Source organism: Rhizobium sp. BK399, assembly GCF_014194695.1.
Lineage (GTDB): Bacteria > Pseudomonadota > Alphaproteobacteria > Rhizobiales > Rhizobiaceae > Rhizobium.
Map to the genome: position 1 here is coordinate 1 of NZ_JACIAH010000003.1, position 56269 is coordinate 56269.

The window sequence follows — 56269 nt, forward strand, 5'->3', positions numbered from 1 at the left end:
GGCGAGCTGAGCCACACGAGACAGAAAGCCCCGCAATCGCGGGGCTTTTTTATGGCCGCTATCGGTAGCCAAAGCCGATAATGACGGCAGCGGCGCGACGCTTGCTCGAATGCTGCGCAGGCGCGCTCAGATCAAGTCATTTGCGCCCCGGACGAACTCGCCGAACGCCAATTTCGATTCAACGCTCCTTAACAAAAACGGCACATATTAGCACTGCTGGAAGTACCATATTCGTGCATGCGCGGCCGCCGTTGTCTTTTTGATGCAACCGCGGCGGCCGCATCTCAGCCAATCCCACCGGCTTAGCCTTACCGGCCAACCACTCCATTAGCATCCCGTTGATAACGCGGCGGATTGTGGCACTTTGCAGCCATGTCGAACATCAATTCTCCGCAATACAGCGCCGAAGACACGGGACGCTCGCGAGAATGCGAAGCCGTCTGCAAAGCGGCAATCACCGATGTTGTCCGTCGCGCGGTAGCGGCGGGATGGCGGGAAGAGGAAATTGCTCCATCTCGCAAACGCTGCGGAAGATTATGTCATGTACCTGGCCACCAAAGCGAAACGCAAAGTGATGGCGGCCAATAACAACTGAGCAGTCCCCCGAACGACCTCGAGACCCCTTTTCATCGGCTCAGGTTCAAGGCATCTCCCGTCACTTTATCTGACGCCTTGGCTTCAAGCGTCTCTCTTGCAAGTGCCGTGTTTTCGGGAACAACGGCCCTCCATGCTCGTTCTGTGTTCCGCAAACTCGAGCTAAGGAGAAGCAAATGTACAAGGCTCTACTTGTCAGCAGCGCGATCGCGCTGTCATCCCTGGCCACGACCGCTCTGGCTGATGGCGCCGTAACCGGCGCAGCCGGTGGCGCGGTTACCGGTGCAATTGTCGGCGGTCCCGTTGGGGCTGCAGTCGGTGGTGTGGCGGGCGCCGTTGCCGGCGCCGTGATCGATCCGCCACCGCACGAAGTCGTCACCTACGTTCAGTCACAACCCGCGCCGACCGCACCCGTCGTGATCCAGCAGCCAATCGTCGTGGGCAAGCCCATTCCGGCGGACGTTATTGTCACACCCGTTCCAGACAACCCGAAGTACGCCTACACCGTTATCAATGACCGCCACATGATCGTTGAACCTCAGACGCACCGCGTTGTTCAGGTTCTCGACTGATCCTGAATCAACTGGCCCCGCGTGTGCGGGGCCTCTTTCTCAGTTCCGGAAATGATCGCTAGTTCTGCGGCCTGTTCCTGAAGGCTTCCGCTTCCGCGTAGAACTTCTTTTCCCATTCCTTGTGGTTATCCAGCCCTTCTCGAATGAAGGGCGTGAACACGGCGACGTTCATCAGCGCCCAGTTGACGAGGCGTGCCGGGAATTTCAACGGCTTCACGAAATCGACAAACAGCACCACGCGAGTCTTGTCCGTGTGGTTCCAGGCTTCGTGTTCGTAGGCGTCGTCGAAGATCAGAACCTTACCTTCCTGCCAGTGGCAGATCTGGTCCTTGACCCGGATAGCGAGCTTGTCTGCAGGTTCCGGCACGATCATGCCGAGATGCAAGCGAAGTACACCATTGTAAGGGCCGCGGTGAGCCGGTAGATGTTTGCCGGGCTCGAAGATCGAGAACATGGCGGTTTTCAGTCCCGGTATCTTCTGCACCGACTGCCAGGTTTGCGGACAGGCCTTGATGTTCTGCTCCGACTTCAAGCCGAACCCGGCCAGGAAAAATGTCTTCCAGCCGTTATCGCTGGAGATCGACTTCACGTCCGTCGAGATGTCCTGGAATGTCGGCAGCTCACTCTGTCGTAGGAGCACGCGGTCAAGCTCGGCGCGGATCTGCGGCCAGGCCTTTTCAACCTCGGCGGCCCAAGGGAAGGTCGCGTTGTCATAGACCGGCGGATTACCGAGCTTTGCATATTTGAAGTTAAGCTTTTCCGCCCAGGCGACGATACCCATGAAGAAGCGGGTGATAGCGCTCGGCCGGCCCATCGGCTCGATGCCGACGGTGCTGAAGGATTGGCCCTTCGCGGGAGAAGCTTGAGTTTCGGAAAGACCTGCGTGAGCGGTGCCGTCGGCCATGGGTTGTCCAATGCGTAGGATAAGCCGTGAAAAGTTCAAAAAGATATGGAGATGGCTCCATTTTTCACAAGCCCGCGCAGCGGTGGTCAAAATGTCGCGACGACATTTGCCGCGCCGTAGCGGATCAAGATCGTTAGCCAGATAAGTCCGGATACGGATAAAATCAATGGGATATCGATTTCGAGAAAAGGTTGACCACCAGCACGCCGGCAATGATCAACCCCAGGCCAATGATGGCCGGCAGATCGAGCCGTTGCTTGAAATAGATGAGGCCGACCGCGGATATCAGCACGATGCCGAGCGCGCTCCAGATCGCGTAGGCGATACCGACGGGAATGATCCTCAACGTCATCGACAGGCAATAGAATGCCGCCGCGTAGCAGACAACCAGGACAATCGTCGGCGTGGCCCGGGTAAACTGCTGCGACAACTGCAGTGCCGTTGTGCCGATAACCTCGAGCACAATCGCAGCAAATAGCAGGGCGTAGACTGCAGCGGGAGCCATGGCGCGATCCTATTTTACTTGTTGGTCAATTCGACAAGGCGGGCAATCAGCGCCTGGCGATCGCCGCCGTCGTCATAACTACCGAGCATGTCGGCAAGCCAGAGGCCGTCGGCCGCGAACCGAATGATCTGCGCGTCGACGGACGAATCCGTACCCACGTATTCTTCGGTCCGCTCTTGTATCCACTCGCGCCAGCGCTGCCGAAGTCGCGGCTCGGCAAGCAGCGCGACGGTCACTTGCGCCCAGTGGGCAGCCTCGTCGGGGCGCCCCCTCAGATCGGCGACGGCATGCAGATAGGCCCGGCTGAAACGGCCATGCGGCGCCGGGTCCTCGCGCATGCGCTCATTGATATCGACATCAAAACGATCGAGGAGGCTCTCGAAAAGCGCGTCAAGCAAGGCGTTCTTCGTCGGGAAGTGATGGAGCAACCCACCTTTGCTCACACCCGAAGCACCGGAAACGGCATCCAGCGTCAGGGCGGCCATGCCCTGCTCCATCGTCAGTCGCGCGGCTACGTCCAGCAACTGCTGGCGTACGACGAGAGGTTGCTTACGTCGGTGATGAGCGAGTGACATGATCATAAAAGATACCGTCCAGACGGTTTTGTCAAGTAGCCTGTAGTGCGACGACGAATTGCCGCGGACTATGGACTATTTCTGGCGGTTGCAGTTCCCTTGTTGCCAGGGCATTAAAGGATTTTGAGGAGCGGAACCGTGACGGAAAAAGTCATCACGCTTTACGAGGCAATCGGCGGCGACGCCGTCATCCGTGCGCTGACGCACCGCTTCTACGAGCTGATGGATGCGTTGCCGGAAGCAAAGCACGTTCGCGCGGTCCACCCGCCGGCGCTGGCAGGCAGCGAGGAGAAGTTCTACGAATACCTGACGGGGTATCTCGGCGGACCGCCACTCTACACCGAAAAGCGTGGGCATCCGCGCCTCCGAAGCCGGCACTTTGTTGCGGAGATCGGCCCTGTGGAGCGCGATGAATGGCTTCTCTGCTTCCGCCGCGCGCTTGAGGAAACCGTCGCCAACCCGAAGCTGCGCGAAATCGTCCTGCCGCCGATCGAGCGACTTGCCTATCACATGCAGAACAAGGAATAGAACAACCATGACGCTGAACACGCGCATCGCACCGCTATTCTACCTATTCGCCGGTCTGTTCGGCTTTGCCGGCGTGGCACTGGCGGCTGCCGCGGCGCACGGTGGCGGCGAAGCGCATCTGGTTGCGTCGGCTTCGACGATGTGCCTGGCGCACGCCCCTGCCCTGCTCGCGCTTGCCATCGGGGCTGAAAGACTCCGCACCGCGTGGCTCGCCGGCATACTGATAGGCGCGGGTACACTTCTCTTTGCAGGCGATCTCGTCGCGTTGCGCTATGCAGGTTCCGGATTGTTCCCAATGGCCGCGCCGACAGGCGGATTTGCCATGATGTTCGGCTGGCTAGCGATCGCGGCGGGCGCCCTTTTCCGCCGAAGCTGATCGATCAGCTGACCAGTATGCGCCCAAGCCGCATCAGGCTGCCGTGCGGGTCGTGGACATAGAAGTCTTCCATGCCCCACGGGAGTCGCTCCAGTGCCCGTCAGGCGCGCCGCTCTTCTTTCTTGAGCTCGGCATGGAACGCGGCTTTCCTACCGCCGCACCAATAGACGGCCGTCGCCTCGCACGGCGCTCGCTCGCCGACGAGCCCGAAAATGCAGCTCCATCTCGTTCCGGCGAGACATGAGATAATCCGGAGACTGGTAAATGATCCGGTCAAAGCCAAGCACCTCGCGATAGAAGGCCAGCGTTTCATCGAGACCAAGCGACGGCAACGGGCAAAACCTCCGCGCGATCCGGATCCAGTTCGGCGGTTAGATGCCAGCCACCACATTGAAGCCTTCGAAAACCGGCGGTCCCTTGTACATCGCCTTGCGCTCGCCGGCGCTGCGATGCGCAGCGCGGAAGTTCTCAGACTTCGTCCAGTTCACGAAGTCTTCTTCGCTCCGCCAGAGTGTATGCGAGGAAAACAGGGTGTAGTCTTCCTCGGCATTCGTCCTTCCGCGCAGCAGGCGAAATTCGACAAAGCCGGGAACCTCGGAAAGGCTGGAATCGCGGTTGCGCCAAACTTCCTCGAAATCCGCCTCAGATCCGATCGCAACCTTGAATCGGTTCATCGCAATATACATGGAGAATCCCTATCCCTTCCCTTTTGTGCCGGTCCGCACAGGCGCGAAGGCCACGACATTATTGCCGTTCGCGGCCTCCAGACCAAGTGGCTTCTCCGGCTCCTGCCCGGGCATTCTTGCCTCCCACAGCGGAAATTCGGACACGTTGGGATACTCTCGGCGTCGCTCGGCGTTCCGCAAGAGCAGATCGTAGAGCTCCGGCACAAGGCCGTCGCCTCTTTGAGCGGCGAGCTTGTGCAGGCCGATCATCATGACCCCGTCAGGGCGTTCTTCATTCATCGGGAATTGTCTCGTTCGTTCATGGTCTGCAGCGCACGTTCCAGGCTGGACTTGCTGCCGTTCCGAAGCGGAATGAAGGCCTTGCCGAACTTCTTGCAGCCGGTCTTCACGCGCAGGCAGGCATCGTGGCTGATACAGTCGATCGGGCAAAAGACGCAGTCGACGGACGGAAGCACGGTGTCGATGCGCGAGACCGCTTCGCGCAGACCGCCATCGTGGTGGATCAGTTCTGCTCCAAAGCTGCTTGCGATCTGACGAAGATGCGCCACCTGGCAGTCCCGTCCGCCGACATACAGGAAGCTGCGTCCATCAAGTTTGGACCGCCCGGACGTTTCCTGAACCGTCTGGATATCAGCGCTGACGCGGATCTCGCGGTTGGAACCCTTCTTCGTCTTTCGAGCCATTGCCCACCCGTTCGCTCGTTGATCGTCACACGATTCCTGCGTGTGCCGGGGGACCTTATTAAACTTGATTTTTAGAGTAAAGTATAAAGTTGATTATGATAGTCATATTTTGTCAACGGCCTGTCACCTGGACGTCCTGAGTGAACGACCAGACCGGTTTGCCCCACTCTGCAGGGAGCGGAGGAAATGGCGCAGCGCGCCGGATACCCTCGACAACAGCCTGATCCAGCTCAGGAATCCCTGAGCTACGCGCGATCGAAAGACCGCTCAGATCGCCGCTGACGCCGATTGTCAGGCGAACGCGGACACTCATCGATGCGCTCATGCGCTTGTATTCCGACGGCACCCTGACCGAGCGCTTGATCCGCGACTGCACTTTGCCGGGATAATTGGCAACGGCCGCGCTCCCGGCACCGCCACTGCTGCCAGCGCCGCGCGAATTCTGGTTCGACGTTGCCGTCTCGGTCCCGTCGGCGGCCCCTCTCTTGGAGTCCTGCTTGTTTTCACCGCCCGATCCAGCGGATGGTTTAGCCTTCTTCGGCGGCTCCTTCTTCTCGATGGGCTTTTTGACGGGCTTTTCCGCTTTCGGCTTGGGCTCCGGCGTTGGCTTATCCGGCTCGGGAGTGACAGTTGCCGTTTCGACCGGTTGAACTGGCTTGACTTGTTCCGGCGCTCCTTCAGTAACCGAAGGCGTTTCCGCAGGAACCGCGGCCGCTACTTCGGTCGCCATCGGCTGCACAACGGTTGTCTCGGATGGCGACAGCGAGGTCAACACTTCAGGCTCAGCGGCAACGACGCTCTCCGGCGAGACACGAGTAACCTCTTGCGTCGGCGCAATGGTCACCGGCTCCGTTGTCGCTGACTCCGCCGGCGTCGCCGCCATCGGCCGGACCGTCTGCGTCTGTACGGTCTCGGCCACGATCTGCTCGGGTTGCGGCTCCTCAGCCTTCTCGCCCGCCGCCGCCTGGTCCGCCTCGGAATCGCCAAGAATAATGACGCTCACCACCTCGCCGGCTTCTTCGACCGGATCGTGCGGTGTGACCACAAATCCGACCACCAGGATCGCGATGATGGCCACATGGCACGCAAAGGAACTGAGGCAAGCCATCACCACATTGCGCTGACGTGGTTTTTCGTTCCTTTCCCTTTCGGCACTTGCGTCCAGCGCCGGCGCCGCTGCGACGCTGCTGCTGGCGCTCTGCGGGTCTTGCGGGAAGGATTCGATCAATGCCAAGCGGGCATAATGAATGGAGACTTCCGCAGCTGGCTGGCGCGGTGCATTGCGAAGATCAGACAATTCATGCCCGGGATGCATTCCGGGATTGTTGTCGTTCATTCCGCTATCGGCGACCGGCTCCTCGACGAGAATGACTCTCGATTCGGATTTTGCTGAAACTGCCATTTGCGCCTGCCTCGGCCAGTTGAAACAGAAAATCGCCGGCTGTCATGCCGGCGAGCCACTCAACCCTCGAAGGGAACGGAAACCTGTGAACGCGTGACGAGCCCCTTCATGCATTCACCCGAGGCCGGCCCATCGCAGATCGGCGCGTCGTTGATTAGCAGACGCGTGACGCTCTCGCACTTGACGTTCGGCATATCGAACTGACGCACTCGCTTCTTGCCCTGTGGAAGATCACGGAAATCCAGTACGGTGACCCGGTCCACCGCATTCTTGTCGTTGAAGAAAGCAAGCTCGAAGGAGATTTTGCTGATCGGCGCAGCGAGATTGTTGAGCGCGACGAAGGTCATCATGCAGCCCTTCTGCGAGGGCGCAAGGCCATTCAACTCGACCTCGATCCCCTTGGACGGCGATGCTGCGGCGGCATCCTGAGCAAGAGCATGAGAAGCACCCGCAACCATGATCAGACCGCTCGTCAAAAGCGCTGCAACCTTGCTCACTGCCATTCCTTCCATCAGTAGAACCTAAAACTTGACTTATAAAGTCCGCTATTGCGTCATTAAAAAATGATGACTATGAGAGTCAAGATAATAATGGATTTTCCCGGCGTTGCGCGCCGCGGATCAAGCAGAAATAACCGACCGGAAATGATGGTTGAGAAGCCAGACACCTTTAGTCATGCGTCGCTGCAGCGCGAACCAACGGCAGAAATGCGCGTTCTGGAAAGTGCGGACATTTTTCGCGGAGCGACCGAAATCATGATCCGCCACGATGGCGTGGTCTACCGCATGAAAATCACCCGTCAGGGCAAACTCATTCTCAATAAGTAGGGCTAGGACATGACTGAAACCACGAAACCGGCTCCCGCCGACATTCGCGCATTCCGTGCAGAGAATCCGAAGATGCGCGAGCGTGACATCGCCGCTCAGCTTCAGATTCCGGAAGCCGCGTTAGTTGCAGCCGAGGTCGGCGTCAGCGCGACCCGTATCGACGGCAGCGCCTTGAAACTTCTGGAGCGGGTCGCTGAACTCGGCGAAGTCATGGCCCTTTCCCGCAACGAAAGCGCTGTTCACGAAAAGATCGGCGTTTACGAAAACATCACCGCCGGACCGCACGCTTCGATCGTGCTTGGGGAAAACATCGACCTCCGCATTTTCCCGAACCGCTGGGCGCATGCTTTCGCAGTCTCCAAGAAGGACGGCGACCAGGAACGCCTGAGCCTGCAGTACTTCGACAAGGCCGGCAACGCCGTTCACAAGATCCATCTTCGCCCGAGCTCTGACGTCGAGGCCTATCACGCCATCGTCCGCGATCTGAAGCTCGACGACCAGTCGCAGGAATTTGTAGCTGATCCGGCGCCGACGTCGATGGACGAGAGCGGCGAAGTCTCGCGCGATGAACTGCGGGAGCACTGGAGCAAGCTCACCGACACGCACGAATTCTTCGGCATGCTGCGCAAGCTGAAGATCGGCCGCCAGGTCGCCGTTCGCACCGTCGGCGACGATTATGCATGGCAGCTCGACAACACCGCGACGGCGGAGATGATGCACGCCTCGGTCAAGGCTGGCCTACCGGTCATGTGCTTTGTCGCCAACAACGGCATCGTCCAGATCCATTCCGGCCCGATCTTCAACGTGCAGCCGATGGGTCCGTGGATCAACATCTTCGACCCCACCTTCCACTTGCACCTCAGGCAGGATCACATCACCGAGACCTGGGCCGTGCGCAAGCCGACGAAGGACGGCCATGTGACCTCGCTCGAGGCCTACAATGCCGAGGGCGAAATGATCATCCAGTTCTTCGGCAAGCGTAAGGAAGGCACCGACGAGCGCGACGATTGGCGCACCATCATGGAAAACCTGCCGCGCGCAGGAACCAGCGTCGCGGCTTGAGCGGGAGATGACGATGCGTAAGGAACCGCAAAGCAAGCGGCTTCGGGCAATGGCATTTTCGGTGGCGGCGATCATCTCGTCGTTCGCTGCCGCGCCCGATGTGATGGCCGCCGACAAACTGGATACGAGCCGCCTCGTCTCCGTCGGCGGTGACGTCACCGAGATCATCTACGCGCTTGGTGAGCAGAACCGCCTGATCGCGCGCGACACGACCAGCATGTATCCCGAAGCGGCAACGAAGCTGCCCGATGTCGGCTATATGCGCGCGCTGTCGCCGGAAGGCATCCTTGCGATGAACCCGACGGCGATCATCGCCATCGAGGGATCCGGTCCTCCGGAAGCGCTCAACGTACTCAAGGGCGCGAGCGTCCCCTTCGAGACTGTACCCAATGCCTATACCCGCGAAGGCATCCTCGCCAAGATCGACCGGGTCGGCGATCTCCTCGCTCAGCCCGACAAGGCAAAGGCGCTGGAGGACAAGGTCGGCGCGGATCTGGACGCGGCAATCGCCGACGCCGCCAAGCGGCCCGAAAGCGAGCGCAAGCGCATCCTCTTCATTCTGAGCATGCAGGGCGGCAAGATCATGGCCTCCGGCACCGGCACGGCTGCTGATGGCATCATCAAGTTGTCGGGTTCGGTCAACGCCGTGGGCAACTTTCCCGGCTATAAGCCCCTCACCGATGAAGCGATCGTCGAAGCCAAACCTGATGTCATTCTGATGATGAACCGCGGCGACGGATCCGGCACCACCAATGAAGACCTTCTCAAGCAGCCAGCATTGGCCCTGACGCCTGCCGCGCAGAAAAAGGCGATCATTCGTATGGATGGTCTGCATCTCCTCGGTTTCGGCCCCCGCACCGCGAGCGCCGTCCGCGAATTGAACGCGGCGATCTACGGGAGCTGATGATGGCTCTCTTGGACGCCATGGGACAGAAGCGCGCCATGTTTTCGCTGGCAGGTCTCCGGGAACTCCACAGGGCGGGCGATCGCAGTCGCCTTGCCCTGTTGGCGATCCTTCTGCTTGCGGCTGGCTCCGTCCTGTCTCTGTTGTTTTCAGTAACGACAGGCGCCTCAAACGCCTCGTTTGTCGATGTCATTGCCAACATCGCCGGCTCCGACGAAGCCCTGAACGCGCGTGACAGGATCATCATCTTTGATATCCGCATGCCCCGCGCCATCCTTGGCTTCCTCGTCGGTGGCTCGCTGGCCGTCTCTGGCGCCATCATGCAGGGCCTGTTCCGCAATCCGCTTGCGGACCCCGGGCTGGTCGGCGTCTCCTCCGGGGCAAGTCTCGGAGCAGTCGTTATCATTGTGCTCGCCAACACCTTTGCAGCACCGCTCTACACGCTGCTCGGCATCTACGCTTTGCCGATCGCAGCCTTCGGCGGCGGCCTTGCCAGCACGTGGTTGCTATACCGGATCGCAACCGGGAACGGCCAGACCTCGGTCGCCACGATGCTGCTTGCCGGCATCGCGCTCGGCTCGCTTGCCGGTGCGCTCACCGGCCTGCTGATCTACATGGCCAACGATCAGCAACTGCGCGACCTCACCTTCTGGGGCATGGGCTCACTTGCTGGAGCGACATGGGCAAAGATTGCCGCCGCCGGCCCCATCATCCTTCTCTCCTTCGCCGCGATACCGTTCATGGCGCGTGGCCTGAATGCGATAACGCTTGGCGAAGCCACAGCGTTTCACATGGGTGTCCCCGTTCAACGGTTGAAAAACATCGCCATCGTCTGCGTCGCCGCAGCAACTGGAGCTTCCGTCGCGGTCAGCGGCGGTATCGGTTTCGTCGGCATCGTCGTTCCGCATGTATTGCGCATGTCGATCGGCCCCGATCACCGCTTCCTGTTGCCGGCCTCGGCGCTTCTCGGCGGCTCACTGCTGATTTTCGCAGATGTGCTTGCAAGGACCATCGTCGCGCCGGCCGAACTGCCGATCGGCATCATTACCGCGGCTGTCGGTGGCCCGTTCTTCCTTTGGATTCTGTTGCGGCATCGCGCACGCCTTGCCCTTTGAGTATTGAGCAATGATTGAAGTATCCGGCGTTTCCGTGCGCCTTTCCGGCAAGACCATTGTCAGTCAGGTCGGTTTTACGGCGGAGGCGGGACAGTTGACCGCGATTGCCGGCCCGAACGGTTCGGGCAAGACGACGACGATGAAGGCGGTCTCGGGTGAACTTCCCTACTCCGGCTCCATTGCTTTCAATGGGCAGGAAGTCAACCGGTTACAGCCGTGGCAGCTGGCGACAATGCGGGGCGTGCTGCCGCAGGCAAGCTCGATCTCCTTTCCATTCACCGTGCGCGAAGTGGTGCGGATGGGCTTGACCACCGGCGTCAACCGAAAACCCGAGAAGGCCGAGCAGACTGCTGCGAATGCGCTGGCCTCCGTCGATCTCGACGGCTTCGAAGGCCGTTTCTATCAGGAGCTTTCGGGTGGGGAGCAGCAGCGTGTTCAACTCGCCCGCGTCCTCTGCCAGATCGCCGAGCCTGTCGTCGACGACAAGCCCTGTTGGCTTCTGCTTGACGAGCCGGTATCCAGCCTCGACATCAGCCACCAGCTGACCATCATGACGCTGGCGCGCAAGTTCTGCGAGGCTGGCGGCGGCGTCATCGCCGTCATGCATGACCTCAACCTGACCGCGCTCTTTGCCGACCGGATCATCCTGATGAAATCGGGGCAAGTGGCTGCCAGCGGCAGCGTCCGCGATGTCTTGACGGACGAGACGATGGAATCCGTCTTTGGCTGTGCGCTGCGGATTAATCAGGTCCCGAAGGACGGCACGCCTTTCGTACTTGCGCATAGTGCGATCCAGGCCTGATACAATCCAGCGTAGCGGAACTTTTTGCCGGACGACCGCGTTAAGCAATTGACGATTTGGGTCATTGCCGGGCGACAATCTTCATGCAAACGTCGGCGACGGCCCTGTGTTAAACCAGGCCGCAGCAGAGCGCGCCTTACCGATGGAGAAAATCGTGGCCTCTTCGCTCCTCCACCCCATTCGCAGCCGGCGTAACGGCGGCACGCTTCACAACATCGAATCCACCATCGAAGAGCAGATCGAGTCTCTTCGCGAGGAGATCGCAGCGCTAACGAAGATTGCCGGAAAGCAGTCGCGGAAGTCGAGCGATCGCCTTCGCTATCAGGCGGCGGCAGGTTACGACGATCTTGTCGCCCGCAGCGAAGACCTGATCCACGAATTGCAGGAAGGCTATCTTCGCGGCGCGCATGAAATGCGCAACACGGTGCGCAAGCATCCCCTCGCCACCGTCGGCGCCGCGGCAGCCTTTGGGCTTGTCCTCGCCCTCCTTGCCCGCCGTTAAGGAGGCTCGATGCTCTTCCCCATTCTCAGCCTGCTGGTAGGCACGAGTGTTCATCGGACCGTTGCGCGTACAAAGCGCAACGGTATTTTCGTGGCGATTGCCGCCGTGCTTTTGTTGACCGCCTACACACTCGCGGTCGTTGCTGGTGCGATATGGCTATCGGGGATCTACGGGCCTATCGGCGCAGCCCTCTTCCTGGCCGCCGCAGCACTGCTGATCGCGATCGTGGTCCTCGTCATCATGATGGTGATCAACGCGCAGGAAGCCCGTCGTGCACAGGAACGCAAACAGGCACTGGAATCACTCGCCGCAGTCGGCATTGGTCTCGTCCGCGCGCAACCCTTATTGACCGCCGGAGTGCTCGCAGCAATCGTGGCAGCCAATCTCATGGGTTCCAAGCGAGACGACTGACGGCTCGCATTGCTGCAATCAACTTTCACGAAAAAGGCCGGCGCCCCGAGGCAGCCGGCCTTTAATCGCTGAGATGTGCAGAATTCAGAAAGCGAAAGCCTTGGAGGTCAGCGGCGACGACGTCGCATCCGGTCCGAAATCGGCCTCGCCGGAAATCTGAAGCAACTCCTGGAGGCGCTGACGAGCGCGGTTGACGCGGCTCTTGATAGTCCCGACGGCACATCCGCAGATCTCCGCGGCTTCCTCGTAGGAGAACCCCGAGGCCCCAACTAGGATAATCGCTTCACGCTGATCGGGCGGCAACTGGTCGAGTGCCTTCTTGAAATCCTGAAGGTCAAGCGCCCCATACTGCGACGGGTGCATTGCCATCGACTCGGTGAACAAGCCGTCGCTATCCTGGATTTCGCGTCCGCTCTTGCGCATCTGACTGTAAAGCTCGTTGCGCAAAATCGTAAACAGCCAGGCTTTCATGTTCGTGCCCATCTCGAAATGATCCTGCTTTGCCCAGGCCTTCATGATGGTGTCCTGAACAAGGTCATCGGCCCGATCGTGGCGGCCGATCAGCGAGATAGCGAAGGCTCGGAGGCTGGGAAGAGACGCGAGAAGTTCGCGTTTGAAGCTCGGTTGCTGCTTTTCCATGGAGCCACCTACTTCGCGGCTTTGGCCGAAGCGACAAGTTCGGCTTGATCCAGCTTCTCGAGCAGATCGAGAAAGCGGTCCGGAATAGCCTCTTCCTGCACGGCAGCATAGAGCGATCGTAGCTTTACCCCGATCTGGCTGTTCGGGTCCAGTATATCGCTTGCGCGCATTTCCAGCCGCTGCCGATCTTTTTCATTCTTCCGTGTCGTCATCAATCGTCACTTTACTTCTGTTATTCGCTCGTCCTGCCGCCCGCCTTAAGTTCGTCTTAACTAATTCAGCCGCTTGGGCCGACTGATTGGCGAACACCCCGTCAGGTGCCATGGAACAAATGCGATGAGCCCTCTGTTGTAGGCACGATAATGCTGCCAGGGAAAAAAAGTTCCTACTTCTCAGGAACATTTTTACAGTCCGTGACGTTTTAATCGCCATTGAGGGCCACTCGGGCCTCTAGTGGGAGCTTTAAATGACACTTTCGACTCGAATCGCGCCGCACCTTCCTTACCTGCGTCGTTATTCCCGCGCGCTTACCGGAACGCAGACCTCAGGCGACGCCTACGTCGCTGCTGTGCTTGAGGCGATCATTACCGACATATCCATTTTCCCGGATACTGCGGATGACCGCGTCGCATTGTACAAACTTTTCACCGCGCTCTTTGGTTCCGTCACGGTCCAGATTCCGGAACCGGCGTCACCTTACGCGTGGGAGCAGCGTGCAACGCTGAACCTCGCCAAGGTTTCGCCGCGCGCCCGTCAGGCCTTTATCCTGGCCTCTGTTGAAAACTTTCGCGTCGGAGAGATCGCCGAGATCTTGGGCGTGGAAGAAGATGAAGTGGTCGGCCTGCTCGACAGCGCATCACGCGAAATCTCTCGCCAGGTTGCAACCGATGTCATGATCATCGAGGACGAGCCGCTGATCGCGATGGACATCGAACAGATGGTAGAAAGCCTGGGCCACCGCGTCACCGGCATTGCGCGTACCCACGCCGAAGCAGTTGCGCTTTACAATAGGACCCGGCCGGGCATGGTTCTTGCGGATATCCAGCTTGCCGACGGCAGTTCCGGCATCGATGCGGTCAACGACATCCTCAAGACCGCGAGCGTGCCAGTGATCTTCATCACCGCCTTTCCGGAGCGATTGCTGACCGGCGAACGACCGGAGCCGACATTCCTGGTCACGAAGCCGTTCAATCCTGACATGGTCAAGGCCTTGATCAGTCAGGCGCTCTTCTTCAACGAATCCACCAAGGCCGCTGCCTGAGGAAATGGCGCCTTAGAGGAACAAAAGGAAACGGGGGTGCGTTTCGGGTAAATCCGAGACGCTCTTCCGCCTTAAGGTTTTGTTTCAGCGCTTTACTCTAGGATGAGCTTCCCTATCGAAGGGCATCTTTCTCAGGGGGACTGAGAGAAGATCAACACGGGAAAGGCGACTAGGTGAATACGAATGAACCAGTGCCCGGCATGCCCTTCGCGCTGGAAGAAAAAGCGGTATTGCTGCAGCGAGCCCTCGCCAGTGCAGGGATCTGCGTGATCTACCAGGATCCTCGCCTATCGATCACCTATGCCGATAACCTGCCTCCGCATTTCCAGTCACTGGCGATACCAGGCGGAACCGACGCCGATCTTTTCGGCGAGCTGCAGGGAGCCAATCTGGCGAAACTGAAGCAGCAGGTATTCGAAACCGGAAGACCTGCTACGACCGAGGTCGACATTTCGATCGACGGTGAAATGCGCACCTACGAGTTGAAAATCGAACGCGCCGGTGGCGATCAACCGGTCGGAATCCTTTCCGTCATCTCAGAGGTAACGGAAACGCGGCATCGCGAGAAAGTGCTGAAGTCCCTTCTTCGCGAACTCTCCCACCGCTCCAAGAACCTTCTCGCAATTATCCAGGGCATTGCCACCCAAACAGCCCGCAACACCATATCACTGGATAGCTTTCTGATGAAATTCCGGGGGCGGCTGCAATCGCTGTCGAATTCTCAGGATCTGATTACCGACTCCAGCTGGCGTGGTGCCTTCCTCTTCGAACTGGCTGAGAAGCAGTTCGCACCGTATTGGCCGGAGACCGCGGGACCGCCGCCGATCTCCGGGATAAACGTTCACCTCACTCCCAATGCCGCTGTGCATGTCGGTCTGGCGCTTCACGAATTGATCGTCAACTCGGCCTCCTACGGAGCAATCGCCGGCAGCAAGCCTGCCGTCACTCTAACGTGCCGGGAAGTGGCCTCGGCCGGACGAAGGACCATCGAGATTTCTTGGACGGAGACGCTGTGCGATCCCGCCGAGATTCATGAATTCAGCGAGAACAGCTTCGGTAAAACGGTGCTGGAGCGCGTCGTACCCTCCTCTGTCAACGGCAAGGCCGAACTGACGCTGGTACCTGGTAGGATCGAATATAACCTCACAATCCCCGACGCCGAATTCGAAATTCTTAGGCGCCCCCCTCAAAAAGCCGCCATGCGCTAAACGAAGAACAGCCAGTGCGAGGGCGGCGCACCGGCTGTTCTTTCACTCACCGGGAGGGGACCGTGAGTACGTCCAAACGATGGGTTGGGGGCGCGCATGTTGGGTCGATGCGGTCATCGTTTGGATATCGCAGTAACGAGCAGGTATCCAAATGGTTCCCGGCGCTTCTCAGAAAAATATCGATTTCTTTACTTTTTTATTTGCGGGGCGATAACAGGCTCTGACAGCCCTCGGCTCAAAAGAAAATAACAATATAAAAACAACGATATAGGCACAAAAAACTTCGAAAATTTTACCGTTTGATAAATTTTTGAAGCTGAGTTACGCTTTCCCTCACTGGCCGTTTACCAATAATGAGGGAACTTCAATGGAACGACTGGGAACTGGGATTCGTGCTGGCCGGCTTTCGCCCGCAGAGTACGAGTCGAATTTCTCCGATCTTCATCCACGCCTCGACAAGCACGAGGCGCTGGTTGCAGCTGACCGCTGTTATTTCTGCTACGACGCGCCGTGCATGACGGCCTGTCCCACCTCCATCGACATTCCGCTCTTCATCCGGCAGATCGCCACTGGCAATCCGATCGGATCAGCAAAGACGATCTTCGACCAGAATATTCTGGGCGGCATGTGCGCCCGCGTCTGTCCCACCGAAGACTTGTGTGAGCAGGCCTGCGTGCGCAACACGGCAGAGGAGCGTCCTGTCGAAATCGGTCGTTTGCAGCGCTACGCTACCGACACCGCCATGGAGGCGGATAGACAATTCTACAGCCGCGCCGCCTCATCAGGAAAGAAGGTCGCCGTGGTCGGCGCCGGTCCTGCTGGCCTTGCCGCCGCTCACCGCCTCGCCGTAAAAGGCCATGACGTCGTCATCTATGATGGCAAGGCAAAGTCCGGCGGCCTCAACGAATATGGTATCGCCACCTACAAGGCGGTCGATGACTTCGCCCAGAAGGAAGTCGACTACGTCCTTGCGATCGGCGGCATCGAAGTCCGTCACGACCAACTGCTCGGCCGCGATTTCTCACTCGCCGATCTGCAGTCGCAATATGATGCCGTCTTCCTCGGGATCGGCCTTGCCGGTGTCAATGCGCTTCGTGTCGAAGGCGAAAACCTGGCCGGCGTCGATGATGCCGTCGACTTCATCGCAGGCCTGCGCCAGGCCACAGACAAGGGCGACGTTGCCATCGGCCGCCGCGTCGTCGTTCTAGGCGGAGGCATGACCGCCATCGACGCCGCCGTGCAGGCGAAGCTCCTCGGCGCCGAAGAGGTGACGATCTGTTATCGCCGCGGCAAGGAGCACATGAACGCCTCGGAATTCGAGCAGGATCTTGCGACGTCCAAGGGCGTCATAATCCGCCATTGGCTGGCGCCGAAGTCGATTCTTGCACAGGATGGCAAGGTCGCCGCGATCGAGGTGGAATATACCAAGCTAGTCGATGGCCGCCTGTCGACGACGGGCGAAACCGGTGTCATCGCCGCCGATCAGGTCTTCAAGGCGATCGGTCAGACCTTCGACGCGTCAGGCCTCGGTGCTCTGCGCATGGAATCCGGCCGCATCGCCATCGATGCGGATGGCAAGACTTCGCTCGACGGCGTCTGGGCCGGCGGCGACTGCGTCGTCGGCGGTGACGACCTGACCGTTTCGGCGGTCGCGCAAGGGCGCGACGCCGCTGAATCCATCAACCGTATGCTTGCTGCCGGCGCGCAGCCGGCCGTTGCCGTCGCGTGAATGGGAGAATGAACAATGGCTGATCTCCGCAATAATTTCGTCGGCATCAAGTCGCCCAACCCGTTCTGGCTGGCCTCGGCACCGCCGACCGACAAGGCCTACAACGTCGAACGTGCCTTCAAGGCCGGATGGGGCGGCGTCGTCTGGAAGACGCTCGGTGAGGAAGGTCCGCCCGTCGTCAACGTCAACGGCCCGCGCTACGGCGCGATCTGGGGCGCCGACCGCCGCCTGCTCGGCTTGAACAACATCGAGCTCATTACCGACCGCGACCTCTACACCAACCTGCGCGAGATGAAGCAGGTGAAGATGAACTGGCCGGATCGGGCGCTGATCGCCTCGATCATGGTTCCTTGCGAGGAGAATGCCTGGAAGGCGATCCTGCCCCTGGTCGAGGAGACTGGCGCCGACGGCATCGAGCTCAACTTCGGCTGTCCTCACGGCATGTCGGAACGCGGCATGGGCTCCGCGGTCGGACAGGTGCCGGAATATATCGAAATGGTCGTGCGCTGGTGCAAGCAATACACGCGCATGCCTGTCATCACCAAGCTGACGCCCAACATCACCGATATCAGAAAGCCGGCGCGGGCCGCCAAGGCTGGCGGCACCGACGCCGTCTCGTTGATCAACACGATCAACTCAATCACCTCGGTCAATCTCGACACCTTTGCTCCGGAACCGTCGATCGACGGGCGCGGCAGCCACGGTGGCTATTGCGGACCGGCCGTCAAGCCGATCGCCCTCAACATGGTGGCCGAGATCGCTCGCGATCCGGAAACCTATGGCCTGCCGATATCAGGCATCGGCGGCGTCACGACATGGCGCGATGCGGCCGAGTTCCTGGTGCTCGGTGCCGGTAACGTGCAGGTCTGCACGGCGGCGATGACCTACGGCTTCAAGATCGTCCAGGAGATGATCACCGGTCTCTCTGACTGGATGGACGCCAAGGGCCACCGCAACCTCGACGACATCACCGGCCGCGCGGTCCCGAATGTCTCGGACTGGCAGTACCTCAACCTCAACTACATCGCCAAGGCGAAGATCGACCAGGATGCCTGCATCAAGTGCGGTCGCTGCCACATCGCCTGCGAGGACACCTCGCACCAAGCGATTACCCAGTTCGTGAATGGCGTCAGGAAGTTTGAGGTGATGGAAGAGGAATGCGTCGGCTGCAATCTCTGCGTCAACGTCTGTCCTGTTGAGAATTGCATCACCATGGAGCAGCTTCCGGTTGGAGATCTCGACAAGCGCACCGGCAAGATTGTCGATCCAAATTATGCAAACTGGACGACCCATCCGAACAACCCGATGGCTCGACAGGCCGCGGAGTGATGGACTGTAGCGCCGCGGCTTCTCCGCGGCCCTTTACTTGCTGAACCCTACTCCTCATTTCCACCAAGCATAGGAATGAGGAGTAGCAGAGCCGCTGATTTCGCCTCTCGACCAGCGCCCACAATCGGACGCGTATAATCCGCAGGAAAGTTCTCTCCTAACCCGGCACACATCTCATCGCGGGTTCGGGAGCGACCGCACAAACAAAAGCGCCCGCCTGAAAAGACGAGCGCTTCGAAACCATTGCAATAGCGCTACTTAGCGCGCGGCAGCCCTTGCTACCATCTCGATGTCGGCGCGATTGATGCCAAGGTCGTGCAGTTCGCGGTTGCTCATCCGGCCAAGCTCGGAGACCGTCTGACGGTACTTGCGCCAATTGTTGAAAGAACGTGCTACATTCATGATAATCCCCTTTCCTTGGGCTTTCGAAGTTAGCTGCCAGTCGTTGGCGCTTCGATTACTTCGATGGCCTTCATATAGTGGCGCCATGTGGGGGATTGGAGCGCCAAGAATCGATCCCAGCCATGCTTGCAACGCATGTCTTCCAAAAAGGCGGGTGTTGACCGACATCGCTGAAAGCTCGCCTCGATGGCGCTTCTCTCGTGGACAGCGCGACGTTCACTAGCGGCGCTTGACCGTCAGCGACCGCCTGAGCGAGCCTCTAAAACAGGCACTATTACTGGTGAGCGCTGATTTGCGGATTGGGACCTATTGGCCGGACGGTCCCATCTACGTCGCTTGTTTTTCCCCATCCCGCCCAGACAAGTATTGCAAGACTGGCAACAAAGACAAAAGCCAACGTTCCCGTCAGATCGCTACGCAAGGTGACATGCGCCTTCGTTGCTGCAATGCTGTTTGTCGCGTCAGTCATATAACCTCTTACGTGGCCGCATTTCGACCGCCTAAGTAGCAGGTGGAGATAAACTATGGAAGTCCTCACATTGAGCGATGACTTACTGCGGTCCTACTGAGACGGACCCAGGAATGATCTCCCCTTGCCGCACAGCGACTACGCTCTAAAACCTTTCCAATTGGAGGATCCATGAAGCCGGACGCCGACAAACCGGACACCGAGCGCATCTTCGCGGTAGACCTGTCCGACCCCGAAACAGAGGATGCAGGGATCTTCACTTGGGATGTGACCAAAGATCTCGTGTACGCCGACGCCGCGCTTGCGGAACTGTTCGGACTGGCTGCCGAGGAAACCATGCGCGGCTTGCCGCTTCAGTCGTATCTGGACCGTGTCCACCCCGAAGATCGACCGAAGCTGGCGAAAGCCATCACCGAAACCATCGTTGGCGAGCGACCTCAGCAGTCGGTCTACCGTGTCATGGCAGCAAACAATCATTACGTGCGGGTGGCTGCATTTGGCAGATGCTTTCGTGATCGCGACGGTACGCCGGTTCTTTATTCCGGCATCGTCATCCTCGAAAGCGAGGCGGCAACGGCGACGGTCCATCACTGACGGCCGAGTGGAAAATGGCGAATGAGCGACAATTTCATCGTCTCGTCAGCAGTGTTTTCAAGATGCGGTTGCTATCGATACCGGCTCGAGCGCCAATGGGACCCGCTGAAGAAAACAGTTGCGTTCTTGATGCTCAACCCATCCACCGCGAACGCACGCGACGACGACCCGACCCTTCGTCGATGCATCACCTTCGCTAGGTCGTGGGGATTCGGCGGCCTCGTGGTCGGCAACCTGTTTGCACTGAGATCGACCTCTCCAAGTTTGATCTACGAACACACCGATCCTGTTGGACCGGCGAACGATCGTTATCTTCGTAGGATCGGCAGGGACTACAGCCAAATCGTCTGCGCGTGGGGAAGACACGGCGCGTACCTCGGACGTGGTTCCAGAGTTTTCGAAATGCTCCGGTCGTCCCGGTGCTGCGCACTCAAGCTTACATCCAACGGGCATCCTTCCCACCCGCTATATATTTCGGCGACCGCTGATCCAAAACCGTTTTGGATCTGAACCGGAAAACTTGGCAACCCAGCCCAAACGCGACAAATGAAGCATGTGACCTGGGGCAGTCCCTGCGTTCACCGAAGCTCGTCCCGAAGAGATTGTTTTTGGCTGGGACGGTATTTCGCGGGGACGACCGAAAGAGCGACGTCAACCGATCGGGAGGCGAACACGCTACCAGCAAGCGCGACAGCCGTGGCGGCCATGACAAGCAAAAATGTGAACATGGTGGTTGGTTTCTCCATTTGCGTTACGGTCCCAGAGAACATCCGGCATGTGTCGCGATTGTTTTCTCTTTCCTTGGATTTGAAAGGCGATGTAACTACGGCTTGCGCGGACAAAGTAAGATACAAAGGACGAGATGCTCGCCCGATCTCCAAAAGCTCAATAATTAGGCGATTCGCAAAATAGCTTGATTTTAAGGCGAACATCGCGCAAGCAATGCGCCTCGCGAGAGTCTATGCATGACCTCAAAACTCAAGGGCGTTTGCGACGAAGCCATGATCCCTTCCGGTCAAACTGACATCAAAGACGGTCCGCTCCATGCGTCTCACGAGTACACGACGGTAGACGCATAATGACCCCTCTTGCCAAACCCAGCGACCTCAACGTGCTCGTCATCGATGAGAACAGCATTCGGGCGTCGATCATCGAAGTCGGTCTGCGCGAGGCGGGCTATGACAACGTCACGCTCATCGATGACATGAATGGCCTTGCAAGGCGCATCATGGAAATCAACCCTGATGTCATCGTGATCGACCTCGAGAACCCGAACCGCGACATGCTGGAAAGCATCTTCCAGATTTCCCGCGCCGTAAAACGCCCCATTGCCATGTTCGTCGACAAGTCGGACGAAGCTTCCATAGAGGCCGCTGTTGAAGCTGGCGTTTCCGCCTACATCGTCGACGGCCTGAAGCAGGAGCGTGTCCGCCCGATCCTCAAGATGGCTATCAGCCGTTTCAACGCCTTCTCGCGCCTGAACCGTGAGCTGGAGGAAACGCGCGGCGAACTGGAAAACCGCAGGCTGATCGACCGCGCGAAGGGGTTGCTGATGCGATCCCGCGGGCTGAGCGAAGATGAGGCCTATGCGCTCATGCGGCGCACGGCCATGAACCAGAACAGGAAGATCGTCGAGATCGCGCAGAGCCTGATCACAGCCGCAATCCTCCTCGATCCGGGAACCGACGCATGACAAGCACGCATCAGATTACCGCTGGCTTCCTGCCGCTTCTCGATAGCGCGCTTTTGGTTGTCGCCAAGGAAAAGGGCCTTGCCGCCGAACAGGACGTCGCGCTGACGCTCGTGCGTGAACGCTCCTGGGCGACGATTCGCGACCGGCTTGCGGTCAGCCATTTCGATGTGGCCCATATTCTCGCCCCCATGCCGATCGCCTGCAATCTCGGACTGACCGCACCGGCACCGCGTATGATCGTGCCGATGGCGCTTGGACTTGGCGGCAATGCCGTGACCGTTTCCGCGGGCCTGTGGAGCGAGATGGCCGAATGCGGCGCCTCGCCGGATCTTGATGCACTTTCCAGCGGTCTCGCCTTGCGCAGGGTCATCGACAACAGGAAAGGCGAACGACTGCGCTTTGGCGTCGTCCACCCCTATTCAGGCCATAACTACGAGCTGCGTTACTGGCTGGCAGCAAGCGGCATTGACCCCGAGGAGGATGTAGAGATCGGCATCCTGCCGCCGCCCGATATGGCTGATGCGATGACATCGGGTCTGATCGACGGTTATTGCGCCGGCGAGCCCTGGAATACGCTCGGCGTGCTCCACAGCGGAGCGCACTTGGCGACAGTGAAGGCGGGCATCTGGAAATCCAGTCCGGAGAAGGTGCTTGGCGTCAACAGCCGCTGGGCCGATGGTCACCCCGAAGCCCTGGCGGCTCTCTTGCGCGCTCTTTACGGCGCCTCCCTCTGGTGCGCTGACACCGGCAATCGCGAGGAACTTGCCAACCTCCTGGCGCGGCCCGCCTACGTGGATCGGCCCGCAGAAAGTCTGCTGCCCGCACTAACCGGCCTTCTGAAAATCGGCGGAGGCGAAACGCTGAGCATCAGGGACTTTTTCGTCCCCAATGCCAAGGCGGCGACCTTTCCCTGGAAGAGCCACGCCCTATGGTTCTATACGCAGATGGTTCGCTGGGAGCACATCCGGCATACTCCGGAGCATCAGCAGATCGCCAACGACACTTACCGGCCCGATATTTACCGAAGTGCCCTCAAGGCACTGAATATTGCCATGCCGGCCGCAAGCTCCAAGGTGGAAGGTGCGCTTCAGGTCGAAACCCCTGTCGGCTCAAGCGGCGCACTGACACTGGGGCCGGACGGTTTCTTCGATGGCGGCCTGTTCGATCCCGCTGACGTCGACAGTTACATCGCCAGCCAGGTCCGCAGCTAAAGCATGCCCATTTTATATGCATTGCACAATTTTTAGAGCGATTGCTGCGCATGCGTTACCGCATAAATGATCGCCTGATTTTCGCGATCAATGCTATCCATTCAAAAACAATGACTTAATTAAACTGGCACGGCCCTTGCTTTGTAATAGGCAGGCCAACAGGCCAAGAATTTGCGTCCAACGACGGGCGCCCACAGCAAAGCCGCTGATCAGGATATCTCGCGCACCTCCCGTGTAAGCGCGCCCTGACCAGCGGCTTTTTGTTTTTAACCCCTAGCGATGGATAGGCACGACCTTGTCGGGCCCCGGAGAAGCCATGTCTGTTATCAGGAACACGCAGTCCATGTCCGCCGGCGAACCAGCCAAAGCATTGTGGATGTCCACGATTGCCTTCACCCTCTGTTTTGCCGTCTGGACGATCTTCGCGATCATCGGCATCCGGATCAAACAGGATCTCGGCCTGAACGAGGCCGAGTTCGGATTGCTGGTCGGCACACCGGTTCTGACCGGTTCGCTTGTCCGTATCGTCCTTGGCATCTGGACCGGCCGCTATGGCGGCCGCCTCGTCTACACGCTCACCATGCTGGCCGCTGCCCTGGCGACCTTCCTCCTCTCCTATGCCCAGACCTATACGCAGATGCTGATCGCCGGCCTCGGCGTAGGGCTTGCCGGTGGCTCTTTCGCGGTCGGCGTCGCCTATGTCTCGCCCTTCTTCCCGGCTCAGAAGCAGGGGACGGCACTTGGCATCTTCGGCGCCGGCAATGTCGGAGCCGCGGTGACCAAGTTTGCGGCGCCCTTCGTACTGATCGCCTGGGGCTGGCAGGCGGTTGCTCAGATCTGGGCCGTCGGCCTGGCGCTGATGGCAATCGTCTTCTGGTTCACCACGACGGATGACCCGGCATTCCGCCTTCGCCGCGAAGGCAAGATTGCCTCCAAGAGCCTGGCACAGGAATTCGCGCCGCTGAAGAACGTCCAGGTCTGGCGTTTCTCGCTCTACTACTTCTTCGCCTTTGGCGGCTTCGTTGCCCTGTCTCTGTGGCTGCCCCGCTATCTGGTCGGTGTTTACGGCTTCAATCTCGCAACTGCAGGCATGGTCGCGGCCGCTTATTCCATCCCGGGCAGCATCTTCCGCGCCTTCGGCGGCGTTGTCTCTGACAAGAAGGGCGCTCGTAGCGTGATGTACGTGATGTTCGCAGTCGCAGCCGTCGCAACGCTCATCCTTTCGCTCCCGGCCGCCGGCTCCGGCTCCGCACTCGGCATCACGCCTGTCGTCTTCATCGTCGTCATCTTCGCCCTCGGCTTCGTCATGAGCCTCGGCAAGGCTGCCGTCTACAAACACATCCCTGCCTACTATCCCGAGAGCGTCGGCGCGGTCGGCGGCATCGTTGGCATGATGGGCGGTCTCGGCGGCTTCATCCTGCCGATCGCCTTCGGCTTTCTCAAGGATATGACCGGCCTCTGGTCGAGCTGCTTCATGCTGCTCTTTGCGATCGTCGTTATCTCGCTGGTCTGGATGCACTTGTCGGTCAAGCAACTCGACCGCCGCGGCCTCTCCGCGCAAGCCGTCGCTGCCACCTGATCTGAGGATTTGAAAACCATGACTGAGAAGCTTGTTATCATCGGCAACGGCATGGCGCCCGGGCGCATGCTCGAGCACCTGTTCGAAAAGGCGCCGGACCAATATCAGGTCACGATCTTCAACGCCGAGCCGCGCGTCAACTACGACCGCATCATGCTCTCGCCGGTTCTCTCCGGCGAGAAGGAATACGAAGAAATCATCATCCACGGCGATGGATGGTACATCAAGCACGGCATTACCCTCTACAAGGGCCACAAGATCATCAAGATCGACCGTGCGGCCAAGACGGTCACGTCGGATCACGGCGTCACCGAAAGCTACGACAAGTTGGTGATCGCCACCGGCTCCGTGCCCTTCATCATTCCCGTGCCCGGCAAGGATCTGCCCGGCGTCATCACCTATCGCGACCTCGACGACGTGCAGGCGATGCTGCTTGCCGCCCAGTCTCGCGAGAAAGCGATCGTCATCGGCGGCGGCCTGCTCGGCCTCGAAGCGGCGGCTGGCCTTGCCTCGCGCGGTATGGACGTTACCGTCCTTCATGTGATGCCGACACTGATGGAGCGCCAGCTCGATCCGGCTGCCGGCTACCTGCTTCAAAAGGCCGTGGAAGAACGCGGCATCAAGGTTATCACCAAGGCCAACACCAAGGCCATCGTGGGTAACGGCAAGGTCGAAGGCATCGAGCTCGACGACGGCCGCATCATTCCGGCAACCCTCGTCGTCATGGCGGTCGGCATCCGCCCGAGCGTCGGGCTCGCCAAGGACGCAGGCATCGCCATCAACCGCGGCATCGTCGTCGATGACGGCATGCTGACCTCGGACGGCAGCATCATGGCGCTCGGCGAGTGCGCCGAAGTCGGCGGTATGGTCTACGGCCTTGTCGCTCCGCTTTACGAGATGGCCCGCGTCGCCGCCTCGCACTTGTCGGGCGACCGTTCCGCTGCCTTCGTGCATTCCGACACGCCGACCAAGCTCAAAGTGACAGGCATCGAGCTCTTCTCGCTCGGTGACTTCGCCGATGGCGACGACCGCGAAGAAATCGTGCTGCGCGACGCCTCAGCCGGCGTCTACAAGCGCCTTGTGCTGAAGGACAACAAGATCATCGGTACCGTGCTCTACGGCGAAACCGCCGATGGTGCCTGGTTCAACGATCTGAAAAAGAAACAGACCGATATCAAGGAGATGCGCGAAACGCTGATCTTCGGTCAGGCCTATCAGGGAGGGTCGCCGCTGGACCCTATGGCGGCCGTTGCAGCCTTGCCGGATGACGCGGAGATCTGTGGCTGCAACGGCGTCTGCAAGAGCAAGATCACCTCGACGATCACAAGCAAGGGCCTGACGTCGCTGGACGACGTGCGCGCCCATACCAAGGCGTCCGCCTCCTGCGGTTCCTGCACCGGCCTCGTAGAAAAGCTGATGACACTAACGCTTGGCGACAGCTACAATCCGGCCGCCGTCACGCCGATGTGCACCTGCACCGAACTCGGCCACGACGACCTCAGGCGCCTGATCAAGGCCAAGGGCCTGAAGAGCATCCCTGCCGTCATGCAGGAACTCGAATGGAAGACGTCGTGCGGTTGCGCCAAGTGTCGCCCGGCTCTCAACTACTATCTCGTCTGCGACTGGCCGAATGAATATGCGGACGATTACCAGTCGCGCTTCATCAACGAACGCGTTCACGCCAACATCCAGAAGGACGGCACCTATTCCGTCGTTCCGCGCATGTGGGGCGGCGTGACGAACTCCAACGAACTGCGCGCCATCGCTGATGTCGTCGACAAGTTCGAAATCCCGATGGTGAAGGTGACGGGCGGCCAGCGCATCGACCTGCTCGGCATCGAGAAGGAAGACCTCCCGGCAGTCTGGGCCGATCTCGGCAAGGCGGGCTTCGTTTCCGGACAGGCTTATGCCAAGGGGTTGCGCACGGTGAAGACCTGCGTCGGCTCCGACTGGTGCCGCTTCGGCACGCAGGATTCCACCGGCCTTGGCATTCGCATCGAGAAGTTCATGTGGGGCTCCTGGACACCGGCAAAACTGAAGATGGCGGTCTCCGGCTGCCCGCGCAATTGCGCCGAAGCGACCTGCAAGGACATCGGCGTCATCTGTGTCGACTCGGGTTTCGAGATCCACTTCGCCGGTGCTGCCGGCCTCGACATCAAGGGCACGGAGGTTCTCGGCCTCGTGAAGACCGAGGACGATGCGCTGGAGCATATCGTGGCACTGACGCAGATGTACCGCGAGCAGGCCCGCTATCTCGAGCGCATCTACAAGTGGGCGAAGCGCGTCGGCCTGGAGGAAATCCGCCGCCAGATCATGGAAGACGCCGACAAGCGCAAGGCTTACTACGACCGCTTCGTCTTCTCCCAGAAATTCGCCCAGGTCGATCCCTGGTCGGAGCGCGTCTCCGGCAAGGACAAGCATGAGTTCAAGCCGATGGCGACCGTCGGTTACCCGCAGGCGGCCGAGTAAGGAGATGGATATGAACTGGATTTCAATCGGCGACATCTCCGACATTCCGCTCCGCGGCGCCCGTTGCGTGAAGACACCCCAGGGCAAGATCGCCGTCTTCCGCACCGCAGAGAACGAGGTCTTCGCCATCGAGGACCACTGCCCGCACAAGGGGGGGCCGCTCTCCCAGGGGATCGTCCATGCCAAGGCCGTCACCTGCCCGCTGCACAACTGGGTGATCTCGCTCGAAACCGGCAAGGCGCTCGGCGCCGATGAGGGCGAGGTCCGAACCATTCCCGTCCGCAACGAGGATGGCGCCCTCTACATCGCGCTCGAAAGCCTGATGATGGCGGCCGAATGATGGAGAAAGAGGTCAAGACAACCTGTCCCTATTGCGGTGTCGGCTGCGGCGTCATCGCCAAGGTCGCCGAAGACGGCAAGGTGTCCGTCAAGGGAGACCCGGACCATCCCTCGAACTTTGGGCGGCTGTGCTCGAAGGGCTCGGCGCTCGGCGAAACCGTCGATCTCGATGGGCGCCTCCTCTACCCGGAAGTTTCCGGGGAGCGGGTGGAGTGGGAACAGGCGCTTGACCTCGTCGCACAACAATTTTCGGACGCCATCAATGAGCACGGCCCCGATTCCGTTGCCTTCTATGTCTCCGGCCAGCTGCTGACCGAAGACTATTATATCGCCAACAAGCTGATGAAGGGCTTCATCGGCTCGGCCAACATCGACACCAATTCGCGGCTGTGCATGTCGTCCTCCGTCGCCGGTCACCGCCGCGCCTTCGGTTCGGACACCGTGCCGGGTACCTATGAGGATATCGAGCTTGCCGATCTTGTGACCCTCACCGGCTCGAACCTCGCCTGGTGCCACCCGGTCATCTATCAGCGGCTGGCGACCGCCAAGGCGGCGCGCCCCGGCATGAAGGTCGTCGTCATCGACCCGCGCCGGACGATGACATCAGATATCGCCGACCTGCATCTCGCCATCCGGCCGGACAGCGACGTCGCGCTTTTCGTCGGCCTTTTCGAACATCTGATCGCAAGCAACGCCATCGATCAGAATTACATCGCCGAACATACCAACGGCTTTGCAGAGGCCTTTACGGCTGCGACGGGCGTCTCCTTCAACGAGGTGCTTGATATGACCGGCCTTCCGGCCATGCAGCTTCGCGAATTCTATCGCCTCTTCGCCACGACCGAGAAGGTCGTCACCTGCTACAGCCAGGGCGTTAATCAATCCTCGTCTGGTACCGACAAGGTCAACGCCATCATCAACTGTCACCTCGCCACCGGCCGCATCGGCGGGCCGGGTATGGGGCCCTTCTCGCTCACCGGGCAGCCGAATGCGATGGGCGGGCGTGAAGTCGGCGGACTTGCCAACATGCTTGCCGCCCACATGGCGATCGAAAGCGCCGAGGATCGCGACCGTGTCCAGCGCTTCTGGCATGCGCCCACCATTGCGGAAAAGCCGGGCCTGAAGGCGGTCGACATGTTCAGGGCTGTTGCTGATGGCCGTATCAAGGCGCTGTGGATCATGGCGACCAACCCGGTCGTTTCCATGCCTGACGCCGACGCCGTCGAGGCCGCGATCAAGGCCTGTCCGTTCGTCGTCGTCTCCGACGTCCTGAAAAGTACCGACACCGCGCGTCACGCCCATGTCCTTCTGCCCTCGCTCGGCTGGGGCGAAAAGAGCGGCACTGTCACCAACTCCGAGCGCCGCATCTCCCGCCAGCGCTCCTTCCTTGATGCACCGGGAGAGGCCCGCGCCGACTGGTGGCAGCTTGCGGAAGTGGCGCAACGGATGGGCTTTACGCAGGCCTTCAACTTCGCCGCCAATGCCGAGATCTTTGACGAACACGCCGCCCTCTCAGCTTTCGAGAACAGCGGCAATCGCGACTTCGACATCGGCGCGTATGTCGGCATGAACCATCAGGCCTATGACGAACTCTCGCCGTTCCAATGGCCGCAGCCTGCGGGCCGTGAGATTGATGTGACCCGCTTCTTCGCCAAGGGCGGCTTCTACCACGCCGACGGCAAGGCACGTTTCATCGCCGTCGAGCCGGTCGCCGCGGATCGCACCTGCGCCGACTATCCCTTCACCCTGAACACCGGCCGCATCCGCGACCAATGGCACACGATGACGCGCACGGGCAAAAGCGCGCGGCTCTCGTCCCATATCGCCGAACCCTTCGCGGAACTTCACCCTCGCGACGCGATCGAGATCGGCGTCGGCAATGCCGGCCTCGTCGAAATCGAAAGCCCGCACGGCAAGGCCGTGGTGCGCGCCCTGATCACCGAGCGTCAGGCCCGCGGCAGCATTTTCGTGCCGATGCACTGGAACGATCAGTTTGCCGCCAAGGCCCGCATCGACGCTGTCGTGGCGCCGTTGACAGACGCAATCTCCGGCCAGCCGGCCTCGAAGAATGTCGCCGTCGCCGCGCGACGCTTCAAGGCGGCGCGTTACGGCTTTGCCGTTTCCGCCGCCAAGCCTGATCACCTCGAAGCCGCCTATTGGGCGCTGGCAAAGGCCGAAGGCGGCTGGCGGGTGGAACTCGCTTTCGACCAGCCGGTCGAGGACTGGTGCACGTGGTGCCGCAGCACCTTCGCTATTCCCGAAAATGTCGAACCGCTCGGCTACGCTGACCAGCAGTCCGGCGATCTGAGGCTCGCCTTTTTCGATGGCAAGCGACTGCTCGCGGCGCTGTTCCTGGCCCGCGAACCCGTGGCGGTTGCCCGCAACTGGGCGATCTCCCAGCTCACCGCCGAGCACACCAATCTGCGCAAGCGTTTCGCCTTAGTCGCCGGCCGCCCCGGCGCAGACAAGCCCGATCCGGGCGCCACCGTCTGCTCCTGCTTCGGCGTCGGCGTCAACCAGATCGTCGCTGCCGTTCGCGGCGGCTGCCACAGCGTCGAAGCCGTCGGCAAGGAACTCAATGCCGGAACCAACTGCGGCTCCTGCCGCGCCGAGATCAGGGGGATCATCGATGGATGTCTTGCAGCAGCCGCGGAATGAAGCACCCGCCCGCATGGAACCGCTTGCCAAGCTGCCGGTGTTCTGGGCGCTCGAAGGCAAGCGCGTGGTCGTCGCTGGCGGCTCCGACGCCGCCGCCTGGAAGGCCGAGCTTCTCGGTGCCTGCGGCGCGCAGGTGCATGTCTATGCTGACGCGCTTTCCGATACCTTCGAGAAGCTCATCCTGCGCGGCGCCGAGCACCCTCAGGGCGGTTTCGTCCATCACTGCCAAGGTTGGAATGAAACCATCTTCGCCGGCGCGACCATCGCCATCGCCGACTGTGAGGAAGACGACGAGGCGAAGGCCTTCTTCGACGCCGCCCGTGTTGCCGGCGTGCCAGTCAACGTCATAGACAAGCCTGCTTTCTGCCAGTTTCAGTTCGGCTCGATCGTCAACCGCTCCCCCGTCGTCGTCTCGATCTCGACGGATGGCGCAGCCCCGATCCTCGCCCAGGCAATCCGGCGTCGGATCGAGACATTGCTACCACGTGCACTGAAGGGCTGGGCTGAGCTGGCTCAGACCTTGCGCGACCGGGTCAATGAACGACTGACGCCTGGCCCGCTCCGTCGCGCCTTTTGGGAGCGGTTTGTCGATCGCGCCTTTTCAAGTTCGGATACGCCGGAGGAGGGCGTCGGCGGGCTGCTTCTCAAGGAGGCCGACAGGCTTCGGGAAGCGCCCGCCCTCTCCTCGCGCGGTCGCGTGACGCTGGTCGGCGCCGGCCCCGGTGATGCCGAGCTTCTGACGTTGAAGGCCGTCCGCGCCCTGCAGGCAGCGGACGTTATCCTCTTCGATGATCTCGTTTCGTCAGAGGTGCTGGAACTCGCCCGGCGCGAGGCCAAGCGCATGCTTGTCGGCAAGCGCGGCGGCCGCACGAGCTGCCGCCAGGAAGATATCAACGACATGATGGTAAAGCTTGCCAAGGCGGGCAAACGGGTCGTGCGGCTGAAGTCGGGCGATCCGATGATCTTCGGCCGCGCCGGCGAAGAGATTGCCCATCTCGATCGCGAGAACATTCCGGTCGATGTCATCCCCGGCATCACCACCGCAAGCGCCATGGCCTCGCGTCTCGGGATCTCGCTGACGCATCGCGACCATGCTCAGTCCGTCCGCTTCATCACCGGCCATTCCCGACATGGAGGCTTGCCTACCGATGTCAACTGGAGGACCGTTGCCGATTCCCACACGACAACCGTTTTCTACATGGGCGGCAGAACAGCGCCGCTCATCGCCGATCGCTTGATCGATGAAGGCCTCTCGTCGGAAACGCCTGTTATCATTATCAGCGACGTCAGCCGGACGACCGAGCGGGCTTGGAACGGCACGCTTGCAACCATCTCTGATGGGATCGCGCAGATCGGCTACGACAACCCTGTGCTGATCGCCATCGGCAGCACGCTTGCAGCACGCCAGATCGTCGCTCACGACACCGACGATTTTGGCAGCGATCGCCGCATGGCCTTGGGAGCGCGCTGATGCCGTTCCACGCGATCGCCCCCGTCTTCCTCGTTCTTGCCATTGCCTTGAGCTGGCCGCGTTTCGCCAGCATATTCTCACCGGACACCAAGGCGGAGGTGACGGCAGCGCCTCTCACAACAATTGCGACCGCGATCAACCTTTCCGCGATCGGCTTGGCTTTTGCCGGCAACGATCCGGGGCTTGCCATCCTTGTCCTCTTGGTTGGTGTCCTCCTTGGCGCGACGATGCGCGCCCCGACACCAGTCATATCTGTGGCGCTTTCGGTAGCGAGCCTCGCGGTCTCTCTTCAACTCAGTTGAGTCCCCCCGCCATAAGGCTACGAACCCTCTTCGCGGGCGGAACCTCAGGCATCGGTCTGGCAACTAGCGGCGTCCGAGCTGTCATCACCGGCCCTGACCAAACCACGCTCAAGCGAGCACGGGAAACAGCCGAGCATAATAGCCTTCTGTGCTTTCCTGATGGTTTACAACCGATGCCGAGCGAGGTTCCGAAGACGTTCGGCCTCGTGAATGCGGGCGCAGCTTTTTCACGCCACCGGCAGCAACCGAGGAAGCTCAGTGCGACCGCGTTATGGACACGAACGTCTGCGGCCGCCGCTCTCTACTGACGGCGCAAGGAGATTGCATTTTCGTTAGCCGGTGCGATAGTCGGGAGGCGCAAAGAGATAGCCCCCCGCATGACACGCCACATAGTCGCGATCGGTCAGTTGCCTCCGCCGCTCAACGGCTTCTCGTTTGCGACCAGGAGCATGATTGCGCTTCTTTCGGAAGCAAACAGCATCACAGTCGCCAATATCGCCCCGCCTTTCGGCAAGCTCTCGTTGCTGAAGCATCCGGTGAGATTCGCCCGTGTCCTCGGTGCTTGTCTCCAGTTGTTCCGCGATCGCAAGCGCATCAACCGGGTTTGCTATCTCGGCTGCGAAGGCGGCCTCGGCTTGATCTACACGCTTCTAATTGTGCTGGTCGCGAGGACCCTCGGCTATCCCACCTATCTGCACCATCACAGTTTCAGTTACGTCGAGAAGCCCAGCCTGCTCATGCGATGCATCCTCACGCTCGGCGGTCGCAATCTGCGACACATCTTCCTGTGCGACATGATGCGAGATCGCTTCGCTGACACCTATGGCGGTCGTACGCGCTGCCACCTGATCTCCAACGCTGCCTACGTGGCCCCGCGGGAGGAGAGCGATGAAGCGACCGACAGCACCCACCTCGTAATCGGGATGCTCAGCAATCTCACCGCTGAGAAGGGCCTCGACACTTTCCTCGATCTCGCAGGGCAGGCACGGAAGGAGAACCTGCCGATCAAGGCCGTCCTTGCCGGTCCGGCCGGCGCCGGTGAGCGCGCCCGCATCGACGCATCTATCGCAGAACTGAGCAGTGTTTTGGAGTATCGCGGCCCGTTGTACGATGACGCGAAGACAGCTTTCTATCGCGAGATCGACGTGTTCGTTTTCCCGACCACCTATACCAATGAGGCGCAGCCCTTGGTGATTTTCGAGGCGAAGGCGGCAGGAAACGCCGTCATCTCGTGCAACCGAGGCTGCATCAGAAAACAACTCGACGAAAGCGACCTTCTGATCCCCTCGGACGGCGACTTTATACCGACCGCATTGGCCTGGTTATCGGCAATGTCGCCGGACCCTGCGCTGGCAGCAAGACGGAAGGAGATCCGCCAATCTTACAAAGCCCGCCACGCCAAGGCGCGTGCCGCCGTCACCGCGGTCTTCGATTTCGACGAGGCGTGACGCGACCAGATCACGAGGCGCTCGGCACCGGCTTGACCTTCAGCCCGTCGATGAACAGCTGCTCGAGGAAGCGCGCCGCATCCTCGAAGCGACCGGCGCCGGCATGTTCCTGCCCGAGCACCGCCCTTACCTGGACGTCGAAGTCGGCATAATGCTGCGTTGTCGACCAGATCGAGAAAATCAGGTGATAGGGATCGCACTTGGCGATCTTGCCGGCCTTCGTCCAACTGCGGATCACCTCGGCCTTCTCGTCGACGAGCTGCTTCAGCGGTCCCTTCAGTTCATCCTCGACATGCGGCGCACCCTGCAGCATCTCGTTGGCGAAAAGTCGGCTTTCGCGCGGGAAATCGCGGGCCATTTCAAGCTTGCGCCTGATATAGCTGCGGATCTCGCTCTCGGGGTTGCCGTCCGCATCGAAGGCTCTCAGCGGCTCCAGCCAGGTAAATAGGACGCGGTCGATCAACGCCCGATGCATCGCTTCCTTTGTGCGGAAATAATAGAGCAGGTTCGGCTTCGACATGCCGGCAACTTCGGCGATCTGATCGATCGTGGAACCTCGAAAACCGCTGACCGAAAACACATCGAGCGCGGCTTCAAGAATCTGCTCTTCCTTCTCTTCCTGAATGCGCGTGCGCCGCTGGGTCTTGGCTGCTCTCGGGATTGTCATGTCGACCTTGTTTTCCCCTTCAAATTCAACCGTTTCACTCAAGATTGGGCCGGCGCGACAGCTTGCCGCAAAAATGAGCAGATGCCGGCAATTTTGTCTGTATTTTTCCTGATTTTCGTCTTGAGCCCAGCGCCGGAAGTTGTAATGTTTACCAATCGGTCAAATTATCGATCAGATGCTAAACAAAGGCAACTGGCGATTTTCCGGCGCTAACAAAACAAACAAGAGCGCTCGGATACTGACCACGGGAACAGGCGGACATGTGAATTGCATGGCCGCAAAAACAGGCGAGGACTTTAGACATGGTGGCAGCACCAGGCGAGAACATGCGCGTCAACGGGGACCGTCTTTGGGACAGCCTCATGGACATGGCAAAGATCGGCCCGGGCATCGCTGGCGGCAACAACCGCCAGACGTTGACGGATTCGGATGCCGAAGGGCGCAGCCTCTTCAGGACATGGTGCGAAAACGCAGGCATGACACTCGGCGTCGACAAGATGGGCACGATGTTCGCGACGCGTCCCGGCACCGATCCAGACGCCCTGCCGGTCTATGTCGGCTCGCACCTCGACACGCAGCCAACCGGCGGCAAGTATGACGGCGTGCTCGGTGTGCTTGGCGCGCTCGAGGTCGTCCGCACCATGAACGACCTCGGCATCAAGACCAAGCACCCTGTTGTCGTCACCAACTGGACCAACGAGGAAGGCGCCCGCTTTGCGCCCGCCATGCTCGCCTCCGGCGTCTTCGCCGGCGTCCATACGCTTGAATATGCCTATGACCGCAAGGATCCCGAGGGCAAGACCTTCGGCGACGAACTGAAGCGTATCGGCTGGGTTGGCGATGAAGAGGTCGGCGCCCGCAAGATGCACGCCTATTTCGAATATCATATCGAGCAAGGTCCGATCCTCGAGGTCGAGAACAAGCAGATCGGCGTGGTCACGCACTGTCAGGGTCTCTGGTGGCTCGAATTTACGCTGACCGGCAGGGAGGCGCACACCGGTTCGACGCCGATGAACATGCGCGTCAACGCCGGGCTCGCAATGTCGCGCATCATCGAGATGGTGCAGACTGTGGCGATGGAGAACCAGCCGGGCGCCGTCGGCGGTGTCGGCCAGGTCTTCTTCACGCCGAACTCCCGCAACGTGCTGCCTGGCAAGGTCGTCTTCACCGTCGACATCCGCTCGCCGGATCAGGCGAAGCTCGACGGCATGCGCGCCAGGATCGAGGCGGAAGCACCTGCCATCTGCGAAGCGCTCGGCGTCGGCTGCGCGGTCGAGGCGATCGGCCACTTCGCGCCCGTTACCTTCGACCCCACGCTTGTGTCCCGCGTGCGCAGCGCTGCCGAGCGGCTCGGCTACAGCCACATGAACCTGATCTCGGGCGCCGGCCACGACGCCTGCTGGGCGGCAAAGGTCGCACCCACGACGATGGTCATGTGCCCCTGCGTCGGGGGTCTCTCGCACAACGAGGCGGAGGATATCTCCAAGGAATGGGCAACGGCTGGCGCTGACGTCCTCTTCCACGCCGTCGTCGAGACCGCTGAAATCGTTGCATAATCAAGGGCGGGGTCATTCCCGCCTTTTCTTCTACCAGCGGACGAAGAGCCGCGAGCAATCAATGCAAGGGAACTGATCATGAGCAAAGTCATCAAGGGCGGCACCATCGTCACCGCGGACCTGACCTACAAGGCGGACGTGAAGATCGAGGGCGGCCAGATCGTCGAGATCGGCCCGAACCTCTCCGGCACGGAGACGCTCGATGCGACCGGCTGCTACGTTATGCCCGGCGGCATCGACCCGCACGTTCACCTCGAAATGCCGTTCATGGGCACCTATTCCTCGGACGACTTCGAAAGCGGCACGCGTGCAGGCCTTGCGGGCGGCACGACCATGGTCGTCGATTTCTGCCTGCCGGGACCGGAGCAGTCGCTGCTCGAAGCACTGCAGATGTGGGACAACAAGACGAGCCGCGCCAACGCCGACTACTCGTTCCACATGGCGATCACCGGCTGGAACGAGCGCGTCTTCAACGAGATGGAGACGGTGGTCAAGGACCGGGGCATCAACACCTTCAAGCACTTCATGGCCTACAAAGGCGCGCTGATGGTGAACGACGACGAGATGTTCGCCTCCTTCCAGCGCTGTGCGGAACTCGGCGCGTTGCCGCTGGTCCATGCCGAAAACGGCGACGTCGTCGCGTCGATGACGGCGAAGCTTCTAGCCGAAGGCAACAACGGCCCCGAGGCCCACGCCTATTCCCGCCCGCCCGAGGTCGAAGGTGAGGCAACCAACCGCGCCATCATGCTCGCCGACATGGCCGGCGTGCCGCTCTATGTCGTGCACACCTCCTGCGAACAGGCGCATGAAGCGATCCGCCGCGCCCGCCAGAAAGGTATGCGCGTCTATGGCGAGCCGCTGATCCAGCATTTGACGCTGGATGAAAGCGAGTATTTCGACAAGGACTGGGACCATGCCGCCCGCCGTGTCATGTCGCCGCCCTTCCGCAACAAGCAGCACCAGGACAGCCTCTGGGCAGGCCTGCAATCCGGCTCGCTCTCGGTCGTGGCGACGGACCATTGCGCCTTCACCACCGACCAGAAGCGCTTCGGCGTCGGTGACTTCTCCAAGATCCCCAACGGCACCGGCGGCCTCGAAGATCGACTGCCGATGTTGTGGTCTCGCGGCGTCAACACCGGACGCCTGACCATGAACGAGTTTGTCGCGGTTACCTCGACCAACATCGCCAAGATCCTCAACGTCTATCCGAAGAAGGGCGCCATTCTCGTCGGCGCCGATGCCGATATCGTCGTGTGGGATCCGAAGCGCTCGAAGACGATCTCGGCCAAGACGCAGCAATCGTCGATCGATTACAACGTCTTCGAAGGCAAGCAGGTCACCGGCCTGCCGCGCTTCACGCTGACGCGCGGCGAAGTCGCGATCGAAGAGAGCACCGTCAAGACGAAGGAAGGGCACGGCCAGTTCGTCAAGCGGGAGCCTTTCCAAGCGGTCAACAAGGCGCTGTCGACCTGGAAGGAGCTCGTGGCGCCGCGCAAGGTCGAACGGTCAGGCATCCCAGCGACGGGGGTCTGATCCTTGTCATCATTCCTGCACCAGCCGTTCAAGCTCCGGAAGCAAGACGACGCTTTCCTGCTCGTTCGGATCGGTGCGGGCGATGATCGCGGTGCAAGGGGTACTGCTGAGATTGGCAGGCAGATGCGGCACACCGGCAGGGATGTAGAACAGCTCGCCGGCGTGCACGATGACATGATGCTCCAGCTCGTCGCCATACCAGGTGTGCGCCTCGCCGGAGAGCATGTAGATCGCCGTTTCGTGCGACTCGTGCAGATGCGCCTTGGCGCGAACGCCGGGCGGAATCGTCAGCAAATGCATGCAGATGCCCTTGGCGCCGACCGTCTCGGCCGCGATGCCTTCGAAGTAACTCAGCCCCTGTTTGCCGTCGTAGGCATGACTGGGACGCACAATGTGACAGGTGGGCTTTGATGTCGCGTCCATCGTCATCCTCCATGGACCTTGCCGGAACAATGAAAACAGCTACTCATACTATCATGCAAAGCGCAGAAGCGCGGGGAAAACAGGATACACAAGCATTGACGCAAGCTGCCTCCGTCGTATCCGCAAAGGACCTCTGTCTGACCTATGATGCCAGCGATGCTCCCGTGCACGCGCTGACAAACGTCAATCTCGACGTTCGCAAGGGTGACTTCGTCTCCTTCATCGGGCCATCCGGTTGCGGGAAGACGACCTTCCTGCGCGTGATTGCAGATCTCGAAAGGAAAACATCGGGTGAGATCACCGTCAACGGCATGACGCCGGAGGAAGCCCGCAAGGCCCGCGCCTACGGGTACGTCTTCCAGGCGCCGGCACTCTACCCATGGCGCACGATCGAGAAGAACATCGCCCTGCCGCTCGAGATCATGGGCTACGCTTCGGCCGACCAGAAGAAACGCATCGCCGGCGCGCTCGATCTTGTGAACCTCTCCGGCTTCGAAAAGAAATTCCCCTGGCAGCTGTCCGGCGGCATGCAGCAGCGCGCCTCGATCGCACGTGCGTTGGCCTTCGATGCTGATCTGCTGCTGATGGATGAACCCTTCGGCGCGTTAGACGAAATCGTCCGCGACCATCTGAACGAAGAACTCCTGAAGCTCTGGGCGCGCACCAACAAGACGATCTGCTTCGTCACCCACTCGATCCCCGAGGCGGTCTACCTTTCCACGAAGATCGTGGTCATGTCCCCCCGCCCCGGCCGCGTGACCGATATCATCGATTCAACGCTGCCACGCGAACGTCCGCTCGATATTCGCGAGACGCCCGAGTTCCTCGAAATCGCCCATCGCGTGCGCGATGGTCTGAGAGCGGGGCACAGTTATGAGCATTGAGGTGCTGAACACCAGGACCGGTGCGCGGGGGTGCTCATGAAGGCGGACTCTCTGAAAGACAGGATCGTTCCCGTCCTGACAATCCTCGTGGTCTTGGTCGCAGTCTGGTACGTCGCGGCAGTCCTGATGAACGCCTCCTTCCAGCGCGATATGGATCAGCGGGCAAACCAGACGCCCGGTACGATGGAATTCATCGAAAAGACGCTCTCGCAGCCGAAGCCATTGCTACCTGCGCCGCATCAGGTAGTGCAGAACGTCGTCGAGAACACATTCCTGCGGAAGCTTTCGAGCAATCGCAGCCTCGTCTACCACAGCTGGGTCACGCTCTCGTCGACGCTGCTCGGTTTCGGCTTCGGCACATTGCTCGGCATCGTGATCGCCGTCGGTATCGTTCATATCAAGGCGCTCGACCGCAGCCTCATGCCTTGGGTGATCGCCTCGCAGACGATACCGATCCTGGCGATCGCGCCGATGGTGATCGTCGTCCTCGGCGCCATCAACATCACCGGCCTGATCCCGAAGGCGCTGATCTCCACCTACCTCTCCTTCTTCCCGGTGACGGTCGGCATGGTGAAGGGGCTGCGTTCGCCCGAGGTGATGTTCCTCGACCTGATGCGAACCTATAACGCGACACCCGCGCAGACCTTCTGGAAGCTGCGGGTTCCGGCCTCCGTGCCGTTCCTTTTCACCTCGATGAAGGTTGCGATAGCAGCAAGCCTTGTCGGCGCCATCGTCGGCGAGCTCCCGACCGGCGCCGTCGCCGGCATAGGCTCGAAGCTGCTCGCCGGCTCCTATTATAGCCAGACGATCGACATATGGGCGGCACTGGTCGCAGGCTCGGTGCTGGCCGCAAGCCTTGTCGCGATCGTTGGTCTTATTGCAAAGATCGTCGATCGCTCGATGGGCGGGAGACCGGCATGAAGAAGATGTCCTTCTCCTGGCAGGGCGTTCTTGCCCTGGTGCTGACCGCGATCGCAATCATCACCTTGCCGCTCATGGCCGAAGGCGCGCCGGACCCTGTGTCACCGCTGACTGTCGGTCTGACGATCACCCTGATCGTGGCCCTTGCCTTTATTTCCTTCGCATCGTTGCCAAAGCCATACATTGCCGCCGTCTTGCTGGTCGGAGCACATTGGGCGGCATGGGTGCTGCTCGCGGATGTGACCGGAAATGAAGGTCTGGCCACCAGATCCTTCTTCCTGCTGATAGCAGCCTGCTGGCTGCTTGCATGGCGCTGCGTCACCGAGCTTTCGGCAATGACGCCAGGTTCCAGTTTCGGCCGGTCGTTCCTGCGGCTGCTGATTCCGGCGATCTTCGGCGCCTGGATCCTGATCATCTGGGAAGCGCTGACGCGCGGCGCCGGCATTCCCTTCGTTCTGCTGCCGCCGCCGAGCGCCATCGGCGTCAGGATCGCCGGCTCACTGCCAATCCTGGCAGACGACGTACGCCAGACGATCTTCAAGGCAGTATTCGCTGGTTACATCATCGGCTGCGGTGCAGGCTTTGCCGTCGCCATCCTTGCCGATCGTGTCGCCTTCCTGCGTCGCGGATTGCTGCCGATCGGCAACATGGTGTCGGCGCTGCCGATCATCGGTGTTGCGCCGATCATGGTGATGTGGTTCGGCTTCGACTGGCAGTCGAAGGCGGCGGTCGTTACCATCATGACTTTCTTCCCGATGCTGGTGAATACTGTCGCCGGCCTCTCCGCATCCGGCCCGATGGAGCGCGACCTGATGCAGACCTACGCTTCCAACTATTGGCAGACGCTGCTGAAGCTCCGGCTTCCGGCGGCGACGCCCTTCATTTTCAATGCATTGAAGATCAACTCGACGCTGGCGCTGATCGGTGCCATCGTCGCGGAGTTCTTTGGTACGCCGATCGTCGGCATGGGCTTCCGCATCTCCACGGAGATCGGGCGCATGAATGTCGACATGGTCTGGGCCGAAATCGCCGTTGCGGCGCTTGTTGGTTCGATCTTCTACGGCGTCGTCGCCCTGGCAGAACGGGCGGTGACTTTCTGGCATCCGTCTATCCGTGGTGGCTAGGCGTCGCTTTATTCCCGCGAATGGGATTGGGGCATAACTTCAGAGGGAACAAGAAAATGAAAAAACTGATTGTTGCGATGATGGCGAGCGCGATGTCGCTCGCGGCAGCCCATGCAATGGCTGCCGACAAGGTGACGCTGCAGCTCAAGTGGGTGACGCAGTCGCAGTTCGCCGGCTACTACGTCGCCAAGGAAAAGGGCTACTACGACGAGGCAGGTCTCGACGTCACCATCAAGCCGGGTGGCCCTGACATCGCGCCGGAACAGGTAATCGCCGGCGGTGGCGCTGACGTCATTGTCGACTGGATGGGCGGCGCGCTGGTTGCCCGCGAAAAAGGCGTTCCGCTCGTCAACATCGCCCAGCCTTACCAGAAGTCCGGCATGGAAATGATCTGCCGCAAGGACGGCCCGATCAAGACCGAAGCCGATTTCAAGGGGCATACGCTCGGCGTCTGGTTCTTCGGCAACGAGTACCCGTTCTTCGCGTGGATGAACAAGCTCGGCCTCAAGACAGATGGCGGCGCCGATGGCGTTACCGTGCTGAAGCAGAGCTTCGACGTGCAGCCGCTGCTGCAGAAGCAGGCCGACTGCATCTCCGTCATGACCTATAACGAATACTGGCAGGCGATCGATGCAGGCTTCAAGCCGGAAGAACTGCTCGTCTTCAACTATACAGCTATGGGCAACGACCTTCTGGAAGACGGCCTTTATGCCATGGAAGACAAGCTGAAGGACCCAGCCTTCAAGGAAAAGATGGTCAAGTTCGTCAAGGCTTCGATGAAAGGCTGGAAATACGCCGTCGAGAACCCCGACGAGGCTGCCGGAATCGTCGTAGACGCCGGCGGCCAGGACGAAAACCACCAGAAGGTCATGATGGGCGAAGTGGCCAAGCTGATCGGCGACGGCACCGGCAAGCTCGACACGACGCTCTATGATCGCACGGCAAAGGCTCTCCTCGACCAGAAGATCATCAACAAGGAGCCTTCAGGCGCCTGGACACACGACATCACGGACGCGGCTTCCAAGTAAACGCGTCTGACAGACCGGGAAACGCGCGGGGACCCCCGCGCGTCTTTCATTTTAATGAAAATATTTGCGTCCGATGTCGCATCGCGCGAGACTCTAACGTCATAGCAAAGTGGAGCACGATCAACTATCGGAATGCTTGCATAACCGGCGGGTGATTGATCTGCATCACTTCAGTAATTATTGTGTTCGAATGAGGAATTATTTTCCGCCAGACTTGCGCAATGGGCAAATCGCTACCACTTAGATGCGGGATTTGCCGGATGAGGGACTTAAGCACAAGTCGGCAAATGATGCGGAAATACTTCTGAGAACACCAAAACGGGAACCGGCCGTTCGCGAACTGATGATTTTGCGCGAGTCTGCCGACTAGACTGGATGACGACGCATGGCACCTACGCCTGTTAAGATACTTCGCGCCTCCACCCTGCTGATCGCGGCGGTTGTAGCTTCAACGACTTTTGCCCAGGAAGAGCCGGTCGCAAAGCCGCAGCAGAACCTGCCGGCGATCGTGGTGACGAAAGCCACCACCCGCACGCTGGTCGACCGCGTCGTGGCGACCGGGACGGTGAAGCCGGTCGAGGAAGTCTACATCCAGCCGCAGGTCGAAGGATTGTCAATCCGCGCTCTGAATGCGGATGTCGGCGACAGGGTCCAGGCCGATAGCACGCTGGCGACACTGAACGACGATGCAATCATTCTGCAGAAGAGCCAAATGCAGGCCACCAAGGCCAAGAACGAAGCGAGCCTCGCGCAGCTTCGGGCACAGCTGATTGAAGCAGAGGCCAATGCAGAGCAGGCACGACAGCAGCAGGCACGCGCCCAGGAAATGGGCAAGAAGGGCACCGTTGCCACGGCGACCGTCGAACAGGCGGATGCCGCTGCCGCTTCGGCCAATGCCCGTGTTGATTCGGCAAAACAGGCGATCCAGGTAGCCGTTGCAGAGATCAAGGTCACTGAAAGCCAGATCGCTGATGCCGATCTGAAGCTCGCCCGTACCGACGTCAAGACGCCGGTTTCCGGTACTGTGGCGGCGAAGAACGCCAGGATCGGAGCGATTGCGCTCGCCACCGGCGACCCGCTCTTCACGGTCATCCGCGATGACGAGATCGAGTTGGTGGCCGAAGTGGGCGAGAGCGAGATCGTCAAGGTCCAACCCGGCCAGAAGGCCACCATTTTGCTCTCTGGCAGCCGCGACAAGGTTGCTGGCTCGGTGCGGCTGGTGTCGCCGACCGTTGATCCGCTGACACGCCTCGGTTTGGTCCACATTCTGATCGATGACTCCAGCAAGGCACGTTCGGGCATGTACGGCAGCGCCGACATCGTCGTGCGCACCACGGAAAACGTGGCTCTCCCGGTCTCGGCGGTGTTGTCGGGCAGTGAGGGGTCGTCGGCCCGCAGGGTCGAGGATAGTGTCGTCAAGTTTGCCAAGGTCGAGACCGGCATCCAGGACGGTGCCTATGTCGAGATCGTCAAGGGATTGAAAGCCGGCGACGAGGTCGTGGCCAAGGCGGGCGCCTATGTCCGCGACGGCGACCGCATCACGCCGGTTCGTGAACAGCCACCGGTTTCAAACTGAGAGACGGCCGATGAACTTTTCAGCCTGGTCTATCCGAAATCCAGTTGCCTCGCTTCTGGCGTTTGCACTTTTGCTTTTCGTCGGCATCCAGTCTTTCAACAAGCTGCCGATCACGCGTTTCCCGAATATCGACGTCCCTCTCGTTTCCATCGTCGTGACACAGAGCGGCGCTTCCCCCGCCGAGCTCGAAATGCAGGTGACGAAGGAGATCGAAGACGCCGTTGCCAGCATAACCGGCATCGACGAAATCCAGTCGACGGTGACCGACGGCCAATCGCAGACGGTCGTCATGTTCCGCATGGAAATCCCGACCGAGCAGGCAGTTCAGGACACCAAGGACGCCATCGACCGCATCCGCAGCGACCTTCCGGCCAATGTCGAAGAACCGATCGTCTCGAAGATCGATGTTGAAGGTCAGGCGATCCAGACATTTGCAGTTTCCTCTCCCGACATGACGCTCGAGGAGCTCTCATGGTTCGTTGATGACACGGTCAAGCGTGCCCTGCAGGGGCAGGCCGGCATCGGCCGTGTCGACCGCTACGGCGGTGCGGACAGGGAAGTACGCGTCGAGCTCAACCCCGACAAGCTGAACGCCCACGGCATTACCGCGGCCAACGTGAACCAGCAGCTGCGCGGCACCAACGTCGACCTCGGCTCCGGCCGCGGCCAGGTGGCGGGCAGCGAGCAGGCAATCCGCGTGCTCGGCGACGCCCGCAATGTCGCCGAACTTGCCAATACGACGATTGCGCTGCCGAACGGCCGCTTCGTCAAGGTGTCCGACCTCGGCGTCATCAAGGATACCTACCAGGAGCCGAAATCCTTCTCGCGGTTCGATGATACGCCGGTTGTGACCTTTGGTGTATTCCGCTCGAAGGGTGCCAGCGAAGTCAGCGTCGCTGAAACCGTGGCCAAGAGCCTCGAGAAGGTTCGTGCGGAAAACCCGAACGTCGGCATCGAGCTGATCAGCGACTCCGTCTATTTCACCTACGGCAACTACGAAGCCGCGATCGACACCTTGATCGAAGGCGCGCTGCTGGCCATCATCGTGGTGTTCCTCTTCCTCAGGAACTGGCGCGCAACGCTGATCTCGGCCATCGCGCTGCCGCTGTCGGCGATCCCGACGTTCTGGATCATGGACCTGATGGGCTTCTCGCTGAACCTCGTCAGCTTCCTGGCCCTAACGCTCGCGACCGGCATTCTGGTCGATGACGCGATCGTCGAGATCGAAAACATTGCCCGTCACATCAAGATGGGTAAGACGCCCTACCGCGCGGCAATCGAAGCGGCGGATGAAATCGGCCTCGCCGTCATCGCGACGACCTTCACGATCATTGCCGTTTTCGTGCCGGTGTCGTTCATGCCCGGCATCCCCGGCCAGTACTTCATCCAGTTCGGCCTGACGGTTGCCTTCTCTGTCTTCTTCTCGCTGATGGTGGCGCGTCTCATAACCCCGATGATGGCCGCCTATCTGATGCGGGCAGAGGACGGGATGGAAGACCATCACGACAATGACGGTGCGTTCTTCCGCGGCTACACGCGCCTGGTGCGCGCCACGACCCGCCGCTGGTGGACCCGCTATTTGACACTGATTGCGGCGATCGCCTTCCTGATCGGCTCCGTCATGCTGCTTGCCCAGGTGCCCGGCAGTTTCCTGCCGCCGGAAGATGCATCGCGCATCGTGCTGTCCGTAGAGCTGCCGCCGAACGCAACTCTCGATGACACGGAAGCGACGACCAACGCGATCTACAAGGACGTGAAGGATATCGATGGCGTCGAAAGCGTCTTCGTGCTCGGCGGCGCGTCGCCGAAGGGCGACCTCGAATTACGCCGTGCCACGGTAACACTCACGCTTCACAAGCTTGATCAGAGGCTCTTGAAGAAGCTTGATGACTTGGTCGTTAAAATCCCAGTCATAGGATCCTATCTGCCCAAGGTGGAACCGAAGGGACGAGTTCGTCCGCAGTGGGATATTGAAAAGGAAGTTTTCGCCAAGCTCCACCATCTGCCTGACGTGCGGATCCTGAAGCTCAACGATCGCGGCGAGCGTGACCTTTCGTTCAACTTCCTCTCCAAGAACGAGAAGGATCTCAACGACACCGTCGGCGTTCTGGAAGCGAAGCTGCGCGCCGATCCGCTGCTGGCCAACGTCAGTGCCGAAGGCGCCCTGCCCCGTCCGGAGTTGCAGGTTCGCCCACGCAAGGATCAGGCGGCTCGCCTCGGCATCACGCCGCAGCAGATCTCCGAGACGATCCGTGTCGCCACCATTGGTGATATCGATGCGGCCCTCGCCAAGATCAACCTGGACGACCGGCAGATCCCAATCCGCGTACAGGCGTCGCTCGACATGCGTCGCGATCTCGCGGCCCTCCGGGCCATGAAGATACAGACGGCAAGCGGCGGGACCGTGCCGCTCTCGACCGTCGCCGATATCGAGTATTCGGAAGGTGTCAGCTCGATCAAGCGCAACAACCGCTACCGTGTCGTGTCGATCGGCTCCGACCTGCCGCAGGGCGTGGCTCTCGATACTGCATCGGCGCGGTTCCGGCAGATCGTCAATGAAGCCAAGATGCCTCCGACGGTCCAGCTGGCCGAAAGTGGTGACACCAAGGTGCAGACCGAAATGCAGCAAAGCTTCGTCAACGCCATGTTGATGGGCCTAATGCTGGTGCTGACAGTGCTGATCCTCCTTTTCAAGGACGTGATCCAGCCCTTCACCATCCTGTTCTCGCTGCCGCTTGCGATCGGCGGTGTGGCGGTTGGCCTGCTGGTTACCCAGAACCCGCTCTCGATGCCGGTTATGATCGGCATTCTGATGCTTATGGGCATCGTCACGAAGAATGCGATCCTGCTTGTGGACTTCGCCATCGAGATGCGTCATCGCGGCATGGAGCGCGTGGAAGCCATGGTCGAGGCAGGACGCAAGCGCGCCCGCCCGATCATCATGACCTCCATCGCGATGTCGGCTGGCATGCTCCCCTCGGCACTCGGCGTCGGCGAAGGCGGTTCGTTCCGCGCACCGATGGCAATCGCGGTGATCGGCGGCATTATCGTGTCGACCGTCCTTTCGCTGGTCGTCGTGCCTTCCTTCTTCCTCATCATGGACGATCTCTCCCGCCTGCTCGGCTGGATATTCGGCCGCCTGGTCGGCAGGAAGGATAAGGAAGATTTGGCGTTGTCCCGCGAGGAACTCACGCAGGCTGTGGGCGCTCTGGAAGGCCGAGTATCGGCAATCGAGAAGCCCGAAGGAAAGCGCGCCAAATCAGGCAATGTTGTTCGCCTGCCGCCTTTCGCGGCCGAATAGACACTGAACCCAAGAGCCGGGGCAACACCCCGGCTTTTTTATTGATTCGCATTTGATCAGGATCAAGTTCTGAACCGCGTCTCCCGGTTACCCTTACCAATATCAGGTAGGGGCGGCACCCGCCGCGCCACAGGGAGAAACAGATGACCAGAGCTTTGAAACTGAGCAACGCGCAACAGGCGATGCTTGGTGATGCGTTAATCGCGTCCAGCCTTGACCGGCAAGAGCGGGACGCTCTGCTGTCCTGCGCGGTGGCGGTACGCTACGAGCCTCAGGATGTTCTTTTCCGCGAAGGCGGCAACGCGCGCTACTTCTACTGCGTGCTGAGCGGCTATGTTCGCCTCTATCGGGGTTCAGAAGACCGCGAAGCGGATATCAGGATCTGCGAGCCGGGCGACAGCTTCGGAGAATGCCTGGTGCTCGTCGGCGACCGGTACAATTATAGCGCCCAGGCAATGGAACACGCGATCCTCGCCCGCTTCGATCTTGTCCAGGTCAGAAGGCTGCTCGATGAACAGCCTCGGGTGGGGAGAGCACTCGCGCGCTCCCTGTCGCAGCATTTGTTGTCAACCATGGACTGCTTGGCGCGAGATCGCATGCAGACCAGTCAACAACGTGTTGCGCATTATCTCCTCACCCACTGCACCAACGAAGGTGCGCGGGCGTCGTTGCGGCTGCCGTTCCAGAAAAGCCTGCTGGCACGAAAACTTGGTCTGGCGCCGGAGGCGCTGTCACGTGCGTTCTCCGCCTTGCGGACATCGGGCGTGACCGTCAGCGGCCGTGCCATCGCAATCGAGGATGTCAGCGCGCTCCGGCAGGTCTGATCGCTACAGACCGCCATGTTCCTTCAGGAAGCTGACGATGGAACTGACGCCGTCACCATGCTTCATGTCGGAGAAAACAAAAGGCCGTGCCTGGCGCATCCGTGTCGCGTCGCGGTCCATGACCGCAAGGTCAGCCCCGACGTAGGGAGCCAGATCCTTCTTGTTGATGACAAGAAGGTCGGACTTGGTGATGCCGGGGCCACCCTTGCGAGGGATTTCCTCGCCCTGGCAAACCGAGATGACGTAGATGGTGATATCCGCCAGATCGGGAGAGAAGGTGGCGGCCAGATTGTCACCACCCGACTCGATGAACACGACATCGAGATCGGGAATCCGCTCGTTGAGGCCGGCGATCGCCTGCAGATTGATCGTCGCGTCCTCACGGATTGCCGTATGCGGGCAGCCGCCGGTCTCCACGCCAACGATCCGATCTGATGGCAAGGCCTGCATGCGCATGAGCGCCTCGGCATCCTCGGTGGTGTAAATGTCGTTCGTGACGACAGCGACCGAGTATTGGTCGCGCATAGCTTTGCACAGCTTTTCGGTGAGCGCCGTCTTGCCGGAGCCGACCGGGCCACCGATCCCCACACGAAGGGGTCCGTTTCCTGATTTCATGCTTTGAAAACTCCAATAACGACCGATGATAGCGTGCCGCTCGAAAGGCGACCACCGGCAAATGACTGAGGTCGCAGCGGCTGGTGGCCCTGATAAGTCACGATCGAAAGAGACGCGTCGACTGCGTTTCATGGCGAAGCGACATGATGTCCGCCTGGATGGTGGCCGATCCGAGATCGCTGAGCGTTGAAGCGGCTGCCCGCTTCGCGATTGAGGCTATGTCGCCTTCCAACCGCGACAGAATGGCAACGCCATCCCGTTGCCCAGCCACTCCGAGGCGGATGCCTGAAGAAACTGCCTGCGAGAGATAGGCGTGGAGAAAGGCCGCAATCGCCTTCTCCAACGCCACTCCATGGGCACCCGCCACGGCGCCGATCGCAACCGGGTACGCCACGTGTCGCGGCAGTCGATCGAAGACCTCGTCCGGCCACGCGCTGGCGGCGGACAAGAACGCATCGCCGAGTAGCATCGTCTCCTGATGGCGCTCACGCGAGCCGGCGAGCGCTTCGGCGAGTTCCGCCAGTTCGCCAAGTCTTTCAGGTTGCCCGTGACAACGGTGGCTCTCCGCGACGAGAACGGCGTCGTTCCAGACAGGCCCGCGTTCGATCAGGTTCGACGCCCATGCTGCAAGCGAATGGGCATCGGTGACCAACCCATCATGGACAGCGCGCTCCAAGCCAGCCGAATACGCGAAGGATCCGACAGGGAAAGCTGGCGAAAGCCAGGCCATGAGCCGCAGCAGAGCCTGCAGATCGGCATCATCCGTCATGTCCTACTCAGTCGTGCGAGTGATGGTGATGGGCATGATCATGCCCATGCGAATGGTAGGCGCCGCGGGCGGGCTGGAACGGCTCGCTCACTTCCCGCACCATCGCTCCCAGCCCTTCGAGCATGGAGCGGATCACATGGTCCCGCAGGATGAGGATGCGGTCCTCCTCGATCTGCGCGCCGAGATGGCGATTGCCGAGGTGCCATGCGAGCTCGATCAAGTGCAGGCGATCCCTGCCCTTCACCTCGAAAAGCTTCTCGTCAGCGGCTACGATCTCGATGAGCTCGCCGTCCTCGAGAACCAGCATATCGCCGCTGGCAAAAAGTACCGGTTCCTTGAGGTCGAGCATGACCATCTCGCCATTTTCGAGATGGAGCAGCTTCCGCCGCAAATGCCTCAAGTCGTGCGGCAAAACCACTTTTCCGATTGGGTTGGAAGAAGGCGTGCCGGCTGGCAGGTAGGAAGTAACGCGTTGCATGACATGTCCAATTCGCTTGAGATTGCGAGCATGCAAAATTGCCTTGTGCGATGCAAGAAGGAATGAGCTTCCACGGAAACGCCGCCCAAATCTCTTCAGGCCAGCCGCGCCTCATCACAATCCACGTTGCTCATGCGCGCACCCACAGTCTCCCTTGGAAGACACCTACCCCAACCCGGATACAAGCCCTCGTTCTCATGAACGACACGATTTCGACCGAGCGCCTTTGCCAGGTAGAGTGCTTTGTCTGCCGCCGAATAGGCTCCTTCCTTGCTTCGCTCTGGCTTGAGCTCCGCAATGCCGGCCGACACCGTTAGCGCAACCACGCAATCGTCGGCCGCAACAGGGCACGCCGCCAGGCTTGCGCAGACGGATCGCACGCGCTCGATCCGCTGCTCCTCAGAGCCCCCGACAACGATCGCGCCAAACTCCTCCCCACCTAACCTTGCCACGGCGGAGTGTCCGTCGAAGGCAGTGGCGAGAATGGCGGATACAGCGACGATCACGGCGTCGCCACAAGCGTGGCCAAAGCGATCATTGATGGCCTTGAACCGGTCCACGTCGAAGATTACGAGGCAAGCATTTCCATCAACCTGCTCCAGTGCCTCGGTAAAGGCACGCCGGTTGAGAAGCCCTGACAGCACGTCCGTGCGGCTCAGTTGCTCGAACTCCGCTCGAGAGACGCTGAGTTGATGCATCGCGTGACCTGCCACCAGCGACAGCACGCTCGACACGGCACCGCCGATGAGCCACGACAGCAGGACGCCATAGGCAACGCCATGAGCGAATGGGACGGGCAACATTCCCATCCAGTCGAGCGGCGGCAATATCAGCACAATCACCACCGACGACAGGGTCACTGCGAGGAAGCTCATCTTGAGAGCGAACACGTAAATTGTGTGGCGATCCCGAAAATCGCCAAGCTCCGCCTGGAGTGAAATTCTCATGCGAATCGACCTTCTTGCCCACCGCCAGGCACATTGCTTAGAGGCGAACTGCTGCCGAGTTCTTAAGTGAATCGTTAAGATTTGAGCGAATTTGGTGAATTGATCACCGCTTGAAAGTCGCCCGAAAACGAGACGTCTTCAGAGGTGAATCAGCCCAACAGCCCAAGCGGCCAAGCAGTTGTTTTTCTGATATTTTCCAGAGAAGACAAACAACAATGCCCTAATACGGACAGACCGCCTCAAGGTGGAACATACAAAAGTAGAAAACAACTTTTGGGAGATTCAACCTTAACGCATGGCTTTGACAGCAGCCGGCAGACGTACCGGCTGCACATGATCGACTAGAACAGGAAATAACGCTGCGCCATCGGCAACACTGTCGCTGGCTCGCAGGTCAGCAATTCGCCGTCAGCGCGCACCTCGTAGGTCTCCGGGTCGACCTCAATGTGCGGCGTCAGGCTGTTATGGATCATCGATGCCTTGGAGATGCCCCCGCGAGTGTTCTTTACCGCAACGAGATTTTTAGCGACACCCAGACGGCTCTTCAGACCGGCCTCGAGCGACGCTTGCGAAACGAAAGTAACGGACGAATTCGTCCGCAACTTGCCGTGGGCGGCAAACATCGGCCGATAGTGCATCGGCTGCGGTGTCGGGATCGAAGCGTTCGGATCGCCCATCGGAGCCGCCGCAATCGAACCGCCGAGCAATACCATCTCCGGCTTGACACCGAAGAAGGCCGGATTCCACAGAACCAGATCGGCGCGCTTGCCCACTTCGACCGAACCGATCTCGTGGCTGAGACCCTGGGCGATCGCCGGGTTGATCGTGTATTTCGCGATGTAGCGGCGGACGCGGAAATTGTCGTTCTCGCCGGTCTCCTCTTTGAGGCGACCGCGCTGACGCTTCATCTTGTCGGCCGTCTGCCAGGTGCGGATCGCGACCTCGCCGACGCGACCCATCGCCTGGCTGTCGGATGAGATGATCGAGAAGGCGCCGATATCGTGGAGGATATCTTCTGCCGCAATCGTCTCCTTGCGGATGCGGCTTTCGGCAAACGCGATATCTTCGGGGATTGAAGGCGACAAGTGATGGCAAACCATCAGCATGTCGAGATGCTCGGCGACAGTGTTGACGGTATAGGGCCGCGTCGGGTTGGTCGACGAAGGAATGACGTTCGACTGGCCGCAGATCTTGATGATGTCAGGCGCATGTCCGCCGCCGGCGCCCTCCGTGTGGAAAGCGTGGATCGTGCGGCCCTTGAGGGCGCCGATCGTGTCCTCGACGAAGCCGCTCTCGTTCAGCGTGTCGGTGTGGATCATCACCTGGATGTCATATTCATCGGCGACAGAAAGGCAGCAGTCGATCGCCGCCGGTGTCGTGCCCCAATCCTCGTGCAGCTTCAGCGACGACGCGCCGGCCAATACCATTTCCTCGAGAGCCGCCGGTAGCGAGGCATTGCCCTTGCCGGCAAGTGCAAGGTTCATCGGAAAGCCGTCAAAGCTTTCGATCATCCGCTCGATATGCCAGGCGCCGGTGCAGGTGGTGGCGAGCGTGCCATGGGCCGGACCCGTGCCTCCGCCCAGCATGCAGGTGACGCCGGACATCAGCGCTTCCTCGATCTGCTGCGGGCAGATGTAGTGGATATGCGCATCCATGCCGCCGGCAGTGATGATTTTGCCCTCGCCCGCAATCGCCTCGGTTGATGGGCCGACGATGATGTTGACTCCCGGCTGAGTATCAGGATTGCCAGCCTTGCCAATCGCCGCGATGCGGCCGTTCTTGAGCCCGATATCGGCTTTAACGATACCCGTGTGGTCGATGATCACGACATTGGTGATGACGGTGTCGACGGCACCCTGAGCCCGCGTCGCCTGGCTTTGGCCCATGCCGTCGCGGATCACCTTGCCGCCGCCGAACTTCACCTCTTCGCCATAGGTGGTGAAGTCCTTCTCGATCTCGATGAAGAGCTCCGTGTCGGCCAAGCGCACCTTGTCGCCGGTGGTCGGGCCGAACATGCCGGCATAGGCAGCGCGGGAAATCTTGTAGGGCATATGTCAGGCTCCTTGGGAGGAAGAAATGGCTGCGCTCGCCGGCAGCCGCGTTACGCGGCCAGCGGCGACATAACTATCAACAAGCTGCCGCTCGGCAGCGAAGGGATGCCATTCCCAACCCACGTGGCCGAAGCCCGTGAGATCGATGGCCGCCTCGGGAAACCTGCTCATCACCTCGGCGATCACGATCATGCCACTGCTCGGCACGATGTAGGGCGCTGGGTGAAGGGCCGCGAGCGCCGTGTCGACGGCTTCATGAATCATTTTGTCAACGACCACATGCTCTTTGCCAACGTCCGCGCAGAACGCGTTGAATTGACTCGTATAGTCGTCACAGAAGTCATCTAGCTCGGGGTGCGTCACTGCCAGCGGCGCCCGCATTTCCGCAAACTTCCGCGGATCGCGCACGCTCCAGATCGCCGCAGCTTCCCGCACAGCGGGATGCTGCCGCCACGCCTCGGAGGCAAGCATAGCCTTACCGGGCCGCCCGGTATTGCAGACGGCGACGACGTCGGTTCGCCCCGGGCTCGCTTCGTAGGAGCGGCATTCGTTGAATCGGATTACGAATGCGGCATCTGCTACCGCAGCGGCGGCCTGCGCTCCGATCTCTCCGTTGCCGACGACCATGATCCTGCCAACCATGTCAGTTGCCCATCGTCTCTGCGAGTTCTTTGAGCTGCTTGGTGCGAGCGTCGGTCAACTCGGCAATGCAGCCTGCGACGAGCATTGGTTCCATCGTGCCGCCGCGGGCCTGGAAGCCAGCCGCCTCACACTCCGCATCGCGGAAATCCACCCATGCGCGCTGCGCCTTCACCAACGCCTTTTCGGCGCCGCGCATATCGGCATCAAGATCCTTGTCGAGTGCCGCGAGGGCGACGCGGGTGATCTTGTATTGTGCATTCAGCGCCTTGTCGGCAGTTTCCTGACGCGCCTGTTCACAAGCCGTCATGTCGGCCTGTGTAACTGGATTTTTGCAATCCAGATCTTCGGCGTTGGCGCCGAAGGCGATGAACATCGCGACGCCGGCCGCCAGAAGATGCAAGCTCACCCGCATCGTTTCCTCCCTGGTCATTTAGAGCTTGCCCATGACGAGTTGGCGGAAGCCGTAGACTTCGCGTTTACCGGAAAGTGGGATGAGCGTTACCGAACGCGTCTGGCCGGGCTCGAAACGGACGGCCGTCCCGGCAGGGATATCGAGCCGCATACCCCGCGCCGTCTCCCGATCGAAGGAGAGGCCAGCATTCGTTTCCGCGAAATGATAGTGGCTGCCGACCTGCACCGGCCGATCGCCGGTGTTCGAGACATCGAGCGTTACCGTCGGCGCGCCGACGTTAAGCTCGATATCGCCGCTTGCGGCGATGATCTCTCCTGGAATCATGATCTTCTCCTCACACGGCCTTGATGGGCGCGCAGCCCTCGGCCTTCAGAACGCGCTTTGTCGACGCGGGGTATTTGGCAAGCTTGGCAGCCGGACGCACCGGGCGGCGTACGAGTTCGCCGCCGCAATTCGGGCAGACTCCGCCGAGGACGTCCGCGACACAATCGGCGCAGAATGTGCACTCGAATGTGCAGATCATCGCCTCGGAACTGTCAGGCGGCAGGTCCTTGTCGCAGCATTCACAATTGGGGCGCAGCTCCAGCATCATGACCTCAGCGGATCGGTTCGTGGACGGTCACAAGCTTGGTGCCGTCGGGAAAGGTCGCCTCGACCTGGACGTCATGGATCATCTCCGCGATACCTTCCATGACCTGGTGACGGCCGATGACATGGGCGCCGGCTTCCATCAGTTCGGCGACCGGACGACCGTCACGCGCGCCCTCGACCACGAAATCGGTAATCAGCGCGATCGCTTCGGGATGGTTAAGCTTGACGCCCCGCTCCAGCCGCCGCCGCGCTACCATCGCCGCCATGGAAATCAACAGCTTGTCTTTTTCTCTCGGTGTGAGGTTCATCGTGCATCCATCTGCTTGAACTAGAGATTCCAGACTTTCGGTACCGGCGCTCCGTTGCGCAAGGTCGAAATGATCGGGATCAGGATTTTTCTCAGGGCGAAGCCATCGGGCGCCGAAAGGCGCACGACGAGCTTGCCGGCCCAGCTGCTGGCACCGCCCATATGGCCTTCGAGCAACGGCCGGACTGCGCCAAGGTAGGCTTCGGCCCGCGGCCCGACATACAGCACCGTTGCAAACGCGACCTTGCCTGACAGCACGGCATCGGCACCGGCAAACATTGCAACATTTCCCTGCAGCGCCAGGTCCTCGGCGTGGCAGAGCCGACCTGCTTTGCGAATACGCCAGCGATCCCGGAAGAGCCCCGTCTCGACAACCTCCCCCATCGCCTTGCGGCCAAGCAGGATGGCCTCGACGGCCAGGAATTCGGAATCGTCATCAAGATCGACGTCGAGTCTTCGAAACAGTGATGAGCGGTCAAAAAGAATGGTTTCCTGCGGCAGCCAATCCACCCTGGCGTTTGCGCCGACGGCAATACTAGTGTTGACCTCAGCCGTTCCCGCTGACGCCTTGTAGATCTTCTCGCAGGCCTGTGTGGTGACATCGATGCGGGTGCCGGGGCCAGCCGCGACGCTCCAATTCATCCGGTCGCCACCGGTCAGGCCGCCCGCGGTATTGATGATGACGGCTTCCATCGAGGAATCGAACGTATTGGGAAGGCGGATTTTGGCCGCTCCCTCCTGATACAACTCTTGCAGGCGGGTCCGCCCGTCGAGCGTCTTCGCAGCCAGATGTCCGCGCCCCTCGGCCCTTTGCGGCCTTGTGGCCGCAGCAACGTTCATCATTCCATCCCCTTCGAGCGCGTCGTTGGCTTGTCCCGATGTTACTCCTGGCGCCGGCCAGCGATTGACGGCAAGCAATTCCCGTGCCGTGCCAAGTTGCAGTGCGATCCGGCGCTATGACGCTGGCACGCCTCCTCAACTGCCGACAAAAGCGGCATGTGCGCAATGGACCGGCATCCGAAGCCGTAAGATGAGATCTCCGATCGGTCGCGCGAGACCTAATGATAAAGATTTGGAGGAAGCTGCATTGATCCGCAGGGCGACAAAGCAGGACATCGCCCGAATAGTCGAAATCTGCGCCGGCGTTTCCGAGAACGCCCTGTCCGATCCGTCCAAGGTTACGCTTGAGGACATGGTTCATCGTCAATCCCGGCATCTTTGTCTGGGAGGATGAAAGCGGTATTTGCGGCTTCTCGGCCGCGGATACGCGCAACGGCTCCATCTGGGCACTGTTCGTGGATGAGCGGCACTGCAACCGTCGCATCGGACGCGCCCTCGAGCGGGCCTGCACAACAGTGAAATCGGCGGGCTTCGACAGCATATGGCTGACGACGGATCCCGCAACGAGAGCCACGCGCCTCTATCATCGCGCCGGGTGGCGCTTGATCGGCAACCTGAAGGGCGAATTGCACTTTGAACGGAGTCTTTAACTCTGAACCATCAGTCGGACCAAGGCGCTAGGTAACGCGATCCGGCGGCTCTTTGCCTTCGAAGAAGGCGGTGATGTTCTCCACAACCTTCATTCCCATGGCAGTGCGGGTTTCCTCCGTTGCGCTTCCGAGATGTGGCAGCAGGACGACATTCTCCATGGCTCTCAGCGCCTCCGATACATGCGGCTCGGCTGCATAGACGTCGAGCCCGGCGCCGCGGATGACACCGTCCTTTAAGGACGCGATCAACGCCGCTTCATCGACGACATCGCCGCGAGCCGTGTTGATGAGGAACGCGCCGGGCTTCATCGAGGCTAACCGGGCAGCATTCATCAGATGTCTGTTCTCCTCGCCGCCAGGGCAGTGCAAGGAAACGAAATCGGAGAGCGCCAATACATCCTCAACTGTCGGCAGTTGTCTTGCGCCGTAGCGCGCCGCTTCCGTCGGATCGACAGGCGACCGATTGAAGAAGACGACATCCATCCCGAAGCCGAAGTGGCAACGCTGCGCGAACGCCTTGCCGATGCGCCCGAAACCGATGATACCGACTGTCTTACCGGTGACCTTCGTCCCGATCATATGCGTCGGGCACCAGCCCTGCCACTCGCCAGCCCGGATCTGGCGCTCGCCTTCGCCACCCCTGCGAGCGACGGTGAGCAGCAGGAGCATGGCGATATCGGCCGTGCAGTCGGTCAGCACCCCGGGCGTGTTCGTCACCACGATCCCTCGCGCCTTCGCTGCACCTATGTCGATGTGATTGTAGCCTACCCCGAAATTCCCCAGGATGCGGGCACGTGGCGTCACACTATCAAAGACGGCAGCCGGCAGCCGGTCGGAGACCGTCGGCAGGACGGCGTCGTACGCGTCAAGCGCATCGCTCA

60 protein-coding genes (1 of these 60 cut by a window edge) are annotated in these 56269 nt (G+C 60.4%); 35 read left to right on the plus strand and 25 right to left on the minus strand.

Features of this window, described 5'->3' with window-relative positions:
* The first annotated feature begins 770 nt into the window (after positions 1–770).
* A complete protein-coding gene (locus FHT97_RS08885; protein WP_183861446.1) occupies positions 771–1166 on the plus strand; it encodes a DUF1236 domain-containing protein in 396 nt (131 codons plus the stop codon).
* Positions 1167–1224: 58 nt separating this feature from the next.
* Here the strand turns inward: FHT97_RS08885 and FHT97_RS08890 are convergent, their stop codons facing one another.
* From FHT97_RS08890 to FHT97_RS08900, 3 genes are all read right to left on the minus strand, one after another.
* Entirely contained in the window at positions 1225–2070 is an 846-nt protein-coding gene (locus FHT97_RS08890) for an aspartyl/asparaginyl beta-hydroxylase domain-containing protein (RefSeq protein WP_183861448.1), read from the minus strand.
* Positions 2071–2233: 163 nt separating this feature from the next.
* A complete protein-coding gene (locus tag FHT97_RS08895) occupies positions 2234–2575 on the minus strand; it encodes an SMR family transporter (protein ID WP_183861450.1) in 342 nt (113 codons plus the stop codon).
* Positions 2576–2589: 14 nt separating this feature from the next.
* Positions 2590–3150 (minus strand): TetR/AcrR family transcriptional regulator, encoded by a 561-nt coding sequence (locus FHT97_RS08900; RefSeq protein WP_183861995.1) that lies wholly within the window; start codon positions 3148–3150, stop codon positions 2590–2592.
* 138 nt (positions 3151–3288) lie between these two features.
* Here FHT97_RS08900 and FHT97_RS08905 point away from each other — a divergent pair, with 138 nt between their 5' ends.
* Positions 3289–3678 (plus strand): group II truncated hemoglobin, encoded by a 390-nt coding sequence (locus FHT97_RS08905; RefSeq protein ID WP_183861452.1) that lies wholly within the window; start codon positions 3289–3291, stop codon positions 3676–3678.
* Positions 3679–3685: 7 nt separating this feature from the next.
* A complete protein-coding gene (locus tag FHT97_RS08910; RefSeq protein WP_183755643.1) occupies positions 3686–4054 on the plus strand; it encodes a DUF423 domain-containing protein in 369 nt (122 codons plus the stop codon).
* 371 nt (positions 4055–4425) lie between these two features.
* Here the strand turns inward: FHT97_RS08910 and FHT97_RS08915 are convergent, their stop codons facing one another.
* From FHT97_RS08915 to FHT97_RS08935, 5 genes are all read right to left on the minus strand, one after another.
* Positions 4426–4740, minus strand: coding sequence for an antibiotic biosynthesis monooxygenase (locus tag FHT97_RS08915; protein ID WP_183861454.1), 315 nt, complete (start codon positions 4738–4740; stop codon positions 4426–4428).
* A 9-nt stretch (positions 4741–4749) separates the two neighbouring features.
* Positions 4750–5019: a hypothetical protein gene (locus tag FHT97_RS08920; protein ID WP_183755641.1), complete on the minus strand. Its 270-nt coding sequence runs from the start codon at positions 5017–5019 to the stop codon at positions 4750–4752.
* On the minus strand, positions 5016–5423 hold the full coding sequence (locus FHT97_RS08925) for a DUF2325 domain-containing protein (RefSeq protein ID WP_183861456.1): 408 nt from the start codon (positions 5421–5423) through the stop codon (positions 5016–5018). The genes FHT97_RS08920 and FHT97_RS08925 overlap by 4 nt, the downstream gene beginning before the upstream one ends.
* Positions 5424–5535: 112 nt before the next feature.
* Positions 5536–6825: an energy transducer TonB gene (locus FHT97_RS08930; protein ID WP_183861458.1), complete on the minus strand. Its 1290-nt coding sequence runs from the start codon at positions 6823–6825 to the stop codon at positions 5536–5538.
* Positions 6826–6884: 59 nt separating this feature from the next.
* Positions 6885–7283, minus strand: a complete 399-nt coding sequence (locus FHT97_RS08935; protein WP_246712596.1) for a hypothetical protein — start codon at positions 7281–7283, stop codon at positions 6885–6887.
* Positions 7284–7469: 186 nt separating this feature from the next.
* Between FHT97_RS08935 and FHT97_RS08940 the strand changes: the two genes are divergently transcribed.
* The 7 genes from FHT97_RS08940 to FHT97_RS08970 all read left to right on the plus strand — a co-directional run bounded on the left by FHT97_RS08940 (position 7470) and on the right by FHT97_RS08970 (position 12448).
* Entirely contained in the window at positions 7470–7652 is a 183-nt protein-coding gene (locus tag FHT97_RS08940) for a hemin uptake protein HemP (RefSeq protein WP_114713878.1), read from the plus strand.
* 9 nt (positions 7653–7661) lie between these two features.
* The gene (locus FHT97_RS08945) at positions 7662–8714 is read left to right on the plus strand and encodes a ChuX/HutX family heme-like substrate-binding protein (protein ID WP_183861468.1); all 1053 of its coding nucleotides are present in this window, start codon (positions 7662–7664) and stop codon (positions 8712–8714) included.
* Positions 8715–8721: 7 nt separating this feature from the next.
* Positions 8722–9618 carry an ABC transporter substrate-binding protein gene (locus FHT97_RS08950; RefSeq protein ID WP_183861470.1) on the plus strand — a complete coding sequence of 299 codons (897 nt, stop codon included), beginning with the start codon at positions 8722–8724 and terminating at the stop codon, positions 9616–9618.
* A gap of 2 nt (positions 9619–9620) precedes the next feature.
* The gene (locus FHT97_RS08955; protein WP_183861997.1) at positions 9621–10733 is read left to right on the plus strand and encodes an iron ABC transporter permease; all 1113 of its coding nucleotides are present in this window, start codon (positions 9621–9623) and stop codon (positions 10731–10733) included.
* Between the two features lie 10 nt (positions 10734–10743).
* The gene (locus FHT97_RS08960; RefSeq protein ID WP_183861472.1) at positions 10744–11535 is read left to right on the plus strand and encodes a heme ABC transporter ATP-binding protein; all 792 of its coding nucleotides are present in this window, start codon (positions 10744–10746) and stop codon (positions 11533–11535) included.
* Between the two features lie 142 nt (positions 11536–11677).
* Positions 11678–12037, plus strand: coding sequence for a DUF883 family protein (locus tag FHT97_RS08965; protein WP_183755634.1), 360 nt, complete (start codon positions 11678–11680; stop codon positions 12035–12037).
* A gap of 9 nt (positions 12038–12046) precedes the next feature.
* Positions 12047–12448, plus strand: coding sequence for a hypothetical protein (locus FHT97_RS08970; RefSeq protein WP_016554881.1), 402 nt, complete (start codon positions 12047–12049; stop codon positions 12446–12448).
* An 84-nt stretch (positions 12449–12532) separates the two neighbouring features.
* Here the strand turns inward: FHT97_RS08970 and FHT97_RS08975 are convergent, their stop codons facing one another.
* Complete coding sequence (locus tag FHT97_RS08975) at positions 12533–13087, minus strand: RNA polymerase sigma factor (RefSeq protein ID WP_016554882.1); 555 nt, start codon at positions 13085–13087, stop codon at positions 12533–12535.
* Between the two features lie 8 nt (positions 13088–13095).
* Positions 13096–13257, minus strand: a complete 162-nt coding sequence (locus FHT97_RS08980) for a NepR family anti-sigma factor (protein WP_246719852.1) — start codon at positions 13255–13257, stop codon at positions 13096–13098.
* A 296-nt stretch (positions 13258–13553) separates the two neighbouring features.
* Here FHT97_RS08980 and FHT97_RS08985 point away from each other — a divergent pair, with 296 nt between their 5' ends.
* The 4 genes from FHT97_RS08985 to preA all read left to right on the plus strand — a co-directional run bounded on the left by FHT97_RS08985 (position 13554) and on the right by preA (position 18614).
* Entirely contained in the window at positions 13554–14348 is a 795-nt protein-coding gene (locus FHT97_RS08985) for a response regulator (RefSeq protein ID WP_114713500.1), read from the plus strand.
* A 200-nt stretch (positions 14349–14548) separates the two neighbouring features.
* Positions 14549–15556, plus strand: coding sequence for a PAS domain-containing sensor histidine kinase (locus tag FHT97_RS08990; protein ID WP_183861999.1), 1008 nt, complete (start codon positions 14549–14551; stop codon positions 15554–15556).
* 367 nt (positions 15557–15923) lie between these two features.
* Entirely contained in the window at positions 15924–17285 is a 1362-nt protein-coding gene (locus FHT97_RS08995; protein ID WP_183861474.1) for an NAD(P)-dependent oxidoreductase, read from the plus strand.
* Between the two features lie 15 nt (positions 17286–17300).
* The gene (preA, locus tag FHT97_RS09000; protein ID WP_183861476.1) at positions 17301–18614 is read left to right on the plus strand and encodes an NAD-dependent dihydropyrimidine dehydrogenase subunit PreA; all 1314 of its coding nucleotides are present in this window, start codon (positions 17301–17303) and stop codon (positions 18612–18614) included.
* A 258-nt stretch (positions 18615–18872) separates the two neighbouring features.
* On the opposite strand, the gene FHT97_RS09005 is transcribed toward preA, so the two are convergent.
* On the minus strand, positions 18873–19016 hold the full coding sequence (locus FHT97_RS09005; RefSeq protein ID WP_183861478.1) for a DUF1127 domain-containing protein: 144 nt from the start codon (positions 19014–19016) through the stop codon (positions 18873–18875).
* A 640-nt stretch (positions 19017–19656) separates the two neighbouring features.
* On the opposite strand from FHT97_RS09005, the gene FHT97_RS09010 reads away from it, so the two are divergent.
* The 11 genes from FHT97_RS09010 to FHT97_RS09060 all read left to right on the plus strand — a co-directional run bounded on the left by FHT97_RS09010 (position 19657) and on the right by FHT97_RS09060 (position 33249).
* Entirely contained in the window at positions 19657–20079 is a 423-nt protein-coding gene (locus FHT97_RS09010) for a PAS domain-containing protein (RefSeq protein WP_183861480.1), read from the plus strand.
* Between the two features lie 21 nt (positions 20080–20100).
* The gene (locus FHT97_RS09015; protein ID WP_183861481.1) at positions 20101–20589 is read left to right on the plus strand and encodes a DUF1643 domain-containing protein; all 489 of its coding nucleotides are present in this window, start codon (positions 20101–20103) and stop codon (positions 20587–20589) included.
* 568 nt (positions 20590–21157) lie between these two features.
* Positions 21158–21772: an ANTAR domain-containing response regulator gene (locus FHT97_RS09020; RefSeq protein ID WP_183861483.1), complete on the plus strand. Its 615-nt coding sequence runs from the start codon at positions 21158–21160 to the stop codon at positions 21770–21772.
* A complete protein-coding gene (locus tag FHT97_RS09025) occupies positions 21769–22983 on the plus strand; it encodes a CmpA/NrtA family ABC transporter substrate-binding protein (RefSeq protein WP_183755627.1) in 1215 nt (404 codons plus the stop codon). The genes FHT97_RS09020 and FHT97_RS09025 overlap by 4 nt, the downstream gene beginning before the upstream one ends.
* Before the next feature lie 316 nt (positions 22984–23299).
* Positions 23300–24562 (plus strand): nitrate/nitrite transporter, encoded by a 1263-nt coding sequence (locus tag FHT97_RS09030; RefSeq protein WP_183861485.1) that lies wholly within the window; start codon positions 23300–23302, stop codon positions 24560–24562.
* Between the two features lie 18 nt (positions 24563–24580).
* Positions 24581–27031: a nitrite reductase large subunit NirB gene (gene nirB, locus FHT97_RS09035; RefSeq protein WP_183861486.1), complete on the plus strand. Its 2451-nt coding sequence runs from the start codon at positions 24581–24583 to the stop codon at positions 27029–27031.
* Positions 27032–27035: 4 nt separating this feature from the next.
* Positions 27036–27371, plus strand: coding sequence for a nitrite reductase small subunit NirD (nirD, locus tag FHT97_RS09040; protein ID WP_025658043.1), 336 nt, complete (start codon positions 27036–27038; stop codon positions 27369–27371).
* On the plus strand, positions 27371–30028 hold the full coding sequence (locus FHT97_RS09045; protein ID WP_183862002.1) for a nitrate reductase: 2658 nt from the start codon (positions 27371–27373) through the stop codon (positions 30026–30028). Before nirD ends, FHT97_RS09045 begins: the two co-directional genes overlap by 1 nt.
* Positions 30000–31499 carry a siroheme synthase CysG gene (gene cysG, locus FHT97_RS09050; protein ID WP_183861488.1) on the plus strand — a complete coding sequence of 500 codons (1500 nt, stop codon included), beginning with the start codon at positions 30000–30002 and terminating at the stop codon, positions 31497–31499. Before FHT97_RS09045 ends, cysG begins: the two co-directional genes overlap by 29 nt.
* Positions 31499–31801: a hypothetical protein gene (locus tag FHT97_RS09055; protein WP_183861490.1), complete on the plus strand. Its 303-nt coding sequence runs from the start codon at positions 31499–31501 to the stop codon at positions 31799–31801. The genes cysG and FHT97_RS09055 overlap by 1 nt, the downstream gene beginning before the upstream one ends.
* 377 nt (positions 31802–32178) lie before the next feature.
* Entirely contained in the window at positions 32179–33249 is a 1071-nt protein-coding gene (locus FHT97_RS09060) for a glycosyltransferase family 4 protein (RefSeq protein WP_183861492.1), read from the plus strand.
* 10 nt (positions 33250–33259) lie between these two features.
* On the opposite strand, the gene FHT97_RS09065 is transcribed toward FHT97_RS09060, so the two are convergent.
* Entirely contained in the window at positions 33260–33916 is a 657-nt protein-coding gene (locus FHT97_RS09065; protein ID WP_016554900.1) for a TetR family transcriptional regulator C-terminal domain-containing protein, read from the minus strand.
* Between the two features lie 302 nt (positions 33917–34218).
* Between FHT97_RS09065 and FHT97_RS09070 the strand changes: the two genes are divergently transcribed.
* Positions 34219–35472, plus strand: coding sequence for a Zn-dependent hydrolase (locus tag FHT97_RS09070; protein WP_183861494.1), 1254 nt, complete (start codon positions 34219–34221; stop codon positions 35470–35472).
* A 78-nt stretch (positions 35473–35550) separates the two neighbouring features.
* Positions 35551–37005, plus strand: coding sequence for a dihydropyrimidinase (gene hydA, locus FHT97_RS09075; protein WP_183861496.1), 1455 nt, complete (start codon positions 35551–35553; stop codon positions 37003–37005).
* A gap of 9 nt (positions 37006–37014) precedes the next feature.
* Here hydA and FHT97_RS09080 read toward each other — a convergent pair whose 3' ends face one another.
* On the minus strand, positions 37015–37428 hold the full coding sequence (locus FHT97_RS09080; RefSeq protein ID WP_183861498.1) for a cupin domain-containing protein: 414 nt from the start codon (positions 37426–37428) through the stop codon (positions 37015–37017).
* Positions 37429–37481: 53 nt separating this feature from the next.
* Between FHT97_RS09080 and FHT97_RS09085 the strand changes: the two genes are divergently transcribed.
* The 7 genes from FHT97_RS09085 (at position 37482) to FHT97_RS09115 (ending at position 47086) form a co-directional block, all read left to right on the plus strand.
* The gene (locus tag FHT97_RS09085; RefSeq protein WP_183755668.1) at positions 37482–38312 is read left to right on the plus strand and encodes an ABC transporter ATP-binding protein; all 831 of its coding nucleotides are present in this window, start codon (positions 37482–37484) and stop codon (positions 38310–38312) included.
* A 36-nt stretch (positions 38313–38348) separates the two neighbouring features.
* Entirely contained in the window at positions 38349–39233 is an 885-nt protein-coding gene (locus tag FHT97_RS09090; protein ID WP_183755618.1) for an ABC transporter permease, read from the plus strand.
* Positions 39230–40357 (plus strand): ABC transporter permease, encoded by a 1128-nt coding sequence (locus tag FHT97_RS09095; protein ID WP_183861500.1) that lies wholly within the window; start codon positions 39230–39232, stop codon positions 40355–40357. Before FHT97_RS09090 ends, FHT97_RS09095 begins: the two co-directional genes overlap by 4 nt.
* 56 nt (positions 40358–40413) lie before the next feature.
* A complete protein-coding gene (locus FHT97_RS09100; RefSeq protein ID WP_183861502.1) occupies positions 40414–41385 on the plus strand; it encodes an ABC transporter substrate-binding protein in 972 nt (323 codons plus the stop codon).
* A 385-nt stretch (positions 41386–41770) separates the two neighbouring features.
* A complete protein-coding gene (locus tag FHT97_RS09105) occupies positions 41771–42961 on the plus strand; it encodes an efflux RND transporter periplasmic adaptor subunit (RefSeq protein WP_183861504.1) in 1191 nt (396 codons plus the stop codon).
* Positions 42962–42971: 10 nt separating this feature from the next.
* Positions 42972–46262 carry an efflux RND transporter permease subunit gene (locus tag FHT97_RS09110; RefSeq protein ID WP_183861506.1) on the plus strand — a complete coding sequence of 1097 codons (3291 nt, stop codon included), beginning with the start codon at positions 42972–42974 and terminating at the stop codon, positions 46260–46262.
* A gap of 143 nt (positions 46263–46405) precedes the next feature.
* Entirely contained in the window at positions 46406–47086 is a 681-nt protein-coding gene (locus FHT97_RS09115) for a Crp/Fnr family transcriptional regulator (protein ID WP_183861508.1), read from the plus strand.
* 3 nt (positions 47087–47089) lie between these two features.
* Here FHT97_RS09115 and ureG read toward each other — a convergent pair whose 3' ends face one another.
* The 11 genes from ureG to FHT97_RS09170 form a co-directional block, all read right to left on the minus strand.
* The gene (gene ureG / locus FHT97_RS09120; protein WP_183861510.1) at positions 47090–47701 is read right to left on the minus strand and encodes an urease accessory protein UreG; all 612 of its coding nucleotides are present in this window, start codon (positions 47699–47701) and stop codon (positions 47090–47092) included.
* Positions 47702–47798: 97 nt separating this feature from the next.
* The gene (locus FHT97_RS09125; RefSeq protein ID WP_183861512.1) at positions 47799–48470 is read right to left on the minus strand and encodes an urease accessory protein UreF; all 672 of its coding nucleotides are present in this window, start codon (positions 48468–48470) and stop codon (positions 47799–47801) included.
* 7 nt (positions 48471–48477) lie between these two features.
* Positions 48478–48948, minus strand: a complete 471-nt coding sequence (gene ureE, locus FHT97_RS09130) for an urease accessory protein UreE (RefSeq protein ID WP_183861514.1) — start codon at positions 48946–48948, stop codon at positions 48478–48480.
* Positions 48949–49043: 95 nt separating this feature from the next.
* Positions 49044–49895 (minus strand): GGDEF domain-containing protein, encoded by an 852-nt coding sequence (locus FHT97_RS09135; RefSeq protein ID WP_183861516.1) that lies wholly within the window; start codon positions 49893–49895, stop codon positions 49044–49046.
* A 341-nt stretch (positions 49896–50236) separates the two neighbouring features.
* On the minus strand, positions 50237–51946 hold the full coding sequence (gene ureC, locus FHT97_RS09140; RefSeq protein WP_183861518.1) for an urease subunit alpha: 1710 nt from the start codon (positions 51944–51946) through the stop codon (positions 50237–50239).
* A 3-nt stretch (positions 51947–51949) separates the two neighbouring features.
* Positions 51950–52573, minus strand: coding sequence for a Urease operon accessory protein (locus FHT97_RS09145; RefSeq protein WP_183861520.1), 624 nt, complete (start codon positions 52571–52573; stop codon positions 51950–51952).
* 16 nt (positions 52574–52589) lie between these two features.
* On the minus strand, positions 52590–53000 hold the full coding sequence (locus FHT97_RS09150) for a lysozyme inhibitor LprI family protein (protein ID WP_183862004.1): 411 nt from the start codon (positions 52998–53000) through the stop codon (positions 52590–52592).
* An 18-nt stretch (positions 53001–53018) separates the two neighbouring features.
* A complete protein-coding gene (locus FHT97_RS09155) occupies positions 53019–53324 on the minus strand; it encodes an urease subunit beta (RefSeq protein WP_016554918.1) in 306 nt (101 codons plus the stop codon).
* Positions 53325–53334: 10 nt separating this feature from the next.
* Entirely contained in the window at positions 53335–53589 is a 255-nt protein-coding gene (locus FHT97_RS09160; protein WP_016554919.1) for a DUF1272 domain-containing protein, read from the minus strand.
* A 7-nt stretch (positions 53590–53596) separates the two neighbouring features.
* Positions 53597–53899, minus strand: a complete 303-nt coding sequence (locus FHT97_RS09165; protein ID WP_007533656.1) for an urease subunit gamma — start codon at positions 53897–53899, stop codon at positions 53597–53599.
* Positions 53900–53919: 20 nt separating this feature from the next.
* The gene (locus FHT97_RS09170; protein ID WP_183861522.1) at positions 53920–54741 is read right to left on the minus strand and encodes an urease accessory protein UreD; all 822 of its coding nucleotides are present in this window, start codon (positions 54739–54741) and stop codon (positions 53920–53922) included.
* A gap of 341 nt (positions 54742–55082) precedes the next feature.
* Between FHT97_RS09170 and FHT97_RS09175 the strand changes: the two genes are divergently transcribed.
* On the plus strand, positions 55083–55388 hold the full coding sequence (locus tag FHT97_RS09175; RefSeq protein WP_246712587.1) for a GNAT family N-acetyltransferase: 306 nt from the start codon (positions 55083–55085) through the stop codon (positions 55386–55388).
* Between the two features lie 27 nt (positions 55389–55415).
* Here the strand turns inward: FHT97_RS09175 and FHT97_RS09180 are convergent, their stop codons facing one another.
* Positions 55416–56269 carry the 3' portion of a D-glycerate dehydrogenase gene (locus FHT97_RS09180; RefSeq protein ID WP_183861524.1) on the minus strand. The gene runs 118 nt beyond the window's last position, so 854 of the gene's 972 nt are visible here — the last part of the coding sequence; its start codon lies off the right edge, out of view; its stop codon occupies positions 55416–55418.

Bases quoted from the DNA above. Each gene is read 5' to 3' on its own strand.
- FHT97_RS08885 (WP_183861446.1), top strand. From the start codon at position 771: ATGTACAAGGCTCTACTTGTCAGCAGCGCGATCGCGCTGTCATCCCTG.
- FHT97_RS08890 (WP_183861448.1), bottom strand. From the start codon at position 2,070: ATGGCCGACGGCACCGCTCACGCAGGTCTTTCCGAAACTCAAGCTTCT.
- FHT97_RS08895 (WP_183861450.1), bottom strand. From the start codon at position 2,575: ATGGCTCCCGCTGCAGTCTACGCCCTGCTATTTGCTGCGATTGTGCTC.
- FHT97_RS08900 (WP_183861995.1), bottom strand. From the start codon at position 3,150: ATGTCACTCGCTCATCACCGACGTAAGCAACCTCTCGTCGTACGCCAG.
- FHT97_RS08910 (WP_183755643.1), top strand. From the start codon at position 3,686: ATGACGCTGAACACGCGCATCGCACCGCTATTCTACCTATTCGCCGGT.
- FHT97_RS08915 (WP_183861454.1), bottom strand. From the start codon at position 4,740: ATGTATATTGCGATGAACCGATTCAAGGTTGCGATCGGATCTGAGGCG.
- FHT97_RS08920 (WP_183755641.1), bottom strand. From the start codon at position 5,019: ATGAATGAAGAACGCCCTGACGGGGTCATGATGATCGGCCTGCACAAG.
- FHT97_RS08925 (WP_183861456.1), bottom strand. From the start codon at position 5,423: ATGGCTCGAAAGACGAAGAAGGGTTCCAACCGCGAGATCCGCGTCAGC.
- FHT97_RS08930 (WP_183861458.1), bottom strand. From the start codon at position 6,825: ATGGCAGTTTCAGCAAAATCCGAATCGAGAGTCATTCTCGTCGAGGAG.
- FHT97_RS08935 (WP_246712596.1), bottom strand. From the start codon at position 7,283: ATGGTTGCGGGTGCTTCTCATGCTCTTGCTCAGGATGCCGCCGCAGCA.
- FHT97_RS08940 (WP_114713878.1), top strand. From the start codon at position 7,470: ATGATGGTTGAGAAGCCAGACACCTTTAGTCATGCGTCGCTGCAGCGC.
- FHT97_RS08945 (WP_183861468.1), top strand. From the start codon at position 7,662: ATGACTGAAACCACGAAACCGGCTCCCGCCGACATTCGCGCATTCCGT.
- FHT97_RS08950 (WP_183861470.1), top strand. From the start codon at position 8,722: ATGACGATGCGTAAGGAACCGCAAAGCAAGCGGCTTCGGGCAATGGCA.
- FHT97_RS08955 (WP_183861997.1), top strand. From the start codon at position 9,621: ATGGCTCTCTTGGACGCCATGGGACAGAAGCGCGCCATGTTTTCGCTG.
- FHT97_RS08960 (WP_183861472.1), top strand. From the start codon at position 10,744: ATGATTGAAGTATCCGGCGTTTCCGTGCGCCTTTCCGGCAAGACCATT.
- FHT97_RS08965 (WP_183755634.1), top strand. From the start codon at position 11,678: ATGGAGAAAATCGTGGCCTCTTCGCTCCTCCACCCCATTCGCAGCCGG.
- FHT97_RS08970 (WP_016554881.1), top strand. From the start codon at position 12,047: ATGCTCTTCCCCATTCTCAGCCTGCTGGTAGGCACGAGTGTTCATCGG.
- FHT97_RS08975 (WP_016554882.1), bottom strand. From the start codon at position 13,087: ATGGAAAAGCAGCAACCGAGCTTCAAACGCGAACTTCTCGCGTCTCTT.
- FHT97_RS08980 (WP_246719852.1), bottom strand. From the start codon at position 13,257: ATGCGCGCAAGCGATATACTGGACCCGAACAGCCAGATCGGGGTAAAG.
- FHT97_RS08985 (WP_114713500.1), top strand. From the start codon at position 13,554: ATGACACTTTCGACTCGAATCGCGCCGCACCTTCCTTACCTGCGTCGT.
- FHT97_RS08990 (WP_183861999.1), top strand. From the start codon at position 14,549: ATGCCCTTCGCGCTGGAAGAAAAAGCGGTATTGCTGCAGCGAGCCCTC.
- FHT97_RS08995 (WP_183861474.1), top strand. From the start codon at position 15,924: ATGGAACGACTGGGAACTGGGATTCGTGCTGGCCGGCTTTCGCCCGCA.
- preA (WP_183861476.1), top strand. From the start codon at position 17,301: ATGGCTGATCTCCGCAATAATTTCGTCGGCATCAAGTCGCCCAACCCG.
- FHT97_RS09005 (WP_183861478.1), bottom strand. From the start codon at position 19,016: ATGAATGTAGCACGTTCTTTCAACAATTGGCGCAAGTACCGTCAGACG.
- FHT97_RS09010 (WP_183861480.1), top strand. From the start codon at position 19,657: ATGAAGCCGGACGCCGACAAACCGGACACCGAGCGCATCTTCGCGGTA.
- FHT97_RS09015 (WP_183861481.1), top strand. From the start codon at position 20,101: ATGAGCGACAATTTCATCGTCTCGTCAGCAGTGTTTTCAAGATGCGGT.
- FHT97_RS09020 (WP_183861483.1), top strand. From the start codon at position 21,158: ATGACCCCTCTTGCCAAACCCAGCGACCTCAACGTGCTCGTCATCGAT.
- FHT97_RS09025 (WP_183755627.1), top strand. From the start codon at position 21,769: ATGACAAGCACGCATCAGATTACCGCTGGCTTCCTGCCGCTTCTCGAT.
- FHT97_RS09030 (WP_183861485.1), top strand. From the start codon at position 23,300: ATGTCTGTTATCAGGAACACGCAGTCCATGTCCGCCGGCGAACCAGCC.
- nirB (WP_183861486.1), top strand. From the start codon at position 24,581: ATGACTGAGAAGCTTGTTATCATCGGCAACGGCATGGCGCCCGGGCGC.
- nirD (WP_025658043.1), top strand. From the start codon at position 27,036: ATGGATATGAACTGGATTTCAATCGGCGACATCTCCGACATTCCGCTC.
- FHT97_RS09045 (WP_183862002.1), top strand. From the start codon at position 27,371: ATGGAGAAAGAGGTCAAGACAACCTGTCCCTATTGCGGTGTCGGCTGC.
- cysG (WP_183861488.1), top strand. From the start codon at position 30,000: ATGGATGTCTTGCAGCAGCCGCGGAATGAAGCACCCGCCCGCATGGAA.
- FHT97_RS09055 (WP_183861490.1), top strand. From the start codon at position 31,499: ATGCCGTTCCACGCGATCGCCCCCGTCTTCCTCGTTCTTGCCATTGCC.
- FHT97_RS09060 (WP_183861492.1), top strand. From the start codon at position 32,179: ATGACACGCCACATAGTCGCGATCGGTCAGTTGCCTCCGCCGCTCAAC.
- FHT97_RS09065 (WP_016554900.1), bottom strand. From the start codon at position 33,916: ATGACAATCCCGAGAGCAGCCAAGACCCAGCGGCGCACGCGCATTCAG.
- FHT97_RS09070 (WP_183861494.1), top strand. From the start codon at position 34,219: ATGGTGGCAGCACCAGGCGAGAACATGCGCGTCAACGGGGACCGTCTT.
- hydA (WP_183861496.1), top strand. From the start codon at position 35,551: ATGAGCAAAGTCATCAAGGGCGGCACCATCGTCACCGCGGACCTGACC.
- FHT97_RS09080 (WP_183861498.1), bottom strand. From the start codon at position 37,428: ATGGACGCGACATCAAAGCCCACCTGTCACATTGTGCGTCCCAGTCAT.
- FHT97_RS09085 (WP_183755668.1), top strand. From the start codon at position 37,482: ATGCAAAGCGCAGAAGCGCGGGGAAAACAGGATACACAAGCATTGACG.
- FHT97_RS09090 (WP_183755618.1), top strand. From the start codon at position 38,349: ATGAAGGCGGACTCTCTGAAAGACAGGATCGTTCCCGTCCTGACAATC.
- FHT97_RS09095 (WP_183861500.1), top strand. From the start codon at position 39,230: ATGAAGAAGATGTCCTTCTCCTGGCAGGGCGTTCTTGCCCTGGTGCTG.
- FHT97_RS09100 (WP_183861502.1), top strand. From the start codon at position 40,414: ATGAAAAAACTGATTGTTGCGATGATGGCGAGCGCGATGTCGCTCGCG.
- FHT97_RS09105 (WP_183861504.1), top strand. From the start codon at position 41,771: ATGGCACCTACGCCTGTTAAGATACTTCGCGCCTCCACCCTGCTGATC.
- FHT97_RS09110 (WP_183861506.1), top strand. From the start codon at position 42,972: ATGAACTTTTCAGCCTGGTCTATCCGAAATCCAGTTGCCTCGCTTCTG.
- FHT97_RS09115 (WP_183861508.1), top strand. From the start codon at position 46,406: ATGACCAGAGCTTTGAAACTGAGCAACGCGCAACAGGCGATGCTTGGT.
- ureG (WP_183861510.1), bottom strand. From the start codon at position 47,701: ATGAAATCAGGAAACGGACCCCTTCGTGTGGGGATCGGTGGCCCGGTC.
- FHT97_RS09125 (WP_183861512.1), bottom strand. From the start codon at position 48,470: ATGACGGATGATGCCGATCTGCAGGCTCTGCTGCGGCTCATGGCCTGG.
- ureE (WP_183861514.1), bottom strand. From the start codon at position 48,948: ATGCAACGCGTTACTTCCTACCTGCCAGCCGGCACGCCTTCTTCCAAC.
- FHT97_RS09135 (WP_183861516.1), bottom strand. From the start codon at position 49,895: ATGAGAATTTCACTCCAGGCGGAGCTTGGCGATTTTCGGGATCGCCAC.
- ureC (WP_183861518.1), bottom strand. From the start codon at position 51,946: ATGCCCTACAAGATTTCCCGCGCTGCCTATGCCGGCATGTTCGGCCCG.
- FHT97_RS09145 (WP_183861520.1), bottom strand. From the start codon at position 52,573: ATGGTCGTCGGCAACGGAGAGATCGGAGCGCAGGCCGCCGCTGCGGTA.
- FHT97_RS09150 (WP_183862004.1), bottom strand. From the start codon at position 53,000: ATGCGGGTGAGCTTGCATCTTCTGGCGGCCGGCGTCGCGATGTTCATC.
- FHT97_RS09155 (WP_016554918.1), bottom strand. From the start codon at position 53,324: ATGATTCCAGGAGAGATCATCGCCGCAAGCGGCGATATCGAGCTTAAC.
- FHT97_RS09160 (WP_016554919.1), bottom strand. From the start codon at position 53,589: ATGCTGGAGCTGCGCCCCAATTGTGAATGCTGCGACAAGGACCTGCCG.
- FHT97_RS09165 (WP_007533656.1), bottom strand. From the start codon at position 53,899: ATGAACCTCACACCGAGAGAAAAAGACAAGCTGTTGATTTCCATGGCG.
- FHT97_RS09170 (WP_183861522.1), bottom strand. From the start codon at position 54,741: ATGATGAACGTTGCTGCGGCCACAAGGCCGCAAAGGGCCGAGGGGCGC.